Below are 41370 nucleotides of genomic sequence, written 5' to 3'. Positions count from 1 at the left end.
ACAGGGCTTAAAAGCTGTAACAACTGAAACAACTGCTACATCTGAACTTGCAAATAGTTCAAGAAATGATATTAACGATGTTGTAACTCAACTTCACTCTCTTAATGACCAAGTAACATCAAATAACGATAGTGTTGTAGATTTAGCTTCGAGAACTGCTGATATCACCTCTGTGATTGAGCTTATTACAGATATTGCTGACCAGACTAATCTTCTTGCCCTCAATGCTGCAATTGAAGCGGCACGTGCTGGTGAACATGGTCGTGGTTTTGCTGTAGTTGCCGATGAAGTGCGTAAACTTGCAGAGAGAACACATAAGGCAACAAGTGAAATTTCTATCTCTATTAAGTCTTTACAGCAAGGTATGAGTGAGATTCAATCAAGTTCTGATCAAATGGCAACAACAGTTCTTAGTTCTACTGAAAAGATAGAGCACTTTGAGCATACACTTATAGAGCTTAATGATAAAGCATCAACTATTGTTGATTTTTCTTATCATATGGAAAACACATCATTTATAATTTTAGCAAAAATTGACCATATACTCTACAAAGCTCGTGCATACAACTCACTCTTAGCAATGAGAAAAATCTTAAGTCCTGTAGATTCACATCAATGTAATCTTGGCAAGTGGTATGAAACGGAAGGAAAGGGAAGATTCCAATCTACCCCTGCTTATGCTAAAGTAGGTACACCTCACAAACTTGTACATAAGTATGCTAATGCAAATCTTGCCTACCTAGAGAAAGAGGATAGCCTAGATATTATCATTGATGATAGTGAACTAATCCTTGCTAACTATGCAAATATGGAAAGTGCTTCAAATCAACTTTTTCCACTACTTGATCAGATGCTTCAAGAGGGTGAATAGTTCGGACTTAACGTTGAGTTAAGCCTTATATTGTAACATTTTGTAACTTCAATATAAGGCTCTCTATGAATTGGCGTACTAAAAGCGAATCTAGACTAGAAAAAATGGGTGAGAAGATAACTCTGCACCCAAAAAAAATAATCCTCTTTATGATGCTAATCAGTATTTTACTGATTTCAAACCTCCCTAAAATAACAATAGACACTTCTACTGAAGGTTTTTTACATACAAATGACCCTGCTCTTGTTCGTTATGAAGAGTTTAAAGAACAGTTTGGTCAAGATGAAAAAATACTAGTAGTAATTCAAGCTAAAAATATATTTGATCTTAGCACTCTTCAAAAGATTAAAACACTCCACACTGAACTTGAAAACTCAGTACCACATTTAAATGACATCACTTCATTAATAAATGCAAGAAATACACATGGAGAAGGTGAGCAACTCATTGTAGAAGACCTATTTGAGAATTTTCCTACAAATGAGAAAGAACTTGCAGCTATAAAAGAATTAGCTCTTAACAATGCAATGTATAAAAACCTTCTTTATAATGAAGACTATACAATGACTACTATTATACTCGAGCCAAATACTTATGAAAGTTCAAATGATGTAGATGCACTTGATGGTTTTGAGATTGAAAGTGCAGGTGAAGACATAAGTAATGAAGAGTCAGAGTTTTTAACTGATCCATCTAAAAGTGAAATGGTGAGAACAGCTGATAAAATCGCCAAAGAATTTAATAGTGAAGGATTTACTGTTTTTGTAGCAGGCTCTTTAGCAGTAAACGATTACAACAAACAGTCCGTTCAAAAAGATATGCAAAAGTTTGTAAAGTTAGTTCTTTTAATGATGATGGCATTCTTATTTATAGTATTTCGTAGAATTAGTGCTGTCTTACTTCCTATCTTTATCGTTGTTTTATCTCTTTTAACAACTATATCTATTATGGCTATTGTTGGGACACCTATAACTATTCCAACACAAATTTTACCATCCTTTTTACTCGCCGTTGGTATTGGTGCTGTTGTTCACCTTCTAGCAATGTTTTTTAAATATTTAAATTCCCCTGAAAATACTAAAGAGTCAGCCATTAGTTACTCTCTAGGACACTCTGGACTAGCGATTATTATGACATCACTTACAACTGCTGCTGGACTTTTGTCTTTTTCTACTGCCTCAATTGCTCCTATCGCCGATTTAGGTATTTTTGCAGCCATTGGAGTAATCATTGCATTACTAAATACTCTTGTATTATTACCTGCAATTCTAGCGGTTCTTCCTATAAAACCAGCGAAAGTGAAGCATCAAGAAAAAAGTCAAAAAATGGATACTTTATTAATCGCTATTTCTGACTTTAGTTTTAATCATGCAAAGAAAATTGTAGTGGTAAGTTCAGTCATCGTCATAGTATGGGTTTACTTTGCGATGGGAGTAGAGTTTAAGCATGATCCTCTCTCTTGGCAACCAGATGACTCTCCCGTAAAAATTGCAACTGCTACGGTTGACCATGAACTCAGAGGTTCTGTGACTATGGAAGTTATTATAGACACAAAACAAGAAAATGGTCTTTATAGTTCAGAGTTATTAACAAAGATAGACTCTCTTGTTAAAGAAGCACAAGAACTAAAAACAGAGAAACACTTTGTTGGAAAAGGGTGGAGTGTTGCAGATGTTTTAAAAGAGATTCATAGAGCACTTCATGAAAATAAAGCAGAGTATTATGCCGTTACTAAAAATGATGCACTTATACCTCAAGAGTTTCTACTTTTTCAAAATAGTGGTAGTGATGATTTAGAAGACTTTGTTGATAGTACTTTTTCAAAAGCTCGTTTAACATTTAAACTACCATGGATGGAAGCTGGTGAATATGCAGAAATTAGTGATGAGTTAACTCATCTTCTCAAAGTTGGCCTTGGTAATGATGTAGAGATTACGATTACTGGAATGGTACCATTGTTTCAAAGAACTTTAGCCGCTGCTATGAGTTCTATGGCTGTTAGTTATGTAGTCGCGTTTATACTCATCGGGATAATGATGGTTATACTTCTTGGAAGTTTTAAAATCGGTCTTACTAGTATGATTCCTAATGTGCTTCCAATCATTATGACGATTGGCTTTATGTCTATGGTAAATATGCCTTTAGACATGTTTACTATGCTTGTAGGAGCTATTGTTATTGGTCTGAGTGTTGATGATACTGTTCACTTCTTTCATAACTTTGCAAAATACCATCACCAAGGCTACTCAACTAAAGAGTCAGTTGAAAAGACAATGCTTGGAACAGGCCGTGCACTAGTAGCAACAACTATAGTTCTTTCACTAGGTTTTTATGTATATATGTTTGCATCACTTACAAACCTAATAAACTTCGGTATATTAGCTGGTGGAGCGATAACAATAGCACTGTTTTCAAACATTATACTCGGGCCTGCACTACTTACTCTTATAACTAAAGATAAAAAATAATTAAAGGATATAAAATGATTTTCAAAACACTACTAATTGCGAGTTTAACACTTAGTTCTCTAATGGCTATTACAGGTCAAGAGATTGCACAGAAAGCTCATGATAGAGATGAGGGGGATAACTCTATATCTAATATGAAAATGACTCTCATAGATAAAAATGGAAAAAAACGTATTCGTGATCTTAAAACTTTTACAAAAGACAAAGGGGAAGATAAACTCAAATTAATGTTTTTTCTGACTCCTGCAGATGTTAAGAATACTGCATTTTTAACTTATGACTATGAAGATTCAAACAAAGATGATGATCAGTGGCTATATCTTCCAGAACTAAAAAAAGTAAAACGCATTGCATCTAGTGATAAGAGTAGTTCTTTTATGGGAAGTGATTTCACATACTCAGATATGACTTCTAGAAATGTTAGCGACTATACATATAAAATAATGAAAGAACTTACAGTAAGAGGAGATAAAACATGGCAGATACTTGTTACACCAAAGAGTGAAAAAACTATAGATGAAACTGGATATACCAAGTCTATAATTTTTGTAAGACAAGATAATTTTGTAATCATCCAAGCACTGAACTACATTAAATCTGGGAAAAAACTAAAATATATGATTGTCAAAGGTTTAGAAAAAATTGATAATATATGGACCGCAACAGAGATTCATATGACAACTAAAAAAGGGAAGAAAACTCTTCATAAGACTATCTTTAAGTTCTCTGCTATTAAGTATAGCCAAGATCTTCAAGAGTCACTATTTACCACTCGTACACTTGAGAGAGGTCTGTAACAGATGTCAACGAAACTACTTTTATCACTTGCATTGACATCTTTAATCGCAAGTACACATTTACTTGCGCAGAATGATACTGATATGGATTTAGGTGGTTTTGACACAGAAGAACTGACGAATGAAGATAGTAATGACTTAGATGGATTTTCAGATGAAGAGAGTGAAACAAATTCAAATGAAAAAGTCCTAGCTCCAAAAAAACAATCTATATTCTCCATTAATGGTAACCTCGCGTTTAAAACCTCTTATGGGTATATTCCCCATAGTGTAAAAGCTCATCAAGTAGATACTAAACCGGTAGATTATTCAGGTTTTAACCAAGCACAAACTTCTCTTTACCTTCAAGTAGATGGTAAGTTATCTGATGATTGGAAAGTGAGAATAAGTGGTGATACTTTTTATGACGCTCTTTATGACATAAGAACCAATAACGATTATAATCAAGATACATTAGATGATTATCGTACTCAGATTAGATTTGATGATACTTATATTCAAGGTCGTTTATCTCGTAGTATAGATGTAAAAGTAGGACGCCAAATCGTTGTCTGGGGGAAATCAGACAGCATACGAATAACTGATGTTATCAACCCCATTGATAATCGTCTTCCTGGTATGACAGATATAGAAGACTTAAGACTTAGTACAACTATGGCTAAACTAGACTACTACCTTGGTCAATGGAATTTTTCAGCAATGGCTATTGGAGAGACAAGAACTTTTATAGAGTCAGCTCCTAGAAGTGAGTTTTTTCCTGTTGATAGTATTTTCCCAGGTGCACCCGATCCATTTATCACTTTAGAAAACCCAGAAATTTCATGGGATAATATGCAGTATGCTTTTGCTGCAAATGGAATTTTCTCCGGATGGGATCTCTCTTTTTACGGGGCTGATGTACTTGACTCTAGATGGCACATAGAAGGCTCTCTCCCTAATGCTACTCGCGAAGTATCAAAAATACAGATGCTTGGAAGTGCAATTAACATAGTTACTGGTTCTTGGCTTTTAAAAAGTGAAGTTGCTTATATAGATGGTATCAAATACAACTCTACTCTTGATGAGAAAGCCAGAGTTGATACTCTTGTTGGAGTTGATTACATGGGTATTAAAGATAGTGTACTCTCTCTTGAAATTGCCAATAAGCGTATATTTGACTATGAAACACAGATGTCAGGTGCACCTACTGGTATTATCCCTTATGTTCCTGACTATACACAAGAAGATGAAGTGCAAACAGCTATTAGGGCTACTCGTTCATTTGAAAATGATTCCATTAATACAACTGTCCTTTTAAGTATGTTCGGACATAATTGGCAATATGGTGGATTTTTCAGAGCTTCAGTTACATATGATGTTGTAGATGCTGTGGTTGCTAATTTTGGAGTTATTGATTATATAGATGCTGCTAAAAAAGAGGATAAGCCTTTTATGAATGCTATCAGTAATAACGATAGAGTTTTTGCAGACATTACTTATAGCTTTTAACTTATCCAAAATATTTATTTGAGCTTAAAAGCTCAATAAAAGTATCCGCCATCTTTTCATACCCTATTTCATTTGGGTGAACGGCATCATTTCTCAGAAAATCATCTAAAGTTATTTTTTTTAGAACTTTATTTTCGAGTAAAATATCCATCTCCTCTGCAGTATCTATATATATTTTGTGTACTTCATGAGCATAGTCATAATAATCTGGAACACCAATCAACAGCACTTTTGCACCTGAATCTTTAATAAGCTTAATCATTGCTAGCATGTTACTTTTTAGCATTTGAATTGAGAGTTTGCAGAGTATGTCATTTGCACCATGACAGAGTATCACTAAGTCTGGTTTATATAAAAGTAACTCTGGTAAGCGAGATAAACCCGCATGTGAAAACTCACCATCTACTCCAGCATTTATTATTTCCAGTTCAGTTTTTTTCTCAAAATATTGTGGATAGCTACACTCATACCCCACTCCAAAGCCATTCGTTAGACTATCCCCAAATGCTAATATCACACTTTCATCCTTTATCTTAAGTAATTTTATATGCATATTTTATCAGTTTTATTCAGTTTTTATTTTCAAAGTTAAAAATAGAATAATTTTGTATAATAAACTTATAAAACTTGGAGAAACTATGTTTAAAACTTTATATGCCATTACTTTTACTTTGCTCTTTACAGCTTGTTCAAATACGAATGAAACCCCTCAACCACAAGTTAAAGTATCACCAACTATATTCCATGAGGGAGTAAAATTTCTTGAAGACGACAGAGTGCAAAGTTCATTTTGTTATGCATATGGACTAGATGAAGGGAAATTATCTGCAAGAAATAAAGTAAAAGAGATTGCTTTACGTCAAGCTATAGAAGCTTCTAGTGTTAAAATCATGAGTATGTTTGAAAGCTCAGAAAAATGTGAATCAAGTCAACCCTCATGCCAAACTCAAATTAAAAGCTATTTTCAACAAGTAAGTAATAGTTTTTACAATAATGTCACCCTTAATTATCAAGATTTATCTACGAGTAAAGTTTGTGTCATAGCTACAGGACAAGTGATAAAAATACTCCCCAAAGAAAAAACAAAAAAAAGTCATCGAATTATTGATCTTATGAATAAAAATTTTCTTAATAACCCTAAAGAATTAGGTGAAATTTTTGAAGACATGGACACTTATATCAGACCAGCGACTGTAGAGATAAAAAGTGGTCAATATCGTATGGGAACACTACTGAAAAAAAACTCACAACCCCTTCATACAATTCTTATAGAAAATGATTTTCACATTGGAAAATATGAAGTTACAAAAGCAGAGTTTAAACTTTTCATCAAAGACACAGGTTATGTAACAGATGCTAAAAAAGATGGAACATGTATGGTATACGATATGAAGCATATTAATAAAAAGGGTATTACATGGGATAACTTGCCTTTCTATCAAGGGGATAACGAACCTGTAGTATGTGTGAGTTACAATGATGCTCGAAACTATGTAAAATGGTTAAGCCATAAAACACAAGATAATTACCGTCTTCCCACAGAAGCTGAATGGGAATATGTTGGACGCGCAGGGACAGATACTACATGGAGCTTTGGAAATGAGAAAAATACTTACAAAGAATATGCTTGGTACGCTTCAAATTCAGGAAAGCAGACTCATCCTATAGGTACTAAGAAGTCTAATCCATGGGGTATTTATGACATGAGTGGTAATGTATGGGAGTGGTGTGAAGATTCATACATGACATACAAAAGCACACCTCGTGATGCTACTGCCCTTACATCCTCTCATGTTAAAGTTTTAAGAGGAGGAGCATGGATGACAAAATCTACCCCAATAGGTTCAAGATGGGCTAAATCTTCAAATAATCGTTATTACGGTATTGGATTCCGAATAGTTAAAGATGCCAAAAAATTATAATACTACTATATATCCAAGAAGTATTATAAAAACAGTGAGGTTAATCTTTAAAGTTTAAAGATATTATCGTGCCCTCTCCTACCTGAGAGTCCGCAGATATATCTATTTCCATCACTTCACAAAGTCTTTTCACTATGTCTAAACCTATTCCATTACCACTGACATGCTCTTTATAAGAACGTTCAAATATATATTCGGGGTTTTCTATGCCAATGCCATTGTCTTCTATACACAATAAATCATTTTTCATATAAATTTGCACATAGCCATTCTCAATATTATATTTACAGGCATTTGAGATAATATTAACAATTATCTGTTTAAATGCACCTCTATTTACAACGGCATATACTTCAGTTTGTTTTACTATAAATTGTAAATGTGGAAATATTTTTCTATGAGTATTGACAACCTCATTTATAATGTCAAAAAGGTTCTCTTTTTGTACTAGCATAGTATCTTCTTGCAGTAAAACAGTAAGATTATTATGAAGTTGACCAATATCTTCAAGACTATGCTTAATTCTCAGAAGTGGCTTATTATTTGTAAAGTCTTTTTTTGACTCTAAAAGTTTTATGTTTAAAAACATCGCAGCTATGGGTGTATTTAAATCATGAATTAAATCTTTAGAGAATTTATCTAGTTTTGTGATTGCTCTTTGCATAGGTCTTAATGCTCTCATCGCTAAAAAATAACTGAGTATTGCAAAGAGTAAAAGGAGAATCACTTGAACGAAAATAATATATAATTTAACACTCAAAAGCTTCTCTAAGTAATCTGTTTTATCTTTAGTTATTAAGATATACCCACCTTCCCAACTGTGAGGCATATACTTTAAAAATTCATTTTCTTTAATAGTAAAATTACTCATATTAAAATTTTTGATCTCTATTTCTTTTATCTGATGAGTAATATGTGAACTTATAGGATTTTGTTTCATCTTAAGCTGTCTAGTATATTCTATCATCGAAAAATGTTCTTTTTTAATGAGTGCTTTTTCTTGTTCCATGTAGTAAAAAAAGCCTGCTACTAAGATGAGGGAGGCTACACTTCCAAAATAAATACTAAAAAACTTCCAAAAAGCCTTCTTTTCATCATTTAACAAGTCTATATCCTATACCTTTGATGGTCTGAATCTCTAAACCTGTTTTTCTTAGTTTAGTCATGTAAACACGTAGGGCCCCTTCACTAGACTCGTTTGCTCCATCTAACTCATAAAGTAAATCATACTTCGTAATAGTTTCATTTATATGTTTAAACAAAATTGCAAGTAATTTTTGTTCCTGAGGTGCTAAAAGTATTAGTTTTTCGTCTTTAAAAAGTTCATTTGTTTTTATCTTATAAAGAAGATCTTTATAGTGGACCTCATTCTCTTTTGATGCAAATGATTTTCTCAGTATGGCTTGAATTCTAACCAACAGCTCATCAAAATCAAAAGGTTTTTTCAGGTAATCATCTGCCCCTACTTCAAACCCACGAGATAAAGATGCTATGTCATTAAGTGAAGTTAAAAATATACAAGGAGTTGTGTTATCTGCTTCTCTAAGGTTTTTTAATAATTCAAATCCATTCAAATCAGGAATATTAACATCAAATAGCATCAACTCAAAACTATTTTCGTATGTTATCTCTAATGCTTTGTTACCTGTTGTCGCCAAACTAACTTCATAGCCCTCGGCTTCTAGTAATTCAACAAGTGTTTCTGAGAGTATTAAGTCATCTTCTACCAGTAATATCCTAGCCATGATTAGACTTAGTCCCACTCATCAAACATAGAGTTTGAATGTTTATCTTTTTTATATCTTTTGGCATTTTTATCTTTATCAAGTTGGTTTGAACTATGAAGAAGTTCTTCTTTGATGTTTTCTACATCTTCCTCTGAGTCTTTATAACTTATCATTTTTTTGACAAGGGTTTGCAGGTCTTTTAACTCACCCTTATAAAGGTCAACCTCATCAATACGCTTAAGTAATTTTACACTGTTCTCTATCTTTTTGTTAAGACCTTTGCTTGTAAGCTCTGGAGTATTCATAAGGTATGAAATCATACCTTTGTGAAATCGTTCAAGTGCTCGTATGTAACGTAATCTATTTGCATTATCTATCGCTTTTTGTGATGCTGCCATTGTTACCCTATTATTTATTTATAGATATAATTATACAAGAGAGTTCTTAAATGGGCTCAAATAACTTTTGGAAATAACTTTGAAAAAAATAATTCTACTTCTTACACTATTAACATTATCACTTTTCGCTGAGGCAAAAAACTCATATATGACACAAGAAATCTTAGATTCGGACATGGCAATCGTTGATGTTAGGACATCTCCTGAATGGATAGAAACAGGACTACTAAAAGGTGCCATTCCTATAGTGTTTTTTAATCAAAATGGTAAGCCTGAAATAAACAAGTTTTTAAAAGAACTGCAAGAAAAAGTTGATGTTAAAAAGCCTTTTGCCATCATTTGCCATACAGGGAGTAGAACTTCTATGATTGCCCCTTGGTTAGCAGAGAACTTTAACTATAATGTTATAAATATCGTAGGTGGTATGGAGTATGCAACAAAAGGTTTAAAGATGAAAACACACCCGTATAAAAAATAATGCCAACATTCCTCAAATTTCTCTTCCATCTTTTTTTAAGATTATTTATTGTGTTTGCTGTCATAGGCATCATTGTATTTTTACTTTGGGGTGCTTTATACCTCATTTTTTACTAGCAGGTATAGTTTCCACACAATTTTTGTATATACTTGCGTTTTAAAAGGAATTAATTATGATATTAAATAAAAGTTTTATAACGAACCTCGGAGCATGTATACTTATTGGTCTCTCATTTGTCTTTATTGAGTGCGCAAATTTCCTACTTTTTACAGGGCTATTTGCTCTCTCTGGTGCATTAACAAATCAACTTGCAATACATATGCTCTTTGAAAAAATACCATTTCTTTATGGAAGTGGTGTAGTTCCCTTGCGTTTTGAAGCCTTTAAAGAAGCTATAAAAAACCTAATGATGAATGAATTTTTCACATCTGAGCAGTTAGAAAACTTTTTACAAAAAGAAGAAAAAAAGATAGACTTAGAACCCATCATAGAAGAGACAGACTTTAGTCCTGCGTTTGATGCACTAAGCAAGACTGTAATGGAATCATCTTTTGGTGGGATGTTAGGTATGTTCGGTGGGGAGACAGCTCTTGATGCACTTCGTGAACCATTTTCCAAAAAAATGAAAACAGCAGTTATAGCAATAGTAAACACTAAGACTTTTAATCAAACACTTAATAAGCATTTAAAAGAGTCTTCAATCAATGATGACATGATGAGCTCCATAGAGAGTGTAATTGACTCGCGTTTAAACGAGTTAACACCACAACTTGTAAAAGAGATAGTTCAAAAGCTTATAAAAGAACATCTTTCATGGCTCGTTGTATGGGGTGGTATTTTTGGTGGACTGATCGGGTTAGTGAGTTCATTCTTAATATAGCCCTATAATAAGAAGTCTATGGATAACATAGATAAAATTTTACAACATTTAACTATTAATCTTCTGAATTATGATTAAACTAGCTAAATGTTGTAAAAATTCCCACTTGATAAAAATTATTTTTCAGAACTAATTATGCTATTTTTTATTAGTAGGTTTTTTATCAACTTTGATATGCTAATATTATGTTCACGGGCATATTCTATTATCTCTTGTTTTGCTTTTTCATCTACACTAATAGTAATTTTATGATAATTTTTTGATCTATCTCTGCCATGGGTTTTTCGCTTAGGATAGTTCAAATCTTTTCACAAATCACTTAAAAAGTGGAAGGTAAAAAGTGAAAAGAGTGGAAGGCAGTTTGTGAAATTTCCATGACACGATATCTAATCTTGAACGGGCTAACCTTTAGTATCGGTAATTTTATTCAAACAGGAGAGTATTGTCTAAAAATCATCAATTATGCGAAAAACATGAAGAATTTACTGATTAGGGAGTCCGATACATGTAAAAAGTAATTTTATAGCCTACTTAGGTACTTCTGGATTCAAAAAAATAGATTCTTGATGAATTTGGAAGTAAGGAACAAGTTATGGAATTATTTGGGTATAACTTCATTCATCTTAAGTATAAATATTATTGTATAATAAGAGAAATAAACTTTAGGAAAGAACTTAATTTTATGATAAACAAACTTTGCCAAAACCCTAGGGTTAGTGCTTACTTCCTCATTTTACTATTAGCTTTTTTTGCACTTATCTACAATGCTTTTTTACCTTTACATGGAGATGAAGCATACTACTGGATGTGGAGCCATGACCTAAAAACTGGTTACTATGATCATCCTCCCATGGTTGCGTATTTTATTTATCTGACTAACTTTATTTCAGAATCCGAGTGGGGAGTTAGGCTATCAAATGTATTTGCTATTAGTATTTCATCTCTTTATATTTTTAAACTAACATCTAAACTCAGTGATGAAAAAACTGCCTTAAACGCGGTCATCATTTTTCTCTCTGTCCTGCTTACTCATGCTGGGTATATTTTCACAACTCCAGATACACCACTGAACCTCTTTTGGACACTTTCTTTGTACTACTCTTACAAGGCTATATTTGAAGGAAAACTTAGAGATTATGTTTTAACTGGACTCTTTTTAGGTCTTATGATGACAAGTAAATACTCGGCTATTTTATTTGTAATGTCCTTACTGCTATTTTTACTTATTAAACGCCGTGAGCAATTTTTAAACCCATATATGTACCTTTCTATATTCATTTCGCTTTTAGTTATAGCCCCTATGCTTTACTGGAACTACCAACATGAGTGGATTAGCTTTTTATTTCAAATTGACCATGGTTCTACGAGTGATTTTTACATTCAGCCTTGGCTTATACTCGAGTTCTTTGGAGCTCAGTTTGGTGTTTTCACACCTGTCTTTACAGCTATTTTGTTTTTCTTTCTAGCAAAAGACAAACTTTATTTTAAAGATGAAAAACTTTTCTTCATTGCACTAATGACGGTCGGAATACTTCTCTTTTTTCTTTACAAAAGTTTTTATGTAAGTATGGCTCCTAACTATGGTGCACCGGCTTATATTGGGGGAACTATACTCTTGGCTATCATCATAAGAAACTATTCCCTTAAGAAGACTTTTATTCTTGGACTTGGTGTAGCTCTGTTTTTTACAACTATTGTACGCATCGCGATGATTACTCATCTTCCAGAACTACAGCGTTTTATGTATAAACCACAAGAGATAGTTGAGCGTTTTGCGACTCACTTAAAAGAGGGAGACCACATTTATGGTGCACACCTCACAACAGCCGCTTATCTTAAGTACTATCTTCCAAATCATCCCAAAACAGATGTAGGAATTCCATCGCGTTTTTCATACTATGACATGGTTCGTGATGATTACTACCATAAAGATGGACTTCTTCTCTCTCGAAATGTAAAACGCGGTGACCAACTAAAAACTATGTATAAAAATGTAGAACTCATAGATACTTATGAAGTTTTTAAAAATAGAACTTTTTACACCTATCGAGTCTCAGACCCAATAAATAAGAGCAGTAAATGAAAAATATAATCACACTTTTAAGACCACACCAGTATGTTAAAAACATCTTTATTTTTGCACCTCTAGTTTTTGCTTTTAACTTTAGTCAAGATGCCTTTTTAAATGCCGGTATCGCGTTTGTTCTCTTTTCACTATTAGCGAGTAGCATATATATATTTAACGACTATATGGACATTGAGGAAGACAAAAAACATCCTTCTAAGAAAAAACGCCCTCTTGCAAGTGGAGCTATTTCTAAAAAAACCGCACAGCTACTTTTTTCTATTCTGTCTATAACAGTTTTAGTTCTCGCATTTATATTTAGTCTTCCTCTGTTCTTTGTCCTTGCTGTATACTTTCTGTTAAACATTGTTTATTCTTTAAAACTCAAACACATTGCCATTGTAGATATTTTTATCATCAGTACTGGTTTTGTGCTGCGTTTATTTGCAGGTTCACTCGTGACGGACACTCCTCTTTCTATGTGGATAATCATCATCACATTTTTACTCGCTATCTTTTTAGCGCTAGCTAAACGCCGTGACGATGTTCTTTTATCACTTGCAGGAAAAGAGACGAGAAAAAATATAGATGGATATAACTTAGAGTTTGTAAACGCAGCCATGGTTCTTATGGCTGGAGTTGTTATTGTGAGTTACTTACAGTATACAGTCTCAGCAGAAGTCATTTCTCGCATAGGAAGTGAGCATCTATTTTTGACAACATTTTTTGTTATTCTGGCCATCTTTAGATATATGCAGATAACCTTTGTAGAAGAAAAAAGTTCAAGTCCTACAAAAATAGTTCTGGGCGACCGATTTATGCAAATTAGTATTTTACTTTGGCTACTTAGTTTTGTAGCAGTTGTGAAGTTTATATGATAGCTTTTTGGTATGTTGTTTTTGCTATTATTTCAACTATAACAAATTTAGGATTTCAATTTCTTAGCTTTTTCGTTTATGATGGTTACTTAGCACTGTATGTCGCCATGTTCATAGGAACGCTTGCTGGTCTTGTCCTCAAATATGTTTTAGATAAAAAGTACATCTTTTTTCATGAGACAAAAAGTAAAAAAGATGATGGTAAGAAGTTCTTTTTGTACTCACTTATGGGAGTTTTCACAACTTTTATATTTTGGGGTTTTGAGATTGGTTTTGACACTCTTTTTGAGAGTGAAAATGCCAAGTATATAGGTGGACTTATTGGTCTATTTATTGGTTATATTGTAAAGTATAACCTAGATAAAAAATTTGTGTTTAAGGATTAATTTTTGAGTTTAATAAGCTGGGGGAACTATCCTCGTACACATAACAGTGTTCATGAACTACAAGATATAGAAAGTCTAAAAGAGAAACTCTCAACTGATGGAGATTTCATCGCGTTTGGTAATGGACGAAGCTATGGTGATAGTGCTGTTAGTGATAACATCGTTCACACAAAACCTTATGACTACTTTTTAGATTTCGATGAGACAAATGGTGTTTTAGAAGTTCGTTCAGGCGCTCTTTTAAGTGATATCTTAGAGTCTGTTGTAAAGCGTGGCTGGTTTTTAAAAGTAACTCCGGGAACTAAACTCATAACAGTCGGTGGTGCAATAGCTTCTGATATTCACGGGAAGAACCATCATATAGAAGGTTGTTTTAGTGAATGTCTTGAAGAGTTCACTATCATGATGGCAGATGGTGAGATAAAAGTGACTCAAAAAGGTGATGAGCTTTTTCTTGCTACTTGTGGGGGAATGGGACTAACGGGTGTTATTTTAACTGCAAAAATCACTCTTAAAAAAATAAACTCTCAGTTCATCCGTCAAACAACCATAAAAACAAAAAACCTCAAAGAGACTTTTGCTGCATTTGAAGAGTATAAACACTTACCCTATTCTGTTGCGTGGATAGACTGCTTAGCCACACAAGAGAACCTTGGAAAATGTCTTTTAATGGCTGGTGATTTTGCGGATGATGGTGATTTAAACTACAAACCAAAGTCTAAACTCAACATCCCTTTTAACTTTCCAAACTTTGCACTTAACAAATTTAGTGTAAAGGCTTTTAATTGGTTGTACTATGCAAAATCTCCTAATGGAGTCTCAAAACAAAGAGTTCATTTTGATAGCTTCTTTTATCCACTGGATTCCATTAGAAACTGGAACCGTATTTATGGTAAGAATGGTTTTACTCAGTACCAGTTCATACTTCCTAAAGAGGGAAGTTTTGATGGTTTAGAGAAAATTTTAACAAAGATAGCACAGAGTGGCAAAGGCTCGTTTCTTGCCGTTTTAAAACTTTATGGTGCAGAAAATGAAAACTATTTGTCTTTTCCTATAGAAGGATATTCGCTCGCACTTGACTTTAAAATAGAAGAGGGACTTTTTGAGCTCTTAGATGAACTTGACGAAGTAGTCAACGAGTATGGTGGACGAATTTATCTTACAAAGGATGTTCGTGTGAGTGAAGAAGTGTTTGAAAAAGGTTACTCTAAAATAGATAAGTTTAGAGCATTTAGAAAAGAGAACAATTTGGACGAGAAATTTAACTCGTTACAATCTAAAAGAGTGGGGATATAAAATATGAGTTATGTACTAATAGTCGGGGCAAAGAGTATCGTTGCACAAGAGACAGCTCGCGTTTATGCGAAAAATGGGTATGACTTATACTTAGCAGCTAGAAAATCAGATGAGCTCGGTGAGTTTAAAAATGACCTTGAAGTTCGTTCAGGTGTTAAAGTTCAACTTCTAGACTTGGACTTAGTCGCTTACGATACACATGAAAATTTTTATGACTCACTAGATGAGAAACCTCTAGGAGTTATTGTTGTTGCTGGTTATATGACAGAACAACATAAGGCTGAGCAAGATTGGAGTGAATCATTAAATACTATCAGTGTGAACTATACCGGTGTAGTGAGTCTTTTAAACATCATAGCTAATGACTTCGAGAAACAAAGACGTGGCTTTATCGTGGGTGTGAGTTCTGTTGCAGGAGATCGTGGTCGTAAGACAAACTATATCTATGGAAGTTCAAAGGCTGCGTTTAGTGCTTACCTCAGTGGTTTAAGAAACCGCCTTTTTGAGTCTGGTGTTACTGTTTTAACAGTAAAACCTGGTTTTGTTGCTACAAAAATGACGGAGAACCTAGACCTCCCTGAAAAATTAACAGCACAACCGAGTGATGTTGCAGATGATATATTTATAGCACAACAATCAGGTAAAGATGTTCTCTATACAAAATGGATTTGGAGATATATTATGCTTATAATTACAAGTATTCCAGAGTTCATCTTTAAAAAGCTGAGTATATGATAAAAGAGTTTCCACATGAAGTGAAACTTGTCGCGTTTATACTCCTTTTTAAACTTCTTATACTTGCTCTTGTTCCTCTAACAGGAGATGAAGCGTACTTTATCAAATGGGCTACACATCTCAGTAGTGGTTACTATGATCATCCTCCAATGGTTGGTTGGCTTATCTACCTTATGAGTTTTGTAAGCGAAAGTCATATATTTTTCAGACTCTTCTCTTTTATGAGTGCTATTATCGTCGCATTTAGTATAGTAAACATTGCCAAACTCTATATGGACGAGAAAAAAGCATTCTTTTTAGGACTACTTTTTTTAGCATCTCCCGTAGACATTCTTATGTCTCTTTTTACAAATGACATTCCCCTTGTACTCTTTGGAACATTAGGAACTCAGTTTTTACTTTACTCTTTTCATAAAGAGAAAAAAATTACTTATGCCCTACTCTCTGGACTTTTTTTAGGAGCTGCTTTTTTAAGTAAGTACTTCGTTGCTTTTTTACTCATCTCTCTTTTAGTATTTGTTTTTATTGTTTATAAACGCGAGGCTATTAAAAATGTAGCCATCGTCGCGTTTATAGTACTTTTAGCCATCGCTCAAAACCTTTACTTCAACTACAACTGCTGTTGGAATAACATCATGTTTAACTTCTTTGCAAGAACAGAGAGTGAGTACAACTTTCAAACAGTTACAAACTTCTTTTTAAATCTCTTCTATGTTGCAACTCCTTGGGCATTATACTTTTTATATAAGTGTAGAAAAAACTTTGTGAATAAGGAACTTTTTAAACTACTGAGCCTTATTTTAGGCTTTATGTTTCTTATATTTTTTCTTGTTGCTCTTAAAAATGAGCTTGGAATTCATTGGTTTATACTTTTTGTTCCTTATTTCTTTTTACTCTTTAGTTTTTTAGATGATAGTTATTTAAAAAAATTATTTACATATAACTCAATTTTTACATTCATTCATATAGTTGTTATTTTAAGTGCTCTTATCGCCCTTAAGACATTGCCTACATCATACCTCTCAAAAAGCTACTTCTATCCAGATATGCTCTTTGCAGATGAGAACAAGGTTGTTTGTGCAAACATCGAGACAACCGAGAACCTTTTTGCTCTTGGTTATACTAATGCATCCCTACTTTCATACTTTTGTAAAAAAGATATTATGATGCTTTTTAATGACTCAAAGTTTGGAAGATTTGATGATGTGCTTACAGATATACGTGAACTTGATGGAGAGAACGTACACCTCTTTAACAATAGAATCATCAAAACTAAAGAGCTTGATAATGTTTGCTCAAAAGTAACCATAGATACTTTTAGTATCAAAAACATTCCATTTTATCTTGCAACTTGTACGGGCTTTAATTATCAAAAATATAAAAATATTCATCTACAAAAACAAAAAGATGAGTTTTATACCATTCCAAAATGGCTGCCTCGAGGCGAATGCTACTTTGATGAAAGATACACTTTTAATGAGAGTATAAAGTGATACTTGCTCTTTTTGACTTTGATGGAACTCTCACAACAAAGGACTCCTTAGGAGAATTTGTAAAGTATGCCGTGGGCAGTAGAACCTACTACTTAAAGTTACTACTTTTTTTTCCTATATTTATTTTGTATAAAACAAAAATTATGGATAACTCTTATGCAAAACAGCTCTTTTTTAGACTTTACTTTTCAGGTATCCATGAGAACTCATTTAAAAAGCTTGCCCTGAGGTACTCAGATGAAAAGCTCCCTACTATTTTAAATCAAGAAATATACAAAAAGTTTTTATCCCACATTGAAAATGGAGATAGAGTTCTTGTAGTTTCTGCCTCTATGAGATGCTGGTTAGAGCCTTTTACATCAAAGCATAATGTCGAACTTTTATCAACAGAACTTGAGTTTATAAATACTCAATTTTCAGGAAGATTTAGCACTAAAAACTGTCATGGTGAAGAGAAGCTTTCTCGCATAAAAAAACATCTTAACCTTGATGAGTACGATGCCATATATGCCTATGGAGATAGTTCTGGAGATAAACAGATGCTAGAAATTGCAGACTTTGCATATAAAATCTAACCCAATTATTCTATTTTTAACAATTATTTAGATAAAATAATACTCATATGAAAAACATTATTAAACTCTTAATAACCATTGCTATTTTTTACTTTCTATTTCGTGAGATAAATTTTGTTGAATTTAGTAAAATCATCTTTAACTCTCATGGTGGATGGATAGTAGTCGCACTTATAATGCAACTCATCTCTACATACTTAGCTGCATACCGATGGTTTAAAATTTCTCAACTTTTAGTTTTCAAAGAGAAACTCTCATTTTATGTTCAGAGCTACTTCAAAGGAACTTTCTTCAACCAAGTTCTCCCCTCTAGCATAGGTGGTGATGCAGTTCGCATCATCGACCTTACAAGAAAAGAGTATGATAAAAAAGATGCTTTTTATGGTGTTTTTGTAGACAGAGTAGTCGGTCTAGTTGGTCTTTTAGTTTTAAACCTTTTGGCTTCACTCGTTTTTTATGGAACATTTGAAAGTGATTTTTCTCAGCTTATAATTTTTATAGCACTGGTTGGAATCATAGGTTTTAGTCTCCTTTTTCAGCTACATCATCTAAAATTTTTAGCAAATATTAAATTTTTAAACCTTTTTGTAAGACTTGCAAATAGACTTAATTCTCTTTATGCCTCAAGACTACTACTTATTCAACATATTAGTATTTCTGTCATCGTACACCTGTTTTCAGTCTTAACGATGTATGGACTTTCTCTAGCACTTGGACTTGACCTTAGTTTTCAGACTTTACTCATAGCTGTTCCACCTGTGTTTCTCCTTACTATTGTCCCTATATCACTTGCGGGTTGGGGAGTGCGAGAAGGTGCTATGATAGGTATCTTTATGCTTGTTGGAGCAGACCAGACTAAGGTACTTGCTATGAGTATACTTTATGGTTTACTCCTTATACTCAGTGCATTACCAGGTTCATACTTTTGGATAAAGAGTAAAAAAACAACATAAACCTAAAGCCCTATAAATAACTAAAATAGAGAAGGATAAATTACAATGAACGTAGACACAATGAGAAATATAGACCATTATGCAGGTGTTCCACTAGCTTTTGCAGGTACAATCATCAAAAAAACTATACAAGCTTTCGTACCACCAAAACAACAAAAAGCAAAAAATGTACTTCTCATTGAACTCTCAGAAATGGGAAGTGCCATCTTAGTCGACCCTGCTATGCGTAAGCTCAAAGCAAACATCGAGGGTGAACTTTACTTTGTAATCTTTTCTAAAAACAAGGCATCCCTCCAACTTCTTGAGACTGTAAAAGAAGAAAATATTTTCACTATAGATGAAAGTGGAATAATGGAAATAGCTCAAACATCTTTAGCATTTTTCAAATGGTGTAGAGAAAAAGAGATAGACTCGGTTATAGACCTTGAACTATTTTCTCGTTTTACAGCACTACTAAGTGCAGCTAGTGGAGCTACTAATACTGTAGGTTTTCATGCGTTTCATAATGAAGGGCTGTATCGTGGAGACTTTTTAACACACAAAGTAGCTTATAATGCACACCAGCATATCTCTAAAAACTTCATTGCACTTGTAGATGCACTTTTAAGTGAAAGTCAAGAACTTCCATTTATGAAAAGAATTATTCCTGATTCAGAGATAGAAATAGCCAAAGCGACTATTAGTGATGAAGAGCAAGAATCTATTCTTTCAACTATCTCAGGTATATATGAAGGTTTTGACAAAGAAAAAAATCCTGTTATATTAGTAAACTCAAATGCTTCAGACCTCCTTCCTCAAAGACGTTGGGATAGAGAAAACTACGGAGAAGTTATCAACAAAATATTAGCATACAATGAAAATGCAATAGTACTTCTGACTGGTGCACCTTCTGAAAAAGATGGAGCACAACTGCTTGCTGATTATGTAGGTGATAAACGCTGTATTAACTTTGCTGGAGCTGTAAAATTTTTACAACTCCCTGCACTTTATAGTGTTTGTGCTTTTATGCTGACAAATGATTCAGGACCTGCTCACTTCGCTTCTATAACTGATATGCATACATTTGTTATTTTTGGACCTGAAACACCTGCTCTATATGGCTCTCTTGGACCTACAACACCTATTTACTCACATATGTCATGTTCTCCTTGTGTAAGTGCTTCAAACCATAGAAAAACGCCATGTAGTGATAACCAATGTATTAAAATCATTACGCCTGACTGGGTATTTAACACGCTAAAATTCAAGCTTGATGAACTTAACTAGCAAAGAACATTCTCCTCTTTTATACTTCATCAGCTTTGTAGCCATTTTCAGGCTACTTATTGCACCTTTTCTTGGTCTAGGAGCTGATGAAGCTCATTACCTTATTTATGCGCTTAATCTTGACTGGAGTTACTATGACCACCCTCCTCTTGTTGGATGGACTCAGTACCTTTTTACATCTGTTTTTGGGGTAAATGAATTTGGGGCTAGAGTAAGTGCTATAACTATTGGTTTTATCACTTCTTTATTTGTTTATAAACTTCTTTACCAAATTAACTTAGATGCGAGAAAAGCCTTTATTGGAGTACTTGCATTGCATGGTGCATTTATATTTAATGCCCTTTTTCTTATGCTTATGCCTGATACACTTCTATTTCTTTTTATTATTCCCATTATCTTTTGTGTTATTAACTTAGAGAAAAATGATTCTTTTAAGAACTGGCTTTTACTAGGATTATTGCTTGGACTTACAGGACTTTCAAAATATACAGCTGTTCTTTTTATAGTACCTATTGTTTTATACTTCATCATTAAAAAGAGATTTGATGTATTTATAAATCCTAAGATCATACTTTCTATTCTTCTCGCGTTTACCATTGTACTCCCGGTAATATACTGGAACATACAAACCGACTGGGAGAGTTTTACTTACCAAAGTAATCATGTTATGGGTAACTCTAACATAGAGTTACAAAATCTTTTTCTTTCTCTTGGTGGACAGTTTGCAACTTATAACCCACTTCTATTTCTAATTGCCTTTTATGGTTTATATAGAGCTTTCAAGTCATCTAATGACATACTACTATTATCAGCTTTATTTGGTTCAGTTCTCTTCTTGTTTTTCGCTTACAACTCTTTATATTCTCGTGCGCTTCCTCATTGGTCAGCACTTTTTTATCTACTTTTTATTCCCATAGGAAGTTACTATTTATATGGCAAGGCTAAGAAATACACTCTGTTTTCTATACTTCTTGGAATAACACTATCTGCTCTGATATACATAGAGATAGCTACAAAAATAGTGCCTCTTCCAGATGAAAACTCATTACAACTTGATATATATGGTTTTGAAAAAATAATGAGCAAGGCAAACGCAGAGATAAAAAACCCTAAAAATGAAGCTATTGGAGTGACTCTTTGGACTCTCGCTTCACGAGCAATAGTATATAACAAAAAATACAGCTCAGAAGTTTTTCTTTTAGATAAACGCCATGACCAATTTGATATCTGGCAAAAAAGTTCACCTATTGGTAAGGATTTAATAGTTATAGATATCAGTTTTGCACATAAAGACATAGCATCTTATATGCAGTGTGACAGTATTATAGAGCTTAATTCTTTTAATCTTATAGATAAGAGTCAAGAGAAGAAAAATATAGCTCTTATCAAGTGCATAAACTATCAAGGAATACGATGATATTTTCAAAAAGAGCATACTTCATTTTTACATTTACTATGCTACTACTTATAGTTACTTCATACTTCACAGTAGACAAAAGTATCTCTTTATACTTCATAGAGCATGCAGATATATACAAACAATTTGGAAAGACTGCGAGCATGCTTGGAGAGTCACACTGGTATATAGGCATTGCTATTTTAGGTACTGTTTATTCTACTTATATTAAGAAGAATGAACTCTATAAAAGTAGGTTTCTCTTTCTTCTCTATGCAAATATATTTTCAGGTTTTATTAGTCTAGTGCTCAAGATGATTTTTGGAAGATTACGTCCATGGAAGTTAGAAAATGGTGAAGATAGTTTTGGATTTTTAATTACACAAAACCCAGAGTTTTCATTCGTGCAAAACATCGAGTACCATATCAGTATGATGATTCAAAACTCAACACACTATACGTCTTTCCCATCAGGACATGCAACTACAAGTTTTGCAGTTTTTACCTTTATGAGTATCATAGCACCAAAGTACATCTATCTATGGTTAAGTATTACTCTTCTTGGTGCAGGGAGTAGAATCCTTGCTAATGATCACTTTGTAGGTGATGTTTTAGCAGGAGCCTTAGTTGGAATACTTTCGACACTCTTTATCTGCTATAAACTAAAAATTTATCCTCATAAATCTATCTAATATATTTTCGACTTGTATCTGGTTCTCTTGTTTTAAAGTAACCTAAGTTCTTATCTATTTCAGCATCAACACTATTTACTTCTTTTGCAATATTATCTACATCGTTTGCAAACTCTCCATTTTCAGATGATAAAGATGCTATAGCTTGGATCTTCTCAACAATAGAAATTATTTGAGTTTCCATATGTCCCATACTTTCTTGTGAATCATCTGCAAGAACCACACTCTTATTGATACTGTCACCCATATTTACAAAATCAGCTCTTACCTCTTCTCCGTAAACAACAAGTGTCTGAACAATCTCTTTATTATTATCTATTTGTTCTGTCGCATCACCAACAGATTGAACAAGGACAGATATGGAAGCATCCACCTCATTAATAGCCTTATTTGTACTCTCTGATAGTTTTCTAACCTCTTCTGCAACAACAGCAAATCCACGACCATGTTCACCTGCACGAGCTGCTTCTATCGCTGCGTTTAGTGCAAGTAAATTTGTTTTTTCTGAAATATCACGAATAACATTTGTTATCTCTTTTAAACCCTCAATGTCATTTATAAGTTTTCCAAACTCATGACTTATAGTATCAGCACTCTCTTGTGTTGTCGAGATACTGCTAATAATCCCTTCTATCTTTTGTGTTGTTCCCACTAAAACAGATGAGCTTTGTGTATTTATCTTCAAGATTTCTTTGGAATCTTCTACATTTTTTTCAAGTAAATTGCTAACACTATTAAGTTCACTCATAGTCTCTTTTGCCATATCACCAGAATTTGTTGTGGTATCTCTTAGTTTTTTAGTAAGTATACTCAGTTCTACGGCTAAAAGAGTCTGGTAATGACTACTTGATTTGATATTGACAATTGTATTATGTATTTTGTCTAAAAATGCGTTCATTTCAATACTAATGCTTCTAAATACATCTTTCGTTTTTAATACTGGTAGTTTTATTTGTAAATCACCCTCACCCACACTTAAGTCATGTGCTACATCTTTAAGACTTTGTGCATTTTTAAGAATCACAGTTCCAGTAAAATAATTTATAAGTATTAAAACAAAAATAAAGAAAAAGAGTAAACCTGAGAAGTACTCTATAAAATGTGTATTTATATCATCAAAATAATCAGCCTTATTTACACCTGGCACTAGCCAAGCATCCCATTCTGGTATATATCTAAATGCTGCAAATTTTTCTTGTCCTGTAGTTGAAGAAGTATAAGAGTATACCCCTCCTTCTTTATGAGAAATAATATAATTTCCATAATCAGTAGCACTAAGATTTGTACCCTCTTTCTTTGGATGTGCCAAAAGTGTACCATCGCTTGAAATAAGGTATACATATCCACTTTTTCCTACTTTCATCCCACGAATAAAGGCCTTAACCTCTTCATCTTTATAACCCGTGCTATTCTTCTTAGCTATATAGTTTACAGCACTACCAACTGTTTTAGCAACTATAGAAATGTCAGTTATCATAATTGCTTTTATATTACTAATAGCAATAAAATAAGACACAATTAATATAATAATTAGAGATACTATTGAGACACTAACATTAAGTATAAATTTAGACTTTATAGTTTGAAACATTGACCATACCTTCTTGATAATAATTTAAGCAATGATACTAAATTCTACATAAATTACTTCTTTATTACTTGTATTTATGTTATGATTTTTTTAATACATAATTATGAGGATAAGAGTATGAATGATACAACAGACATAACAACATTAAGTATTAGGGTTGCTGTATTTATAGTGATTGCGGGAATATTTTATGTAGTTTTAAAATCTAAAAAGAGCGATAAGTAATCTCTTACTTTGCTCCTTTTTATTAGTCTTTATTTATTTAAGTTTACCATTACCATAGTATGTAAATAAGTAGTTAACAACTGTTTCAAAATCTTTTGAATCTTCTGTCATAGGCATTTTAAAGTGAGTTATCATTTTCTTTGTTTTCTTCGCCCAAAAGTCTTTTGATTGTGGACCTTGGTTTATAACATAACCAAAAGAGTGACACATAAGACAGTTAGCTTGAATGGCATCAAAACCTTCGCCCATTTTTATCTCGTATGAGATATATGGAACTTCAACATCACCTTTAACTTGTGCTGCGAGTGAACCTGCCATTATCATAACTAGTATTATTATTTTATTCATTATTTTCATCCTAAACTACCTCTACAGTTACAATATCGATACCGTTAAATTTATATCCACCATGGTTCCATAAGACATCTGCAGCTAAAGGTTGCTCATCACCTAAACGATTTACTGCCTTTGCCATAATATTCACTTTTCCATACTTTGTCGGCTTATAAGTAAATCTAAACTGAGTATAAGCATAACGTCCACCTTCTTGAGCAAGCAGAGATTTTTCCCATGTCTTACCTTCATCTGTAGATATAAGTACATCTTGTATTCCATGCCCGTCATCAAATGCAACACCACGAACAACAACATGAGAATTATGATAAACCTTCATACCTGTTTCAGGGTAACCTATGATAGATTTCACATTCATATTAGTAATAGGCTTCGTCTTTTTAAACTTGTTTTGCGGTGTTTCACTTTCTGTTTCATTGTCTGGAACTCTATAAGCAACATCCATAAAAAAGAGTGATTTATAGTCATGTGTTACAGTAATATTGCTTAACATTTTAACCCAACTATCAGAGTAATAACCAGGAATGATTAAACGCAGTGGGAATCCATTTAAGTACGGTAAATCTTCACCATTCATCTCGTAAGCTATAATCACGTGGTCATTTAATTCTTCAATTTCTAGCTCTCTTATAAAGTTTGGAGTCTCATAGTAAGCAGCATTATCTTTACCATTAAAACCTATCCAGTGTGCGCCTTTTTTTAATCCAGCACGATTTAAAAGGTCACTAAGTCTCACACCTTTCCAAACTGCTGAACCCATAGCACCATGACCCCACTGAATACCACCACAAATTGGCTTAAATGCAGAACGGCTATTTCCACCACACTGAAGTACTGCTTCAACTTCAACTTGTTCGAAATCTTCTCTAAGCTGCTTCAGAGTAATGTTTAACTCTCTTTCTACAAGTCCATCAATTTTAATAGTATATGAATCTAAATCAATATGAGTTGGGATATCTGGAAGGTGCCATCTTACAAAAAATTCATCATTGGGAGTTACTCTCGAAGTAAAAGTACTTCTAGGTGACTCTAAAAGTGGTGGTCTATCTGAGTATGTTATAAGAGGGCGTTTTTCTGGAAAAGCCATCGTAGATACTTCTTGTCCTGTTATAGGTTGCATAGTAACACCAGCCGAGAGGCTAGTTCCCATGATAGCTGCTGATGTAGCTATAGATGTTTTTAAAAAATCTCTTCTTTGCATTGTTATTCCTTACCAAAAGTTTGTAAAATTAATATAAAACGATTATAGCTCTTTTTACTTTAAAGTCTGTTAAATAATATTTATTATCTTGCCTTATAATACTCCCCTTTCATAGGTTCTTCTATTACTCCATCGACAGAATTAAACCGAATCTTTATAGTATGAATCTTTCTTGCACTCATCGATTTAAAAACGCAAAAGTGAAGATGTGGACCACTAGAGTAACCGGTATTTCCAGAGTAGCCTATTGCAAAACCTCTAGGGATTACTTGTCCTTTGTGAACTAAAACACCTCTTTGTTTTAAATGGTAGTATGTCCCAAAGGTTCCATCATCATGTAAAACTCGCACATAATTTCCAGAAGACGCAAACTTTTTGTCATAACCACCTCTGTTTGAGTTAGATTTTGTTTTTATTACAACACCTGCTCTAGCAGAGTATACTTTAGTACCTATAGGCATTACAAAGTCTACAGAGTACTGAGAACTACCCTTGTGTGTTTTAGTTCCATTAAAACCCTGACTGACTAAATAAGCACTATTTTTAGCAAAGGGGAGTCTGTAAATATAGTTGTCATTATGTTTTGCATTTTTTGAACCCATCATCCAGTGAAAAGAATAACCATAATAAGCTCCTGAACCTAATACTTTTAGCCGTACATATTGAAAGTTTGTATTTGCTTTTATCACTACTTCTTTTTCAACATTTCCTAACTGTTTTATATTTTTATATTGAGGTATTATTTGCATAGTAACATCGTAACTATTTTTATTGTAGAGAGAAACTGTTATAATATTTTGTGAGCGTGATGCAATTATTCCAACACTTTTTTTCTTATTTGATTTTGAATTTGAGTTATAAGATGATTGTATAATTTCATTATACATTTCTTGTGATGAACTCTCTAAAAGTTTATTTATTTCTATCTTGTTTTCTAAGAGTTTATTAGTTTTTTTATGTGCATTCTTCGTATAAAATTTTATAGCTTTATTTTGAATATTTTTATTTTCTAACAGTCCATTCATCTCATACTTTGTTAGTTTGCAAAAAAGTTTATAATCATTATTTTTTATTGATTTTGCTATCTCTTTATGTATAGAATGAATAATATAATCATAACTTTTTTGAAGTTTTCGTAGTTCTTTTAAATGAAGTTTAATCACTTTTCTATCTTCGACTTTATCTATTTTTCTCCCATTATTTAAACATATGGAAGCTTTGTTTGTAAAAGAAGTAACACTCGATTGAAGTCCCTTAAAATCTGAAAAAGAGTTGATTTTTGGTATGACTTTATAGAGGGGAGTTCCCAGGGTTTTAAATATTTCTGGATACTCCTGAGATTGAAGTATGAAGAAAAAAAAAGAAAGAAGTGTAAAAAGTCTAAGAAACACTGATATACTTAGGAACTAAACTCTTTATCTTCTCATAAATTTTAAGAAAGTCAGTTGAGTAGACACGTGTATCAGCGATACTTGTCATAAAGTTTGTATCTCTGTTAAAACGCGGTACAAGATGCATATGAATATGTTCTGCTATCCCTGCTCCACCTGCTTTACCAAGGTTCATTCCTATGTTTACGCCATCTGCTCCAAAACCCTCTTTTAAAAGTCTTACACCCTGTTGAGCAAGCATTGACATTCGTAACCAAGTCTCTGCGTTTAACTCTTCGAGTTTATCTGTATGAGTATGAGGGATAATCATAAAATGACCAGGAGTATAAGGGTACTTATTCATAACCATAAAGCAGTGCTCATCACGGTAAAGAACATGCAGAGTATTATCCGCCGTTGTTTCTTTACTTATATGACAAAAAACACATCCCTCTATCTTCTTTCCAGTTATGTATTGTGTGCGCCAAGGAGCGTATAGTATATCTTCCATCTCTAAACCTCTTTAGTGATTTACTTTTCTACCTAAAACTTTTTCAACTGAGTCTATTTTAGATGTGAGTCTATTTTCACAGTTTTGACGAATGTCAAACTTTAGTGAAGAGTACACTCTCTCACAATCACTCACTTGCTCATAAGCAAGAGCGATAACATCAAGAGCTTCTCTCATATTTGGAGCTTCTATAACTGTACCCATTGGAGTAAGTTGGTATGGAACTCCTGACTTGTCTATCGCATCTATAATCTTACTAACTTGCTTGGAAACAGATCCACCTTCTCTTCCATCTGGAGATGTAGGGAACATTGAAAACTCTAATAAAACACTTAACATATTGATATCCTTTTAATTTAAATTATTACAAAAACGCGAAAACTAAATCTGGAAAAACTATAACCAAACCTAGTGCTATAAGTTGTAAAAGTATAAATGGGATTATACCTTTATAAATTTGAATTGTACTCACACTATTTCCTGCAGCACCTTTTAGAAAGAAAAGTGAAAGGCCGAAGGGTGGTGTTAAAAATGATGCTTGTAGATTCATTGCTATTAAAATTACAAATCATATAGGGTCTATACCAAAAGTTGCTATAACTGGAACAAGTATAGGTACTATGATGAAGCTAATTTCAATGAAGTCGATAAAGAAACCGACTATGGAAATACTCAGCATTGAAAGAGCTATAAAAGCCCATACACTCCCTATATCTTTACTAAAAACTCTAAGATTACTTTAGCTTTGAAAATTAAAGAAGATTTTTTTTAAAATAGATTTGTTCTGCTATTTCCAAAAATTTGAGGTACTTGCTTATAGCCAATACCTTTCATCAAAGAAGTTCTTTTTACTTTACCTTTTATAGTTGAATACACTTTTTGTAAATTTTTCTTACCTGCAGCTAATTCTTTTATTAGGTAATATGTAAACAGACGTTGTTTCTTCTCTTTGTAATCATTTGCAAAGTCAGTAGAGGAGCCAGCCGTAATAACTGTTAATTTATTACCTCTAATTATAGTCTTATTTGTTCTCAGAACTGGGGCTACTCCTTTATAAAGTAATCCACCTTTATCATCTTTACCACTAAAGCAACTATCCATAAAAACAAATACATTTTTAGCATTTGATTTAGAAAGTTTTGCATAAATCTTATCCAGCTGTAAGTTTGGCTCTAGATGAATTGAATCAGCACTCATATCATTTGGAAGCATATAGGTATTCCCATCTTTTCCTGGTACACCATGTCCTGCAAAATATACATAAATGTTTCCCTTAGCATCTGACAACTCTTTCACAAGTTCAATTTTTGCTTTTATCTGCCCGGATGTAGCATCATCGTTTAATAAAGTAATAATATTTTCTTTTGGGATGCCAAGTGTTTTTTCTGCTAGACTTTTAAATGCCATTGCTGATAAATCAGCATACTCAACTGGTGTATTTTGTTTATACTCATTAATACCAATTACCAAAGCAAATGAATCGAAATTTTTCGCTTTTGTTTCCTTAAAAGCATATTGGTTTATAATACCCTTGATATCATTAGCCTTTCCGATACTTGTACTTTTATTCGATTTATTATCAGCATAATAAATTGGATTATTTGCAGTTTCTAAAATTGCAAATCGTGCTTCACCTTCTAAATAGCTCTTAAAATCCTTTAAATTTTTACGTATGACTTGCTGTAAGCTTTTTTCCACAATGGATGTTCTAAAAAATCCATAAAATCTAACATCTACTTCTTTATTTGCAGTAAAAGTTTTTGTCATTTTTTTACCGCCAATTAGAGCTATCATTTCGACACTGGAACTAATATCAGAATGATACTGCTGTAAAGGCCAATATGCAGGCATAGGATAAACTCCAGGCCAGCTTATAAGCCAATTGAAGTCTCTTGTATAGCTTGGTTTGATAACAAATTGATATTCATCAACACCTGTATTTTTATTAGATTTTTTATAGTTGTATTGAACAGCTGAATACATTCCGCTACTTTTTAATGTTTCTTCTAAAGAAAGCTTTAAAGCTGAAACACCGGAGTCATCTAAATATGTATCGTCTACTTCAAATTTAGAGATAAAAGCTATTCTATTGTTAACATCCTCTGATATCTTTTTCTGTGGTTTATAACTGAACGAAGCATCAATATTTTTTACAGAACATCCTGAAAAAACTAAAAGAACAAACAATGTACCGATAACATTAATATTTAACATTAAGATTCCTTATTTAATATTAATCTTTGACATTTTAATAAAACTATCTTAAATTTAACTAGTAAATTCTACTTTCTTATTAAAAAATAAGAGACTTGACTCTCTAAAAAATATATTTTATTTATACTAATTTAAGTATGTTTGAATATTTGATTGATATAATTCACTCAATTTATTGTAATAAAAAGGTTCTTTTATATTAATGAAAAAAATATTATTAGTGATTTTCACCCCTCTTATCATGTTTGCAAATCCATTATGGCTCTACCAAATAAAACATGATAAAAATTGTGACATTATAGGTTATGGCATCAGTAAAAACTTACAAGAAGCAAAAAAAAATGCTCTTGCTGATATAGCTAATACACTATCAGTAAGTGTTGATACATCCTTTGATATGTCAACGATAGATAACAATGTTAATGTTAAAACAAATTCATCATTATCTTTAAAAACAAATTCAAAAGCTGTTTTAAGTGGTGTTGAATTTATAAAAATTGAACAAAAAAACTCTATTTGGTATGTAGCTGCAAAATATGACAATTCTCCTTTAGATGTAAAATTAAAAAAGCTACTACCAAGCAACCTTCAAAATGAAACACAAAATAATTATCTAAAAAATACTTCATTATTAAAAGAGTTAAATAAAGAGCTAAAAGCAAAACTAAATTACAAAGTTATTAGAAAAAATAATTTATGGCAACTAAAGTATAAAGATATTTTATTGCCAATTAATATTGAAAATTTTTATAAACTATTTTCAAATCAAAATACAAACTTAATTTCAATAAAACCAAATAAAAACATATATATTGAAAATGATGATATGTTTTTTAATATAGCACATAAGAAGAATGGATTTATCTCAATTCTTTATGTTGAGCACAGTGGTAAAGTAGGCTTACTATTAGCAAATAAAAAGTCAGATAAATCATTTTTATTTCCGAATATAAAAAATGAAGATAGTTTTAAAATTGTAAATCCTTATAATAAATCTATTAAAGAACTGTATGTAGCACTTTATTCTCCAACACCCATTAAACTTCATAAGTTTGAAAATGTTGACGAGAATTTATTGGACGAATCGAATTACAATTTTGATGAATTAATTTCACTTCTTAATGAGTTTAAATTTTCTACATATGAAATAAAAATCAGAAAATAAGTTTTATTTAAAAATTATAGTTAACAACATAAAAAATATAAGGTGTTAAAAATACGCTTTAGCTGATGTGGGGAACATTGAAAACTTTAATAAAATACCAATCCTATTAGGACTATTATTTTTATACATCTCATCAACTTCTTTTTTTTACTTCTACTAAAATTATTATCATAATTCTACAAAAATGCGAAAACTAAATCTGGAAAAACTATAACCAAACCTAGTGCTAAAAGTTGTAAAAGTATAAATGGGATTATACCTTTATAAATTTGAATTGTACTCACACTATTTCCTGCAGCACCTTTTAGAAAGAAAAGTGAAAGGCCAAAGGGTGGTGTTAAAAATGATGCTTGTAGATTCATTGCTATTAAAATTGCGAACCATATGGGGTCTATGCCAAACGCGGCCATAACTGGAACAAGTATAGGCACTATAATGAAGCTTATTTCAATGAAGTCGATGAAGAAACCGAGTATAAAGATACTCAGCATTGAAAGTGCTATAAAAGCCCATACATTGCCAATATCTTCACTAAAAAACTCTAAGATGATGTCACTTCCACCAAGTTCATTAAAAACTAGGCTAAACGCGGTTGCACCTATGAGTATCATAAATATCATTCCCGTGAGTTTCATCGTTTCAAACAGAGCGTACTTTATCATTTCATAATTAAGAGTTTTGTTCATGCCTGAAAGTAAGACACCACCCAGTACTCCAAACGCGGCAGATTCCGTAGGAGAAGCTATTCCCGCGAATATGCTTCCCAAAACACTCACCATTAGTAAAATAGGGGGAATAATGGCTTTTAATAAATCAATAAAGTTAGTGTTCTCCAGCGGTTGCATTGTAGGGGCATCTTCTTTTTTAATATAAGCTCGTATTAGGATATATGTCACATAAAGACTTACAAGTGTCATACCTGGTAAAACGGCACCCATAAACAAGTCACCAACACTAACACTCATAACATCACCAAGTATGATAAGAATAATAGAAGGTGGTATGATTTGTCCTAGTGTTCCTGAAGCGGCTACTGTCCCACTTGCTAGAGATTTATCATAGCCTGCGTTTATCATTAATGGAAGTGCTATCACACTCATCATAACGACTGAGGCAGAGACTATTCCTGTTGAAGCTGCAAGTATAGCTCCAACTAAAACAACACTCACTCCAAGTCCACCACGAACACCTCTAAACATACTACTCATTGAGATGAGGAGTTTCTCTGCCATGCCTGACTTTTCTAGTATGAGACCCATCATTATAAACAGTGGAACTGCCATAAGTGTTGTATTGTTCATAATTCCATAAATTCTAAATGGTAAAATATTAAACACATCAAAACCTAAGTCAGGAACGATAAATGCAAACATCATCGCAACACCACCAAAAGCAAATGCAACGGGGATACCCGTCAGTAAAAGAAGCAGTGCTACTACAAACATTACTAAGGCTATCATAGTGACCTCCATTTTTTTACTTCAATTACCAGTATTTTAAAAGCCTGCAGAGATAAAAAGATAAATGAGAGAGGCATAAGAGATTTCACTATCCATCGGTATGAGAGACCTCCCGGGTCTGATGACATTTCATTTTGAATAAAACTCAATTCCACAAAACCTATACTAATATAAACGATTAAAAATGAGAATGGGAGTATGAAAAAAACAACTGAGAGTATGTTGATAAGAGTCTGTGTTTTTAAAGAGAAGTTATCATAAAAAATATCTACTCTAACATGAGCATTATGTTTTAAAGTGTAAGCAAGACTAAGAAGCATAACAACATCAAAAAAATGCCATTCTAACTCTTGAAGTGCTGTTGAACCTGAGGAGAACAGATAACGATTAGTTGCATCAAAGATTATTAATGCCACCAATAGAACTAGAGTGAATGCTGTCAGATATGAAATATACCTGACAATTAAACTAATAAAGTTACTCAATAAGTTGCATCCAACATAGTCTAGTTAAGATCTCCATCTTTCCAGTATTTTGTTCCTTGTATGTTAACTTGAACAGCTAAACCATTTACCGTTATTCTATACAGTTTTATCCCTGGAGCAACGGTTACTGCCGCATTTAAAGCTCCTCCTTTTTCCCCGGACTTTGCAGCAGCATCAGCTTGTGCATTTGCTTCCCATCCTTCTTCTACAAAGCTATCAAACACTTGTTTATTTTTAAAAATAAAAATTGCTCGAAAATCTTTTATTCCAAGGCCAAAGCCTATTCCAGCAGAACCCATATTCATATATATATCTTTGCCACTCTTATTGTTGTGAGCCAATCCTGATCCACCTTCTATACTTATAGCTGGTAAGTATAGTCCAACATTAGTAAAAGTGGCATAACCATAAGATGATTCTACTAATATTTTTGCTTTTGGAGTGTGTTTATAGAGAAGCTTTAATGTCTCTGCATTTTCAATTTCCCTTTCTTTAATTAATTCTGCAGGAGTCTCTCCTGACCAGAAACCAGAAAACATGACAAACACAATGCTCATTGCCATTAGAACTTTTAAATTTTTCATACTTTTATCCCCTTTTATTTATATAAAGTTCGGAGCATCATTAGCAAAAAGTATGACATCCCCTGCCTTAGTTTGGTTAGCTAAAACTGTAGTAAGTTCTGTTTTATCCGCTAACATTATTTTATTTTTAACATCTAAGTTTTTATCAAATAGACTCGCGTTTAAAGAACCAGTAACTATTACTATGTCAAAAACTTCATTTATCGCATTTATAAGTTTTAGGTTTAGCTCATCACTGCTCTCAACAAGTCCAGGGGTAACGATTACTTTTTTGCCAGTTTCATGCAGCGAACATAAACGTACACCCTCAAGCATACCATCTATATTGCCATTGTAACCATCGTCTAGTATAAGTTTTCCACCAGCTTTTATCATTTGAAGTCTATGTTCAACTGGTTCAAGTTCTTTGACTGCATTTACTATTTCTTCATAACTCATGCCAACACTATTTGCTATATGTACAGCAACAGCTATGTTCATAGTTTGGAACTCACCTAATACATCTGTATGTAATGAAAGCTTTTGTCCATCGAGTTCTATCTTAAAGTCTGTTCCATTAAGAGTCGCATTTATATCGCTAATCTCATTCCCAAAGAATTTCACCTTATCGTGTGGTTCATCTGTTACTGAAGTATGTATAAAAGCCTCTTCTAAACGTGGTGACTGCATTATCTCTAGTTTTGTGGCCTTGATGTTCTCTAAAGTTTTAAAGTACTCTATATGAGCTGCTCCAACTTTTCCGACAACAACTCTTTGAGGTTCTAAGAAAGTTGTGATTTCATATATGTCACCTCTTTGTCTTGCTCCTGCTTCACATACATATACTTGAGTATCTTCTGGGAGACTATTATTTATATCACCCATGATTCCACCAAGAGTATTTATACTTCTTGGAGTTGCATATGTTTTAAACTTTTTACTAAGTATTTGAGCCACAAAGTTTTTTATACTTGTTTTTCCATAACTACCAGTGATACATACTATTTGTAACTCTGTGAGAGCTTTTAACTTATTTTTTGCTTCTTTTTTATAAGTCATGAAAAGAAACTTTTCTATTATTGTAGAACCAATGTATGCAATAACTAAAGGCATAAAAACACCATAAACTGCACAAGCATCTTTTAAAGTACATAAAACATCTTGAAAAAGTGTAAGACTTATAAGGAGAATGAGAAAACGTTTAACTCTCCATGTAAGAACAAGCTTTTTATCTAAGTTTTTGTGCCAAAGTAAAATAGAAGGTAAAACTCCAAAGAAAAAGAAAATAGGAAAGAACTTTCCTGTCGTATGGTAAGCAATAAAAGGAATAATAAAATAAAATACATGCCATCGTGCTTTATGGTGTTTAAGAATCACACGAGATAAAGAGTAGTTGTACCATTGAAGGTTTGTAATGAGATACCAACCTAAAAGTGTCACAAAAAGAGCATTAACTACTAACGAAAGAAGGATTTCATATTCTTGCATCTATTTTCCTAGTGTTTTTAAAAAAGTTTCTTCAATACTTTGAGATATATCTTGCGTATTGTTTAAAAATGAGAAATGATCACCCTTATAAACTTTTAACTCTGATTTTTTCACAAGAGAGTTTATTATCTGCGCTGAACTAAGCGGTGTCGCAGTATCATCTTCACCCCAACATAAAAGTGCATGTCCATCGTACTTAGCAAACAAATCACTAAAGTCTTCATTAACAACATTTTTAAAAGTTTCATACATTGGTTGACTTAACTCTTTTGCATCTTGTGCGACAAAAAGTGAACGAAATTTTTTGAGTCCAAAAAAATTAAACACTTTAGTAGCTGCAATTTTGAGTTGTATTGAAAGTGGTTTAGTTCTATATATACCTGCACTAGCAACTAGTATAAGTAATCTTGGATCAAGTAAAAGAGCGACTTTACCGCCAAATGAGTGACCAAGTATAATGCTTTTTCTTGCATTAACATGCCCCATTAATAGTTCAACTATACGAGCTACATCAGATGTATTTAGAGCTATAGGACAAGTGGATTTTCCAAATCCTGGTAAATCAATGTATATATGGCGAAAACCACTCATATATGGAGAAAATGCTTTTTTCATTATCATTTTATTGCTACCCCATCCATGCAATATAATCAAATCAACTTTTGCATCTGGATTAAGTATTTCATAACTTAAATCAAAAGTGTATTGCTTATATTGTATAGATTTTACTGCCATTTATTTACCTTTTGCTTGTGATATAGAGTGTATATAGTCATAAGTCACTTTAACTCTTTTTGAATGTGGAAGAGAGTTACTTAGTTCTTCTATAGAGTGAGTAAAGTCTTCAAAAAGATAATTTGCCATAGAACCAGGAACTGGATTTATCTCGTTTAAATAAACTTCCCCATCTATAACAAAAAAATCACATCGTATTAAAGCACCCTCAAAAAGACCTCTATATATCTTCTCAAAATTTGACTTTAATTTTACTATTAATTCTTCACCAATTTCAGCTTTTAAAACCTGCTCACTTCTTGAAAAATCCATATACTTTTTTTCAAAATCTAAAAATTCTTCTTTTTGAGGTTCTTCAACGATAGAGAAATGCATCTTCTCATTTGCTATATACCCAGCAAGATTATACTCCATAACACCATCAATAAAAGGTTCAACTAAAACATGTTTATCATACTCAAATGCAGTATCAAGTGCATAGTCCAAATCATGCTCATCTTTTACAATACTAACACCAATAGAGCTACCAAGAGAAGCAGGTTTTACTATGATGGGAAAAGGAAGAGTGATGTTTTTATGCTCATTTTTATAAAAACTTTCATACTTTAAACTCTTTACACCAATCGCTTCACATAGGTACTTTGTATAGCGTTTATCGTAAGAAAATGTACAGGCTTCACTTCGTGGTCCAATGTACTTTATAGAAAAGAAATCTAACATCGAAGCGATACTACCATCTTCTCCATCCGCACCATGAATAAGGTTTAAAACAATATTTTTATGTTCACGAGAACTAAACATGCTCTTTTGAATAAAAGCACCATTTCGTAGTGTTAGTTCAGGCATATTTTTATGTTCAGCCTTACTAAAAGTAGTTGCTTTCATCTTTTTATCATCTATAAGATAAAATTTATGATCACCATCACAAAATATAAAACTCAAATCAAACTGTGAGAGCTTTTGCTTTAAAGTTATCGCACTAACGATACTAATTTCATGTTCGAAACTAGCTCCACCAAATAAAATTGTTAATTTCAATATATGTTTCCTTTTTAGACTGTCTGTAGTAATTTCAATGCGCTTTTTACAAGAAAGGCTGTATCATCGCCATCACAAGAAGAAAGTGCCTTAGATATTTTGTCTTTTTTAAAGCCTAGTGCTTCTAGTGCTTCTGTCGCTTGTGTAAATGCTAGTGATGAAGGAGATGTAGTATTTCCAGTGAGTATTTCCGCGTCAAAACCATTAAGTTCAACTAAGATTCGCCCTGCACTTTTAGGTCCAATTCCTGGTACTTTTTTAACACCATTCATATCTTTATTGGTTATAACTGTTGCAAATTGAGAAGGAGTATATGTAGAGCAAATGGCCATTGCAACCTTAGGTCCTACTCCATTGATTTTTATGAGTCTTGCAAACATCTTTTTTTCACTCATGTCCATAAAGCCGAACAAAAGGGAAGCATCTTCACGAATGATTTGAGTAGTAAAGATAGATACCTCTTTTTTAGGTAGTGCTGAAAATGTTTGAAGTGATATAAAGACTTCATAAACAACCCCTCTAACATCTATATGCACAAATCCAGGTTCTTTATACACTATATCACCACTTAGACCAACTATCATTCTTCCATTGCCTGTATTTCAAATGTTCCATCATTGAGTTCAACTAAACCAAAAGCTCTTTCTGATGAACCTTCTTCAGGTTTATATACCAACTCGATAGGAGGATCAACAAGCTTAAAACGTATCTCGTTATAACCTAACCAATCATCTCTATTTATAACTCTGGCATCTAAAATGTTATCTTGAAAAGATACTGTTGCCATCATTTTCAATGCAAGTGAATCAACCTTTACTACCTTTTGTGCCTGAATCTCATTATAATGTTTTTGCATCTGCACAAACTGTCTATATTTAAGTACAAATGAAGCAGGTGCTTTTACCCCTTTCTTCTTGTAGCGTATTAACCTTTTTTTTATATCTAAGAATGATGTAGTACCGATTTTCATCATTTTAGTGTATTTTACAAGCTCTTTTTTTATATCTGAGAGTTCTGATTCTAGTACTTGGATCTCGACTTGATTTCTATTCAAGTCAGCTTGTGTAACTTTTTTAATTAAAGGGTCAATAGTAAAAGTATTTTCACTACCCTGAAGTCTATGAATTTCTATACGTTTTGAAGCTGTAGCCTGAACATGTGCGTTACAAATATCTATATCAATCTCTTTAGCTTTAATCTGTCCACCCATTGCCTGAGCAATACTTACCTCATCTCCATCAACTTCACCATGTTCAAGTCTGCTAATCTTTATTTTTTTGCCGTAAGCCTTGCCTCTATGAACATCTATATCCAGTTTATCGGCTTTAACAATAGAAGTCGCATGTGTTTGTCCTGATATACTAGCAGTTCTTGCTATAACACGTGCGTTTGAACCGACATTCCCTTCTATATTTATATCGGTTACCTCAACACTCATTCCTATGCCAATTGCATCTTTTTCAGGATCATTTTCTTTTACACTAATACTTACATCAGAATCAATACCACTAGTAATATTTCCTGTTGTTTTAAAATCTATACTATCAATATCCATATCATTTTTTATGGAATAAACACCAGATGCCAGAGACACATATCCACTTTCTTGAGCAACATACTTTATACTTGCTTCTTCATCAAACTTTGTGATACTATTATCTGTATTAATAGATGCCTCATTTAAAATTGTAGGTTCATTTTGTTGCATAAACTGGCCACAGCAATTACGCCCAGGCTCACCCATTTTGGGTTTAATATACTCTATTATTACTTCTTCTTTCTTAACACTCTTAATAAATCCCCTTGCTGCATAGTCTATTCTTTGATCTTCTTCTACATCAATTGTTTTATCATAATGCATAATTAGAGCATCATCTATAGTTAGTGTCGGTTCATAAGCCTCTCCTATTAGAATAGTCTCTTGATTCTCAAAAACAATCTTTTTATCTATATTAGTTTTATCCACGATTTTTGAAATAACATCATTTAGCATTTGATCAAATATATTTATTAAAATACCTGCACGTACTTTTCTTTTATTGATCATTTTTTTTAATTCTTCTTTAAGATCTTTATCAAAGTCTAAACTAGATTTAGCTCCAATACTTAAATAAACTTTACATTTAGTTGCATTTGCACCAATAGCTATTTTCATATTTTCAAAAAGTTGTTTTTTTTCTTTATCAATTGAAAATACTTCTATTTCGTAGGTTTGTTTAATTTCAAAAATGGGATTTAATATTTCAGTTTTATCATTGAGTTCATAAAGGCTATTATTGTCCACGAGATTCCATTCGGTTTCTTGCTTCTCATCAGTCTCTCGTGTATAGGTCTGTACCTCTAAAATATTAAAATCTAATGTATCAACACGAATTTTATTTGACTGGGCAATATTTGTTAATTCTTTAGTAATATTTTGTGTTCTAATAACAATTGGATGAAATACTTTTTCAGAAGAACTATCCTCGTCTTTAGAGTCAAAAATTGCCATGCTTTTTTTACCATACCTGTCAATAGAGTTTATTTAGGCTCTATTTTAACCAAATCTTTGTTAAACTTGTGTGAAAATTAATAAAACCCAACAAAGAAGCCTATGTTTAAAGCAATATTTACCAATAGTTTTGGAATTTTAATCTCAAGAGTCTTCGGCTTTATACGTGATTTACTCACCGCATCTACTCTTGGTGCAAGTATATATACTGATATATTTTTCATTGCATTTAAACTTCCAAATTTATTTCGTAGAATCTTTGCAGAGGGTGCATTTACACAAGTTTTTATCCCCGCATTTGCCAGAAGCACTCATAAGGCTGTCTTCTCAGTAAATATCTTTTTTGTTTTTCTCTCCATTATATTGCTCATTACTTTACTGGTTAACTTAGTACCCCAACTTTTCACTCAAGCTATAGCTGTGGGTTTTAGTGAAGAGACTCTAAAAATTGCAGCACCTTTTGTTGCCATAAACTTTTGGTACCTTCCTCTCATTTTTTCCATGACGTTTCTTAGTGGAATGTTGCAGTATAAGCATCACTTTGCAACAACTGCTTTTAGTACTGCACTTCTTAACCTTTCACTCATTGCTGCTTTATATTTAAGTCAAGATAAGACAGACGTACAAATAGTTTATTATCTTAGTTATGGTGTTGTCATTGGTGGTGTCTTACAACTCATAGCCCACATTGTAGCAATTAGACAGATGGGGCTTTTCAAACTTTTATATGGTGGAGTTAAATACTTACGACTTAAAAATGTTACGATTAAAAAGGAGACTAAAAAGTTTAGAAAAAACTTCTTTCCAGCAATGTGGGGTAACTCAACAGCTCAAGTTTCTGCATTCCTAGATACTTTTTTAGCTTCATTTCTTATAACAGGTTCTATCTCTTACCTTTACTATGCAAACCGTATATTTCAACTCCCTCTAGCTCTTTTTGCCATAGCAACATCCGTAGCACTGTTTCCAAGAGTTGCAAGATATATACGAAACAAAGATGAAATGCAGGCTAAAGAGTTTATGTCTAAAGCTTTCTGGTTTTTAACATTTTTACTTACGGCTAGTACCATAGGAGGCATAGTCCTCTCAAGAGAAATAACATGGCTTCTTTTTGAACGCGGTGCATTTAATGCTACTGACACAGCTAACACAACAGCAGTACTACAAATGTACATGCTAGGACTCTTACCCTTTGGGCTTCAAAAGCTCTTTGTTCTATGGCTCTATGCAAAAGAGATGCAAGGTAAGGCTGCCAAAATAGCAACCTACTCTCTTGGAACCTACATCATTATTGCACTCTTTCTTATCTCACCTATGGGAGTAAGTGGTTTAGCCCTTGCTAGTACTACGGGTGGTTTTGTAAGTTTCTTTCTTACCATAAGAGTATTTGGATGGACAAATTTCAAAGACATCCTCTACTCTAAAAAACTTCTCTACCTAAGTGTCGGAGCTGTAGTGCTTACTCTCTTACTACTCATGTTTAAAGAGTTTTTGGCTTTTTATATTTAGCCCTAATAACTCCATACCATATTAGACAATAAGCCAACTTGCTCTATAATTAGGTATCTTCAAGCGAAAAAGGTACACCTAAAACTTTCACTTTGGCTATTGCTATGAAAACTTTCATTGCTATTCGTGAGGAAGTAGCTAAAATTGATGATATTGTAAACAGAAATGAAGATTTAACCTCTATTATCAGTGTCTTGCAGGATATT

40 protein-coding genes and 1 pseudogene are annotated in these 41370 nt (G+C 32.9%); 20 read left to right on the top strand and 21 right to left on the bottom strand.

Features of this window, described 5'->3' with window-relative positions:
- The 4 genes from HOG88_RS04515 to HOG88_RS04500 all read left to right on the top strand — a co-directional run.
- Positions 1-871: methyl-accepting chemotaxis protein (locus tag HOG88_RS04515; RefSeq protein WP_295003668.1), on the top strand; the 871-nt coding region annotated here is incomplete at its 5' end.
- 65 nt (positions 872-936) lie between these two features.
- Positions 937-3339 (top strand): MMPL family transporter, encoded by a 2403-nt coding sequence (locus HOG88_RS04510; RefSeq protein WP_295003666.1) that lies wholly within the window; start codon positions 937-939, stop codon positions 3337-3339.
- A gap of 14 nt (positions 3340-3353) precedes the next feature.
- Positions 3354-4136, top strand: coding sequence for an outer membrane lipoprotein-sorting protein (locus tag HOG88_RS04505; RefSeq protein WP_295003664.1), 783 nt, complete (start codon positions 3354-3356; stop codon positions 4134-4136).
- A gap of 3 nt (positions 4137-4139) precedes the next feature.
- Positions 4140-5624, top strand: a complete 1485-nt coding sequence (locus HOG88_RS04500; RefSeq protein WP_295003662.1) for a DUF1302 family protein — start codon at positions 4140-4142, stop codon at positions 5622-5624.
- A 1-nt stretch (position 5625) separates the two neighbouring features.
- Here the strand turns inward: HOG88_RS04500 and HOG88_RS04495 are convergent, their stop codons facing one another.
- Positions 5626-6141: a GDSL-type esterase/lipase family protein gene (locus tag HOG88_RS04495; protein ID WP_295003660.1), complete on the bottom strand. Its 516-nt coding sequence runs from the start codon at positions 6139-6141 to the stop codon at positions 5626-5628.
- Between the two features lie 121 nt (positions 6142-6262).
- Between HOG88_RS04495 and HOG88_RS04490 the strand changes: the two genes are divergently transcribed.
- The gene (locus HOG88_RS04490) at positions 6263-7546 is read left to right on the top strand and encodes a formylglycine-generating enzyme family protein (protein ID WP_295003658.1); all 1284 of its coding nucleotides are present in this window, start codon (positions 6263-6265) and stop codon (positions 7544-7546) included.
- 40 nt (positions 7547-7586) lie between these two features.
- Here the strand turns inward: HOG88_RS04490 and HOG88_RS04485 are convergent, their stop codons facing one another.
- The 3 genes from HOG88_RS04485 to HOG88_RS04475 are packed head-to-tail and all read right to left on the bottom strand — an operon-like array spanning position 7587 to position 9671.
- A complete protein-coding gene (locus HOG88_RS04485; protein WP_295003656.1) occupies positions 7587-8651 on the bottom strand; it encodes a HAMP domain-containing sensor histidine kinase in 1065 nt (354 codons plus the stop codon).
- On the bottom strand, positions 8641-9291 hold the full coding sequence (locus HOG88_RS04480) for a response regulator transcription factor (RefSeq protein ID WP_295003654.1): 651 nt from the start codon (positions 9289-9291) through the stop codon (positions 8641-8643). Before HOG88_RS04480 ends, HOG88_RS04485 begins: the two co-directional genes overlap by 11 nt.
- Before the next feature lie 8 nt (positions 9292-9299).
- The gene (locus HOG88_RS04475; protein ID WP_295003652.1) at positions 9300-9671 is read right to left on the bottom strand and encodes a hypothetical protein; all 372 of its coding nucleotides are present in this window, start codon (positions 9669-9671) and stop codon (positions 9300-9302) included.
- Between the two features lie 79 nt (positions 9672-9750).
- Between HOG88_RS04475 and HOG88_RS04470 the strand changes: the two genes are divergently transcribed.
- Positions 9751-10149 (top strand): rhodanese-like domain-containing protein, encoded by a 399-nt coding sequence (locus tag HOG88_RS04470; RefSeq protein ID WP_295003650.1) that lies wholly within the window; start codon positions 9751-9753, stop codon positions 10147-10149.
- A gap of 172 nt (positions 10150-10321) precedes the next feature.
- Positions 10322-11029 carry a DUF445 domain-containing protein gene (locus HOG88_RS04465; protein WP_295003648.1) on the top strand — a complete coding sequence of 236 codons (708 nt, stop codon included), beginning with the start codon at positions 10322-10324 and terminating at the stop codon, positions 11027-11029.
- Positions 11030-11145: 116 nt separating this feature from the next.
- On the opposite strand, the gene HOG88_RS11900 is transcribed toward HOG88_RS04465, so the two are convergent.
- On the bottom strand, positions 11146-11331 hold the full coding sequence (locus HOG88_RS11900; RefSeq protein WP_367234541.1) for a DUF6364 family protein: 186 nt from the start codon (positions 11329-11331) through the stop codon (positions 11146-11148).
- Positions 11332-11711: 380 nt separating this feature from the next.
- Between HOG88_RS11900 and HOG88_RS04460 the strand changes: the two genes are divergently transcribed.
- The 11 genes from HOG88_RS04460 to HOG88_RS04410 are packed head-to-tail and all read left to right on the top strand — an operon-like array spanning position 11712 to position 22764.
- The gene (locus tag HOG88_RS04460) at positions 11712-13112 is read left to right on the top strand and encodes a glycosyltransferase family 39 protein (protein ID WP_295003646.1); all 1401 of its coding nucleotides are present in this window, start codon (positions 11712-11714) and stop codon (positions 13110-13112) included.
- Positions 13109-13972, top strand: a complete 864-nt coding sequence (locus HOG88_RS04455) for a UbiA prenyltransferase family protein (protein ID WP_295003644.1) — start codon at positions 13109-13111, stop codon at positions 13970-13972. The genes HOG88_RS04460 and HOG88_RS04455 overlap by 4 nt, the downstream gene beginning before the upstream one ends.
- Positions 13969-14358: a GtrA family protein gene (locus HOG88_RS04450; RefSeq protein WP_295003642.1), complete on the top strand. Its 390-nt coding sequence runs from the start codon at positions 13969-13971 to the stop codon at positions 14356-14358. Before HOG88_RS04455 ends, HOG88_RS04450 begins: the two co-directional genes overlap by 4 nt.
- A gap of 3 nt (positions 14359-14361) precedes the next feature.
- Positions 14362-15654 carry an FAD-binding oxidoreductase gene (locus HOG88_RS04445; RefSeq protein ID WP_295003640.1) on the top strand — a complete coding sequence of 431 codons (1293 nt, stop codon included), beginning with the start codon at positions 14362-14364 and terminating at the stop codon, positions 15652-15654.
- A 3-nt stretch (positions 15655-15657) separates the two neighbouring features.
- Positions 15658-16389: an SDR family oxidoreductase gene (locus tag HOG88_RS04440; protein ID WP_295003638.1), complete on the top strand. Its 732-nt coding sequence runs from the start codon at positions 15658-15660 to the stop codon at positions 16387-16389.
- Positions 16386-17882, top strand: a complete 1497-nt coding sequence (locus HOG88_RS04435) for a glycosyltransferase family 39 protein (RefSeq protein ID WP_295003636.1) — start codon at positions 16386-16388, stop codon at positions 17880-17882. The genes HOG88_RS04440 and HOG88_RS04435 overlap by 4 nt, the downstream gene beginning before the upstream one ends.
- Positions 17879-18457, top strand: coding sequence for an HAD family hydrolase (locus tag HOG88_RS04430; protein ID WP_295003634.1), 579 nt, complete (start codon positions 17879-17881; stop codon positions 18455-18457). The genes HOG88_RS04435 and HOG88_RS04430 overlap by 4 nt, the downstream gene beginning before the upstream one ends.
- Before the next feature lie 47 nt (positions 18458-18504).
- Positions 18505-19410 carry a lysylphosphatidylglycerol synthase transmembrane domain-containing protein gene (locus HOG88_RS04425; RefSeq protein WP_295003632.1) on the top strand — a complete coding sequence of 302 codons (906 nt, stop codon included), beginning with the start codon at positions 18505-18507 and terminating at the stop codon, positions 19408-19410.
- Between the two features lie 45 nt (positions 19411-19455).
- A complete protein-coding gene (locus HOG88_RS04420; protein WP_295003630.1) occupies positions 19456-20676 on the top strand; it encodes a glycosyltransferase family 9 protein in 1221 nt (406 codons plus the stop codon).
- Positions 20663-22093 carry a glycosyltransferase family 39 protein gene (locus tag HOG88_RS04415; RefSeq protein ID WP_295003628.1) on the top strand — a complete coding sequence of 477 codons (1431 nt, stop codon included), beginning with the start codon at positions 20663-20665 and terminating at the stop codon, positions 22091-22093. Before HOG88_RS04420 ends, HOG88_RS04415 begins: the two co-directional genes overlap by 14 nt.
- On the top strand, positions 22090-22764 hold the full coding sequence (locus HOG88_RS04410; RefSeq protein ID WP_295003626.1) for a phosphatase PAP2 family protein: 675 nt from the start codon (positions 22090-22092) through the stop codon (positions 22762-22764). Before HOG88_RS04415 ends, HOG88_RS04410 begins: the two co-directional genes overlap by 4 nt.
- Here HOG88_RS04410 and HOG88_RS04405 read toward each other — a convergent pair.
- The 8 genes and pseudogenes from HOG88_RS04405 to HOG88_RS04370 form a co-directional block, all read right to left on the bottom strand.
- Positions 22757-24355: a methyl-accepting chemotaxis protein gene (locus HOG88_RS04405; protein ID WP_295003624.1), complete on the bottom strand. Its 1599-nt coding sequence runs from the start codon at positions 24353-24355 to the stop codon at positions 22757-22759. The genes HOG88_RS04410 and HOG88_RS04405 overlap by 8 nt on opposite strands.
- A gap of 258 nt (positions 24356-24613) precedes the next feature.
- A complete protein-coding gene (locus HOG88_RS04400) occupies positions 24614-24928 on the bottom strand; it encodes a sulfite:cytochrome C oxidoreductase subunit B (RefSeq protein ID WP_295003622.1) in 315 nt (104 codons plus the stop codon).
- 10 nt (positions 24929-24938) lie between these two features.
- Positions 24939-26135 carry a molybdopterin-dependent oxidoreductase gene (locus HOG88_RS04395; RefSeq protein ID WP_295003620.1) on the bottom strand — a complete coding sequence of 399 codons (1197 nt, stop codon included), beginning with the start codon at positions 26133-26135 and terminating at the stop codon, positions 24939-24941.
- A gap of 83 nt (positions 26136-26218) precedes the next feature.
- On the bottom strand, positions 26219-27526 hold the full coding sequence (locus HOG88_RS04390) for a M23 family metallopeptidase (RefSeq protein ID WP_295003618.1): 1308 nt from the start codon (positions 27524-27526) through the stop codon (positions 26219-26221).
- Positions 27516-28016, bottom strand: a complete 501-nt coding sequence (locus HOG88_RS04385) for an HIT domain-containing protein (protein WP_295003615.1) — start codon at positions 28014-28016, stop codon at positions 27516-27518. The genes HOG88_RS04390 and HOG88_RS04385 overlap by 11 nt, the downstream gene beginning before the upstream one ends.
- Positions 28017-28028: 12 nt before the next feature.
- A complete protein-coding gene (locus HOG88_RS04380; RefSeq protein WP_295003613.1) occupies positions 28029-28355 on the bottom strand; it encodes an MTH1187 family thiamine-binding protein in 327 nt (108 codons plus the stop codon).
- 25 nt (positions 28356-28380) lie between these two features.
- A pseudogene (locus HOG88_RS04375) lies at positions 28381-28728 on the bottom strand (TRAP transporter large permease subunit).
- 56 nt (positions 28729-28784) lie between these two features.
- On the bottom strand, positions 28785-30230 hold the full coding sequence (locus HOG88_RS04370; protein ID WP_295003611.1) for a caspase family protein: 1446 nt from the start codon (positions 30228-30230) through the stop codon (positions 28785-28787).
- A gap of 202 nt (positions 30231-30432) precedes the next feature.
- Between HOG88_RS04370 and HOG88_RS04365 the strand changes: the two genes are divergently transcribed.
- Positions 30433-31395, top strand: a complete 963-nt coding sequence (locus HOG88_RS04365) for an LPP20 family lipoprotein (protein WP_295003609.1) — start codon at positions 30433-30435, stop codon at positions 31393-31395.
- A 176-nt stretch (positions 31396-31571) separates the two neighbouring features.
- Here the strand turns inward: HOG88_RS04365 and HOG88_RS04360 are convergent, their stop codons facing one another.
- The 8 genes from HOG88_RS04360 to HOG88_RS04325 all read right to left on the bottom strand — a co-directional run bounded on the left by HOG88_RS04360 (position 31572) and on the right by HOG88_RS04325 (position 39655).
- Complete coding sequence (locus HOG88_RS04360) at positions 31572-32855, bottom strand: TRAP transporter large permease subunit (RefSeq protein WP_295003606.1); 1284 nt, start codon at positions 32853-32855, stop codon at positions 31572-31574.
- Positions 32852-33271, bottom strand: a complete 420-nt coding sequence (locus HOG88_RS04355; protein ID WP_295003604.1) for a TRAP transporter small permease subunit — start codon at positions 33269-33271, stop codon at positions 32852-32854. Before HOG88_RS04355 ends, HOG88_RS04360 begins: the two co-directional genes overlap by 4 nt.
- Positions 33272-33360: 89 nt before the next feature.
- Positions 33361-33924: a hypothetical protein gene (locus HOG88_RS04350; RefSeq protein WP_295003603.1), complete on the bottom strand. Its 564-nt coding sequence runs from the start codon at positions 33922-33924 to the stop codon at positions 33361-33363.
- Positions 33925-33942: 18 nt separating this feature from the next.
- A complete protein-coding gene (locus HOG88_RS04345; protein WP_295003601.1) occupies positions 33943-35391 on the bottom strand; it encodes a UDP-N-acetylmuramoyl-tripeptide--D-alanyl-D-alanine ligase in 1449 nt (482 codons plus the stop codon).
- Complete coding sequence (locus tag HOG88_RS04340) at positions 35392-36126, bottom strand: alpha/beta hydrolase (RefSeq protein WP_295003598.1); 735 nt, start codon at positions 36124-36126, stop codon at positions 35392-35394.
- A complete protein-coding gene (locus HOG88_RS04335) occupies positions 36127-37164 on the bottom strand; it encodes a D-alanine--D-alanine ligase (protein ID WP_295003596.1) in 1038 nt (345 codons plus the stop codon).
- A gap of 14 nt (positions 37165-37178) precedes the next feature.
- Complete coding sequence (gene ruvA / locus HOG88_RS04330; RefSeq protein ID WP_295003594.1) at positions 37179-37748, bottom strand: Holliday junction branch migration protein RuvA; 570 nt, start codon at positions 37746-37748, stop codon at positions 37179-37181.
- Positions 37745-39655 carry a flagellar assembly protein A gene (locus tag HOG88_RS04325; protein WP_295003591.1) on the bottom strand — a complete coding sequence of 637 codons (1911 nt, stop codon included), beginning with the start codon at positions 39653-39655 and terminating at the stop codon, positions 37745-37747. Before HOG88_RS04325 ends, ruvA begins: the two co-directional genes overlap by 4 nt.
- Before the next feature lie 102 nt (positions 39656-39757).
- Between HOG88_RS04325 and murJ the strand changes: the two genes are divergently transcribed.
- Complete coding sequence (gene murJ, locus HOG88_RS04320; protein ID WP_295003588.1) at positions 39758-41164, top strand: murein biosynthesis integral membrane protein MurJ; 1407 nt, start codon at positions 39758-39760, stop codon at positions 41162-41164.
- The last annotated feature ends 206 nt before the right edge of the window (positions 41165-41370 follow it).

Origin of the sequence: Sulfurimonas sp., assembly GCF_018698455.1 — a bacterium.
Classification (GTDB): domain Bacteria; phylum Campylobacterota; class Campylobacteria; order Campylobacterales; family Sulfurimonadaceae; genus Sulfurimonas.
The sequence above is the reverse complement of the archived record's forward strand: the minus strand, read 5'-3'. Positions and strand labels throughout refer to the sequence as shown.

Bases quoted from the DNA above. Each gene is read 5' to 3' on its own strand.
- HOG88_RS04420 (WP_295003630.1), top strand. From the start codon at position 19,456: ATGAACGTAGACACAATGAGAAATATAGACCATTATGCAGGTGTTCCA.
- HOG88_RS04345 (WP_295003601.1), bottom strand. From the start codon at position 35,391: ATGCAAGAATATGAAATCCTTCTTTCGTTAGTAGTTAATGCTCTTTTT.
- HOG88_RS04435 (WP_295003636.1), top strand. From the start codon at position 16,386: ATGATAAAAGAGTTTCCACATGAAGTGAAACTTGTCGCGTTTATACTC.
- HOG88_RS04385 (WP_295003615.1), bottom strand. From the start codon at position 28,016: ATGGAAGATATACTATACGCTCCTTGGCGCACACAATACATAACTGGA.
- HOG88_RS04510 (WP_295003666.1), top strand. From the start codon at position 937: ATGAATTGGCGTACTAAAAGCGAATCTAGACTAGAAAAAATGGGTGAG.
- ruvA (WP_295003594.1), bottom strand. From the start codon at position 37,748: ATGATAGTTGGTCTAAGTGGTGATATAGTGTATAAAGAACCTGGATTT.
- HOG88_RS04465 (WP_295003648.1), top strand. From the start codon at position 10,322: ATGATATTAAATAAAAGTTTTATAACGAACCTCGGAGCATGTATACTT.
- HOG88_RS04490 (WP_295003658.1), top strand. From the start codon at position 6,263: ATGTTTAAAACTTTATATGCCATTACTTTTACTTTGCTCTTTACAGCT.
- HOG88_RS04350 (WP_295003603.1), bottom strand. From the start codon at position 33,924: ATGAAAAATTTAAAAGTTCTAATGGCAATGAGCATTGTGTTTGTCATG.
- HOG88_RS04450 (WP_295003642.1), top strand. From the start codon at position 13,969: ATGATAGCTTTTTGGTATGTTGTTTTTGCTATTATTTCAACTATAACA.
- HOG88_RS04325 (WP_295003591.1), bottom strand. From the start codon at position 39,655: ATGGCAATTTTTGACTCTAAAGACGAGGATAGTTCTTCTGAAAAAGTA.
- HOG88_RS04395 (WP_295003620.1), bottom strand. From the start codon at position 26,135: ATGCAAAGAAGAGATTTTTTAAAAACATCTATAGCTACATCAGCAGCT.
- murJ (WP_295003588.1), top strand. From the start codon at position 39,758: ATGTTTAAAGCAATATTTACCAATAGTTTTGGAATTTTAATCTCAAGA.
- HOG88_RS04400 (WP_295003622.1), bottom strand. From the start codon at position 24,928: ATGAATAAAATAATAATACTAGTTATGATAATGGCAGGTTCACTCGCA.
- HOG88_RS04415 (WP_295003628.1), top strand. From the start codon at position 20,663: ATGAACTTAACTAGCAAAGAACATTCTCCTCTTTTATACTTCATCAGC.
- HOG88_RS04505 (WP_295003664.1), top strand. From the start codon at position 3,354: ATGATTTTCAAAACACTACTAATTGCGAGTTTAACACTTAGTTCTCTA.
- HOG88_RS04480 (WP_295003654.1), bottom strand. From the start codon at position 9,291: ATGGCTAGGATATTACTGGTAGAAGATGACTTAATACTCTCAGAAACA.
- HOG88_RS04500 (WP_295003662.1), top strand. From the start codon at position 4,140: ATGTCAACGAAACTACTTTTATCACTTGCATTGACATCTTTAATCGCA.
- HOG88_RS04365 (WP_295003609.1), top strand. From the start codon at position 30,433: ATGAAAAAAATATTATTAGTGATTTTCACCCCTCTTATCATGTTTGCA.
- HOG88_RS04370 (WP_295003611.1), bottom strand. From the start codon at position 30,230: ATGTTAAATATTAATGTTATCGGTACATTGTTTGTTCTTTTAGTTTTT.
- HOG88_RS04460 (WP_295003646.1), top strand. From the start codon at position 11,712: ATGATAAACAAACTTTGCCAAAACCCTAGGGTTAGTGCTTACTTCCTC.
- HOG88_RS04405 (WP_295003624.1), bottom strand. From the start codon at position 24,355: ATGTTTCAAACTATAAAGTCTAAATTTATACTTAATGTTAGTGTCTCA.
- HOG88_RS04360 (WP_295003606.1), bottom strand. From the start codon at position 32,855: ATGATAGCCTTAGTAATGTTTGTAGTAGCACTGCTTCTTTTACTGACG.
- HOG88_RS04410 (WP_295003626.1), top strand. From the start codon at position 22,090: ATGATATTTTCAAAAAGAGCATACTTCATTTTTACATTTACTATGCTA.
- HOG88_RS04440 (WP_295003638.1), top strand. From the start codon at position 15,658: ATGAGTTATGTACTAATAGTCGGGGCAAAGAGTATCGTTGCACAAGAG.
- HOG88_RS04380 (WP_295003613.1), bottom strand. From the start codon at position 28,355: ATGTTAAGTGTTTTATTAGAGTTTTCAATGTTCCCTACATCTCCAGAT.
- HOG88_RS04425 (WP_295003632.1), top strand. From the start codon at position 18,505: ATGAAAAACATTATTAAACTCTTAATAACCATTGCTATTTTTTACTTT.
- HOG88_RS04340 (WP_295003598.1), bottom strand. From the start codon at position 36,126: ATGGCAGTAAAATCTATACAATATAAGCAATACACTTTTGATTTAAGT.
- HOG88_RS04455 (WP_295003644.1), top strand. From the start codon at position 13,109: ATGAAAAATATAATCACACTTTTAAGACCACACCAGTATGTTAAAAAC.
- HOG88_RS04475 (WP_295003652.1), bottom strand. From the start codon at position 9,671: ATGGCAGCATCACAAAAAGCGATAGATAATGCAAATAGATTACGTTAC.